Origin of the sequence: Prosthecobacter sp. SYSU 5D2 (assembly GCF_039655865.1) — a bacterium.
Lineage (GTDB): Bacteria > Verrucomicrobiota > Verrucomicrobiia > Verrucomicrobiales > Verrucomicrobiaceae > Prosthecobacter.
Map to the genome: position 1 here is coordinate 1 of NZ_JBBYXL010000012.1, position 57671 is coordinate 57671.

General features: G+C 60.6%; 45 protein-coding genes and 1 tRNA gene. 21 read left to right on the top strand and 25 right to left on the bottom strand.

Annotated elements, in window-relative coordinates; translation table 11 throughout:
- Window positions 1–180, bottom strand: a 180-nt coding sequence (locus WJU23_RS19290; protein WP_346334254.1) for an Rpn family recombination-promoting nuclease/putative transposase, incomplete at its 3' end; no start/stop codon positions are given.
- Between the two features lie 171 nt (window positions 181–351).
- Here WJU23_RS19290 and pseG point away from each other — a divergent pair.
- From pseG to WJU23_RS19335, 9 genes are read left to right on the top strand one after another with little or no spacing between them, the layout of a single operon-like run.
- A complete protein-coding gene (gene pseG, locus WJU23_RS19295; RefSeq protein WP_346334255.1) occupies window positions 352–1401 on the top strand; it encodes a UDP-2,4-diacetamido-2,4,6-trideoxy-beta-L-altropyranose hydrolase in 1050 nt (349 codons plus the stop codon).
- Between the two features lie 51 nt (window positions 1402–1452).
- A complete protein-coding gene (locus WJU23_RS19300) occupies window positions 1453–2064 on the top strand; it encodes a hypothetical protein (protein ID WP_346334256.1) in 612 nt (203 codons plus the stop codon).
- Entirely contained in the window at window positions 2061–2996 is a 936-nt protein-coding gene (locus WJU23_RS19305; RefSeq protein ID WP_346334257.1) for a ketoacyl-ACP synthase III, read from the top strand. The genes WJU23_RS19300 and WJU23_RS19305 overlap by 4 nt, the downstream gene beginning before the upstream one ends.
- A 21-nt stretch (window positions 2997–3017) precedes the next feature.
- On the top strand, window positions 3018–3245 hold the full coding sequence (locus WJU23_RS19310; protein WP_346334258.1) for a phosphopantetheine-binding protein: 228 nt from the start codon (window positions 3018–3020) through the stop codon (window positions 3243–3245).
- A gap of 33 nt (window positions 3246–3278) precedes the next feature.
- Window positions 3279–4181 carry a hypothetical protein gene (locus WJU23_RS19315; protein WP_346334259.1) on the top strand — a complete coding sequence of 301 codons (903 nt, stop codon included), beginning with the start codon at window positions 3279–3281 and terminating at the stop codon, window positions 4179–4181.
- A 21-nt stretch (window positions 4182–4202) separates the two neighbouring features.
- A complete protein-coding gene (gene pseF, locus WJU23_RS19320) occupies window positions 4203–4931 on the top strand; it encodes a pseudaminic acid cytidylyltransferase (protein WP_346334260.1) in 729 nt (242 codons plus the stop codon).
- A 23-nt stretch (window positions 4932–4954) separates the two neighbouring features.
- Window positions 4955–6046, top strand: coding sequence for a pseudaminic acid synthase (pseI, locus tag WJU23_RS19325; RefSeq protein WP_346334261.1), 1092 nt, complete (start codon window positions 4955–4957; stop codon window positions 6044–6046).
- Window positions 6047–6051: 5 nt separating this feature from the next.
- Window positions 6052–7815 carry a hypothetical protein gene (locus WJU23_RS19330; RefSeq protein WP_346334262.1) on the top strand — a complete coding sequence of 588 codons (1764 nt, stop codon included), beginning with the start codon at window positions 6052–6054 and terminating at the stop codon, window positions 7813–7815.
- Window positions 7812–9791, top strand: a complete 1980-nt coding sequence (locus WJU23_RS19335) for an acyltransferase family protein (protein WP_346334263.1) — start codon at window positions 7812–7814, stop codon at window positions 9789–9791. The genes WJU23_RS19330 and WJU23_RS19335 overlap by 4 nt, the downstream gene beginning before the upstream one ends.
- Window positions 9792–9835: 44 nt before the next feature.
- On the opposite strand, the gene WJU23_RS19340 is transcribed toward WJU23_RS19335, so the two are convergent.
- Window positions 9836–11134 (bottom strand): hypothetical protein, encoded by a 1299-nt coding sequence (locus WJU23_RS19340; protein ID WP_346334264.1) that lies wholly within the window; start codon window positions 11132–11134, stop codon window positions 9836–9838.
- Window positions 11135–11282: 148 nt separating this feature from the next.
- Between WJU23_RS19340 and WJU23_RS19345 the strand changes: the two genes are divergently transcribed.
- The gene (locus WJU23_RS19345; protein ID WP_346334265.1) at window positions 11283–11933 is read left to right on the top strand and encodes a transferase; all 651 of its coding nucleotides are present in this window, start codon (window positions 11283–11285) and stop codon (window positions 11931–11933) included.
- Here WJU23_RS19345 and WJU23_RS19350 read toward each other — a convergent pair.
- The 5 genes from WJU23_RS19350 to WJU23_RS19370 form a co-directional block, all read right to left on the bottom strand.
- Window positions 11920–12861: a glycosyltransferase family 9 protein gene (locus tag WJU23_RS19350; protein WP_346334266.1), complete on the bottom strand. Its 942-nt coding sequence runs from the start codon at window positions 12859–12861 to the stop codon at window positions 11920–11922. The genes WJU23_RS19345 and WJU23_RS19350 overlap by 14 nt on opposite strands.
- Entirely contained in the window at window positions 12858–13979 is a 1122-nt protein-coding gene (locus WJU23_RS19355) for a glycosyltransferase family 4 protein (protein ID WP_346334267.1), read from the bottom strand. Before WJU23_RS19355 ends, WJU23_RS19350 begins: the two co-directional genes overlap by 4 nt.
- Before the next feature lie 52 nt (window positions 13980–14031).
- A complete protein-coding gene (locus WJU23_RS19360) occupies window positions 14032–15117 on the bottom strand; it encodes an SAM-dependent methyltransferase (protein ID WP_346334268.1) in 1086 nt (361 codons plus the stop codon).
- A 57-nt stretch (window positions 15118–15174) separates the two neighbouring features.
- A complete protein-coding gene (locus WJU23_RS19365) occupies window positions 15175–16824 on the bottom strand; it encodes a putative transporter (RefSeq protein ID WP_346334269.1) in 1650 nt (549 codons plus the stop codon).
- Window positions 16825–16933: 109 nt separating this feature from the next.
- On the bottom strand, window positions 16934–18184 hold the full coding sequence (locus WJU23_RS19370; protein ID WP_346334270.1) for an MgtC/SapB family protein: 1251 nt from the start codon (window positions 18182–18184) through the stop codon (window positions 16934–16936).
- Window positions 18185–18351: 167 nt separating this feature from the next.
- Here WJU23_RS19370 and lnt point away from each other — a divergent pair, with 167 nt between their 5' ends.
- Entirely contained in the window at window positions 18352–20031 is a 1680-nt protein-coding gene (gene lnt, locus WJU23_RS19375; protein ID WP_346334271.1) for an apolipoprotein N-acyltransferase, read from the top strand.
- On the opposite strand, the gene WJU23_RS19380 is transcribed toward lnt, so the two are convergent.
- From WJU23_RS19380 to WJU23_RS19390, 3 genes are all read right to left on the bottom strand, one after another.
- Window positions 20028–21350 (bottom strand): S8 family serine peptidase, encoded by a 1323-nt coding sequence (locus WJU23_RS19380; protein ID WP_346334272.1) that lies wholly within the window; start codon window positions 21348–21350, stop codon window positions 20028–20030. The genes lnt and WJU23_RS19380 overlap by 4 nt on opposite strands.
- Window positions 21351–21431: 81 nt before the next feature.
- The gene (locus WJU23_RS19385) at window positions 21432–25106 is read right to left on the bottom strand and encodes a lipocalin-like domain-containing protein (RefSeq protein WP_346334273.1); all 3675 of its coding nucleotides are present in this window, start codon (window positions 25104–25106) and stop codon (window positions 21432–21434) included.
- A gap of 39 nt (window positions 25107–25145) precedes the next feature.
- Window positions 25146–25829 carry an ABC transporter ATP-binding protein gene (locus WJU23_RS19390; protein WP_346334274.1) on the bottom strand — a complete coding sequence of 228 codons (684 nt, stop codon included), beginning with the start codon at window positions 25827–25829 and terminating at the stop codon, window positions 25146–25148.
- A gap of 101 nt (window positions 25830–25930) precedes the next feature.
- Between WJU23_RS19390 and WJU23_RS19395 the strand changes: the two genes are divergently transcribed.
- A complete protein-coding gene (locus tag WJU23_RS19395; RefSeq protein ID WP_346334275.1) occupies window positions 25931–26629 on the top strand; it encodes a hypothetical protein in 699 nt (232 codons plus the stop codon).
- Between the two features lie 26 nt (window positions 26630–26655).
- On the opposite strand, the gene WJU23_RS19400 is transcribed toward WJU23_RS19395, so the two are convergent.
- The 4 genes from WJU23_RS19400 to WJU23_RS19415 form a co-directional block, all read right to left on the bottom strand.
- Complete coding sequence (locus WJU23_RS19400) at window positions 26656–27222, bottom strand: hypothetical protein (protein WP_346334276.1); 567 nt, start codon at window positions 27220–27222, stop codon at window positions 26656–26658.
- A 46-nt stretch (window positions 27223–27268) separates the two neighbouring features.
- The gene (gene aspS, locus WJU23_RS19405) at window positions 27269–29101 is read right to left on the bottom strand and encodes an aspartate--tRNA ligase (RefSeq protein WP_346334277.1); all 1833 of its coding nucleotides are present in this window, start codon (window positions 29099–29101) and stop codon (window positions 27269–27271) included.
- 122 nt (window positions 29102–29223) lie between these two features.
- Window positions 29224–30378 (bottom strand): NlpC/P60 family protein, encoded by a 1155-nt coding sequence (locus tag WJU23_RS19410; protein WP_346334278.1) that lies wholly within the window; start codon window positions 30376–30378, stop codon window positions 29224–29226.
- 173 nt (window positions 30379–30551) lie between these two features.
- Window positions 30552–31967 (bottom strand): ammonium transporter, encoded by a 1416-nt coding sequence (locus WJU23_RS19415; protein WP_346334279.1) that lies wholly within the window; start codon window positions 31965–31967, stop codon window positions 30552–30554.
- A gap of 184 nt (window positions 31968–32151) precedes the next feature.
- Here WJU23_RS19415 and WJU23_RS19420 point away from each other — a divergent pair, with 184 nt between their 5' ends.
- Entirely contained in the window at window positions 32152–33573 is a 1422-nt protein-coding gene (locus tag WJU23_RS19420) for a deoxyribodipyrimidine photo-lyase (RefSeq protein WP_346334280.1), read from the top strand.
- A 27-nt stretch (window positions 33574–33600) separates the two neighbouring features.
- On the opposite strand, the gene WJU23_RS19425 is transcribed toward WJU23_RS19420, so the two are convergent.
- A complete protein-coding gene (locus tag WJU23_RS19425; protein ID WP_346334281.1) occupies window positions 33601–33792 on the bottom strand; it encodes a DUF4032 domain-containing protein in 192 nt (63 codons plus the stop codon).
- Window positions 33793–33934: 142 nt separating this feature from the next.
- Between WJU23_RS19425 and WJU23_RS19430 the strand changes: the two genes are divergently transcribed.
- From WJU23_RS19430 to WJU23_RS19455, 6 genes are all read left to right on the top strand, one after another.
- Window positions 33935–34009, top strand: a tRNA-Thr gene (locus tag WJU23_RS19430).
- 79 nt (window positions 34010–34088) lie between these two features.
- Window positions 34089–34922, top strand: coding sequence for a hypothetical protein (locus WJU23_RS19435; RefSeq protein WP_346334282.1), 834 nt, complete (start codon window positions 34089–34091; stop codon window positions 34920–34922).
- A gap of 4 nt (window positions 34923–34926) precedes the next feature.
- Entirely contained in the window at window positions 34927–36381 is a 1455-nt protein-coding gene (locus WJU23_RS19440; protein WP_346334283.1) for a histidinol-phosphatase, read from the top strand.
- 95 nt (window positions 36382–36476) lie between these two features.
- On the top strand, window positions 36477–37622 hold the full coding sequence (locus tag WJU23_RS19445; RefSeq protein WP_346334284.1) for a 6-phosphofructokinase: 1146 nt from the start codon (window positions 36477–36479) through the stop codon (window positions 37620–37622).
- A 181-nt stretch (window positions 37623–37803) separates the two neighbouring features.
- Window positions 37804–38061: a 30S ribosomal protein S15 gene (rpsO, locus tag WJU23_RS19450; RefSeq protein WP_346334285.1), complete on the top strand. Its 258-nt coding sequence runs from the start codon at window positions 37804–37806 to the stop codon at window positions 38059–38061.
- 206 nt (window positions 38062–38267) lie between these two features.
- The gene (locus WJU23_RS19455; protein ID WP_346334286.1) at window positions 38268–40424 is read left to right on the top strand and encodes a polyribonucleotide nucleotidyltransferase; all 2157 of its coding nucleotides are present in this window, start codon (window positions 38268–38270) and stop codon (window positions 40422–40424) included.
- 222 nt (window positions 40425–40646) lie between these two features.
- Here the strand turns inward: WJU23_RS19455 and WJU23_RS19460 are convergent, their stop codons facing one another.
- From WJU23_RS19460 to WJU23_RS19480, 5 genes are all read right to left on the bottom strand, one after another.
- Entirely contained in the window at window positions 40647–41903 is a 1257-nt protein-coding gene (locus WJU23_RS19460) for a PQQ-binding-like beta-propeller repeat protein (protein WP_346334287.1), read from the bottom strand.
- Window positions 41904–41974: 71 nt separating this feature from the next.
- On the bottom strand, window positions 41975–42628 hold the full coding sequence (locus tag WJU23_RS19465) for a hypothetical protein (RefSeq protein WP_346334288.1): 654 nt from the start codon (window positions 42626–42628) through the stop codon (window positions 41975–41977).
- An 83-nt stretch (window positions 42629–42711) separates the two neighbouring features.
- Entirely contained in the window at window positions 42712–44355 is a 1644-nt protein-coding gene (locus WJU23_RS19470) for a DUF1501 domain-containing protein (protein WP_346334289.1), read from the bottom strand.
- A 37-nt stretch (window positions 44356–44392) separates the two neighbouring features.
- Window positions 44393–49276 (bottom strand): DUF1800 family protein, encoded by a 4884-nt coding sequence (locus WJU23_RS19475; RefSeq protein ID WP_346334290.1) that lies wholly within the window; start codon window positions 49274–49276, stop codon window positions 44393–44395.
- Between the two features lie 304 nt (window positions 49277–49580).
- Entirely contained in the window at window positions 49581–49844 is a 264-nt protein-coding gene (locus WJU23_RS19480) for a DUF2892 domain-containing protein (protein WP_346334291.1), read from the bottom strand.
- A 142-nt stretch (window positions 49845–49986) separates the two neighbouring features.
- Between WJU23_RS19480 and WJU23_RS19485 the strand changes: the two genes are divergently transcribed.
- Window positions 49987–50793: a nucleotide excision repair endonuclease gene (locus WJU23_RS19485; RefSeq protein WP_346334292.1), complete on the top strand. Its 807-nt coding sequence runs from the start codon at window positions 49987–49989 to the stop codon at window positions 50791–50793.
- Here the strand turns inward: WJU23_RS19485 and WJU23_RS19490 are convergent.
- Window positions 50775–51290, bottom strand: a complete 516-nt coding sequence (locus WJU23_RS19490; RefSeq protein ID WP_346334293.1) for a peptidoglycan endopeptidase — start codon at window positions 51288–51290, stop codon at window positions 50775–50777. The genes WJU23_RS19485 and WJU23_RS19490 overlap by 19 nt on opposite strands.
- A 145-nt stretch (window positions 51291–51435) precedes the next feature.
- On the opposite strand from WJU23_RS19490, the gene WJU23_RS19495 reads away from it, so the two are divergent.
- Window positions 51436–52080 carry a 7-carboxy-7-deazaguanine synthase QueE gene (locus WJU23_RS19495; protein ID WP_346334294.1) on the top strand — a complete coding sequence of 215 codons (645 nt, stop codon included), beginning with the start codon at window positions 51436–51438 and terminating at the stop codon, window positions 52078–52080.
- A gap of 6 nt (window positions 52081–52086) precedes the next feature.
- On the opposite strand, the gene WJU23_RS19500 is transcribed toward WJU23_RS19495, so the two are convergent.
- The 4 genes from WJU23_RS19500 to WJU23_RS19515 form a co-directional block, all read right to left on the bottom strand.
- A complete protein-coding gene (locus WJU23_RS19500) occupies window positions 52087–54780 on the bottom strand; it encodes a hypothetical protein (RefSeq protein WP_346334295.1) in 2694 nt (897 codons plus the stop codon).
- Between the two features lie 44 nt (window positions 54781–54824).
- Window positions 54825–55586 carry an AAA family ATPase gene (locus tag WJU23_RS19505; protein ID WP_346334296.1) on the bottom strand — a complete coding sequence of 254 codons (762 nt, stop codon included), beginning with the start codon at window positions 55584–55586 and terminating at the stop codon, window positions 54825–54827.
- Window positions 55587–55761: 175 nt separating this feature from the next.
- Window positions 55762–56196: a 50S ribosomal protein L17 gene (gene rplQ / locus WJU23_RS19510; RefSeq protein ID WP_346334297.1), complete on the bottom strand. Its 435-nt coding sequence runs from the start codon at window positions 56194–56196 to the stop codon at window positions 55762–55764.
- A gap of 38 nt (window positions 56197–56234) precedes the next feature.
- Window positions 56235–57353, bottom strand: coding sequence for a DNA-directed RNA polymerase subunit alpha (locus WJU23_RS19515; protein ID WP_346334298.1), 1119 nt, complete (start codon window positions 57351–57353; stop codon window positions 56235–56237).
- Window positions 57354–57671: the final 318 nt, after the last annotated feature.

The following is a 57671-nucleotide window of genomic DNA, read 5'->3' on the forward strand; positions in this document are numbered from 1 at the left end:
CTGCTGGAGGCTGCCTTTGACAAAGGAGCCGGGCAGCAGGACCAGGGAGGGCCAGTCCACGAGGGCAGCGGTTTCAGCAGGCAGGTGGCGCTGGAAAAAGGCCGTGGCATAGACAGGGTCGGAGAAGACGGCCTTGAAGTAGGCATCGTTAGGTTGGGCGGCCAGGTCAGCGTCGAGCACAAGGCCACGGTGAACAATGCCGCCGGGAAATGCAAGGGCACGTTCCAAAGTCCCCCTGCTGACACGGATCTCATCCCATGTCATACCCCCTTCCTTCCATGCAGACAGCGTCTTCCCGCCGTGGAATTGGACATCATTTTAAAAACCTGTATAACCCCTTTTACCTACCGCATGACGCCTCTCTTTTTCCGCCTGGATGCCTCACCCAAAATGGGGCTGGGTCATCTGCGCCGTTGCTGCGTGCTGGCCAGGGCCTGCCGGGAAAAAGAGGCGGTCGCGCATTTTTTCATCCGCAGCGAAGCCCTGGACCTCAGCACCCAGGACTTCCCGATGGACGCCGTCATCCATGAAATTCCCTGGAACTCCACGCCCGAGGAGGATGCCGCGCAGACCGTCGCCCTCTGCCATCAAAACGGCATCCGTGCCGGCGTGGTGGACCATTACCGGGTGAGTGAACCGGCCCAAAAAATCCTCAATGAAGGCGGGCTGCGCTGGATGCAATTTGGCAACCGGCTGCACACCCATCCGCTTCTCGGTGCGCTGGTTCACGATGCCAACCCAGGAGCCACGATTGAGGACTACCGGGGCCGCATTCACGGACATGAGCCCGAGTTTCTCACCGGCCCTGGTTATGCCTTGGTGGCAGAAGATTTCGTGACGGAACGCGCCCGGCTTTCCCTGCCGGACCCGCAGGAAATCACCTCCATCTTGCTGACCTTTGGCGGCGGCGATGACCGGGGGGCCACCCTGGCGGCGCTGGACTGGCTGGAAGCCGCTGGATACTTCGGCAAGCGCCTGCTGCTGACCACCAGCATGAACCCGCAACTGCCCGCACTGAAGGAAAGGGCGGCCACCACGCAGGAGATCGAGCTGCATGTGGACAACTGGCATCCGGCACCGCTGATGGCGCAATGCCAGCTCGCCCTCTGCGCAGGCGGCACGTCCTTGCATGAACTGGCCTGCCTGGGGGTGCCGCCAGTCATCGTCTGCATCGCGGACAATCAGTTCTTCCCCGCCCAGTCCTGGCATGAGGCAGGCATGGCCATCAACCTCGGCCCCTCGCCGGAAATCCAGCCGCAGGAGGCGGTCCGCCACCTGCAACGTCTGCTGAGCCTTCCCGAAGAAAGGATGGCCCTGGCCCGGCGCTGCTGGCAGGCACAGGATGGCCAGGGAGCCGCACGGGTCGCGGAGGCCCTTCTGCGGCAGGTTGATCAGCAATAACGCGTCTCATATTGACATTCCATGGCTCCCCATCATGGGTAACCCATCCTCATGACCCGCACCTATCCGCTGGAACTGCCCTTTCGTGGCGAGCGCACCTACCTGCACGGCACGGACCTGCATCAGGCCATTGTGGCCGCGCTGGGGGCGGATCTGCCAGCGGGCCCGGTCTCCATAACCTTTCATTCCCTACTGAAACAACTGCCGGACCTGGTCTGCTCCACGGACAGCCTGCGCCATCTGCGGGATGATCCCACCTTCCGGGGTGAGGTGCGTTTTGGCAGCGGTGATGCCGTGCTGAATGCCGCCCTGCTAGAGAGCACCCGCCCGGCGACGGAGAGAAAAATCTGCAACGAAAACGAAGTGGCCGCTGCGGCCGTCGTGGATGAAACCGCCAAGTCTGCCACGCTGGAGGCAGACGGGCCGGGCAATCTCATCGAGCGCATCGTTTTCCTGAACAAGCACCTGCATCTCAAGCTCCTGCCGCACCTCAGCCCCAAATGGCTCTTCGCCCGGCTGGAACTCAGCGCGCCGCTGCCTGCGGAGGCTCCCCAGCAGCTCAGCCTCGTTCTGAAACAGGTGCTGGGAAACCGCTTCACCCGCAGTGACATTCTGTTCGATGGCCAGCGTTTTGGCTCCATCTCCTTTTCCACACCGCAATGACCGCCCCCGTCCGCCTGACCCGAATCGCCTCCTACATCCCGCCAGGACGTGTGGATACCCGTGAGCGTGGCCGGGCCTTTGATTACGGGGATGATTTCCTGGTGGGCAAGCTGGGCACCACCAGCCTGGCCATCAAAGAGCCGGATGAGCAGGCCTCCGACCTGTGCGTGAAAGCCGCGCGCGAGCTGGAAAGCCAGGGCGTGTCCCTCGCCGACATCGGCGCGGTCATTGTCTGCACCCAGACACCGGACGGGCATGGCATCCCTCACACTTCCGCCGTGGTCCATGCCAAGCTGGGCCTGGCAGATACCTGCGCCTGTTTTGACATTTCCCTGGGCTGCTCAGGCTATGTTTACGGCCTCTCAGTCATCACCTCCTTCATGCAGGCCAATGGCATCAAGCGCGGCCTGTTTTTCACCAGCGATCCCTATTCCTCCATCGTGGACCCCGCCGACCAGGCCACCTGCCTGCTGTTCGGGGATGCGGCCACCGTCAGCCTGCTGGAGGCGGACGCACCCGGCTGGCAGCTCACCGATGTGCTTTTTGGCACCCAGGGAAAAGGCGGTGCCGCCATCAACAACGTCAGCGGCACCCTGGCCATGAGCGGGCGGGATGTGTTTAATTTTGCCATGCTGACCGTCCCCAAACAGATCCAGGCCCTGCTGGCCCGCCAGGAAATCACCCTGGACCAGGTGGACCGCGTCGTGCTCCACCAGGGCAGCCGTTACATCGTGGACAAGCTGCGCGAGCGCCTGCGCCTTCCAGAGGAAAAAGTCCCCGTCCACATCGCGGATCTGGGCAATACCGTCTCCTCCGCCATCCCGCTGACCCTGGCCGCCGTGCTCAAAAAAGATGCGCCGCGACGAATCCTCATCTCCGGCTTTGGCGTGGGCCTTTCTTATGCTACGGGACTGCTGGATCTGCACGACTGACCCCACCCTTTTATCTGACTTATGAGCGACACTCTGAACACGATTGTAGAAATCATCCGCGAAGCCGTCCCTGGCGTTGAAATCGATCCCGCTGCCGATGGCGACCGCACGCTCAAGGAGCTGGGCATTGACTCCCTGGACAAGATGTCCCTGCTGCTGGGCGTCCAGGAAAAATGGAACCTGGAATTCAGCGAGGCTGAAATCGCCGAGCTGAACACCATCAACGACATCTGCCGGAAGGTCAGCTAAAGCCTCCTCTCCCCTGCCCTACCCAGCCTTTTCATGCCACGCCTCAGCCAGTTTTTCGATGCCGCGAGCATCGTCCGGGATGCCGAATTCACCTCGCTGGGCTACGTGGATGCCGCTGCGGCGGGCACGCTGGCTTTTAGCGATGCCATCAAGTACGTCCGGCAGGCCTGCCAAAATGCCTCTGTCACCTGCCTCATCACCACGCCTGCGTTGGCAGATTCCGCCGCCAGCCTGGCCGGTGTGCTCGTCAACGAGACTCCGCGTGATGTTTTTTATCAGCTCCATGAACGCTGGGTCGCTGAGGCCCGCTACCAATGTCCCATCATCCCGCATCGCGGGGTGAACTGCCGCATCCATCCCAGTGCCATCGTCGCGGACGGATGCTGGATCGGCGATCATGTGACCATTGGTGAAAACGTCGTCATCCGCCAGCCCGCCCGCATCGGCAGCCATGTCATCATGGAGCCCGGCGTGCGCATCGCCGTGGAAGGCATCCTTTATCACCGCACCGATGACGGCCCGCGCCTCATTCCCCACGGCGGATATGTGGACATTGAGGACCACGTGGCCCTCATGAGCGGCAGCACCGTCGTGCGCAGCATTCATGATACCGATGTCACCCGCGTGGGCCGTGCCTCCATCATCGGCCTGAACAGCGTGGTCGGTCACGAGGCCAAGATCGGCCCGCATGTCGTCGTCTCCAATCAGTGCGTGCTCGCCCGCCGTTGCTCAGTCGGCCAGGGCGCCTTCATCGGCACCGGCAGCTTTGTACGTGAGCATGTGCAGATTGGAGAAAAAGCCCAAGTCATGGCAGGCTCCGTGGTCATCAGCATCGTGGCCGCCGGAGCCACCGTGTCTGGAAACTTCGCCACTGATCACAAGGCCCGCATGGTCCAGCTCGCCAAGGATCTGCGTGCCGCCAAATCCGCCCAATAACCTCACTTTTTTCACCTGCGCATGAGCATCGCCATCATTCCGGCCCGTGGCGGCAGCAAGCGGCTGCCAGGGAAAAACATCCGCCTCTTCCGTGGCAAACCCATCATTGGTTATGTCATTGAGGCCGCCCTGGCCTCCGGCTGTTTTACTGAGGTGATGGTCTCCACCGATTCTGAGGAGATCGCCGCCGTCGCTCGCCAGCACGGAGCCCAGGTCCCCTTCCTGCGCAGTGCGGACAATGCCAATGACCATGCCGGTGTGGCCGTCGTCATCCGGGAGGTCTTGCAGGCCTATGCAGCCGCAGGCAGACACTTCAGCCGCGCCTGCTGCCTGTATGCCACCGCCGCACTGGTGCGCCCGGCCCGCATCCAGGAGGCCTCACGCATGCTGGATACCCACCCGGAGGTGGAAGGCGTCATCACCCTGGTGCGCACGCCGCAGCCCGCCACACGGGCCCTCGTCGTGCGGGATGGCAGCGTCGCTTTTCAACTGGACCAGATGCAGTTCGCCCGCTCCCAGGACCTGGAGGAGACCTACTTCGATGCCGCCCAGATGTACTGGCTGCGCACCGCGCCTTTCCTGGCCCGTGAATCCCAGACCATGGCCTTTCTGCGCCGTCTTCCCCTGGTGCTCTCGGAGTTCGAGACGCAGGACATCAACACCTTTGAGGACTGGCAGCTCGCCGAGGTGAAGCACCAGTTTCTCGAAGCACACCCGGAGATTCTTCAGACAGGAGCGGTTGCATCCTGAGCGTTCCGTTTCCATCATCATTCATGAAAATTGCAGGCGTATCCATCGGGCCAGAGCACCGGCCATTCGTTATCGCGGAGATGTCCGGGAACCATAACCAGTCCCTGGACCGCGCCCTCGCCATCGTGGAGGCCGCTGCCGCCACCGGTGCCCAGTGCGTGAAGCTGCAAACCTACACCGCCGATACCCTGACCCTGGACGTGCGGGAAAACGAGTTCGTCATTTCCGATCCCAAATCCATCTGGAAGGGCCGCTCGCTGCACGATCTTTACACCGAGGCCCACACGCCCTGGGAATGGCATGCGCCCATCATGAAACGCGCGCAGGAGCTCGGCATCATCTGCTTCAGTAGCCCCTTTGATGAGACCGCTGTAGACTTCCTGGAAACGCTGGACGTGCCCGCTTATAAGATCGGCTCCTTTGAGTGCACCCATCTGCCCCTGCTGAAAAAAGTCGCCGCCACCGGCAAGCCGGTCATCCTTTCCACCGGCATGGCCACCGCCGCTGAAATAGACGAGGCTGTGCGCACCCTGCGGGACAACGGCTGCCAGGACCTGGTCCTGCTGAAGTGCACCAGCACCTATCCCAGCACGCCGGAGAATACCAATCTGCTCACCCTCCCGCATCTGCGCACCCTTTTCGGCTGCTACACCGGCATTTCGGACCACACCCTCGGCATCGGTGTCTCCGTGGCTGCCGTGGCCCTCGGTGCGACAGTCATTGAAAAACATTTCACCCTGGACCGGGCGGAGGGGGGGGTGGACTCCAGCTTCTCCATGGAACCTGCGGAGATGAAGGCCCTGGTCATTGAGAGCGAGCGCGCCTGGCAGGCCCTCGGCCAGGTGCATTACGGCCCTACCCAGGCTGAAAAAGTGGCCGTCACCCGCAGGCGCTCCATTTACATCAGCCAGGATGTCCCTGCCGGTCGGCCGCTGACCATGGAGAGCCTCCGCATCGTCCGCCCTGGTCATGGCCTGCAGCCGAAGTACCTGGATCTCGTCCTGGGCCGCAAAATGAAATCCGCCACGCCCAAAGGCACCCCTGTCACCTGGGACCTGCTGCTGGGCGGCTCAGAGGATGCAACGGCGGAAGACACCCCTGGCGACCCGAGCTGATGGCGATGAAACGCACGCTCCTCGTGGCTGGCAGCCTCTCGGACCGAGCCGTCCGCAGGCACCTGCGCTCCGCCGATGCTGGCGGCACAACAGTGGTGGAGATGGACACCCTGCATGACCGGGCGCAGTTTCCCGCCGTGGCCCATTGGCAGGACTACGGCTCCCTCTTTCCCCTGGAGCAGGCCGCCCGCATCAATGCCGCGGCGGATGACGTGATTGACTATTTTTTGACCCTGCCAGGTCCGTCGGCACAGGTGCCCACGCACCGCGCCTTCCGCGCCGCCTGCCTGCCCGTACAGGCCTGGCGGGTCACCGTGCCCTGCCTGGTCAATCTCCACATCGCGCAGCAGATGCTCAGGGAGCAGACGTATGACCGGCTCATCGTCTCCGCCGGCTGTGGTATTCACTTCGGCGCATGGCGTGAAATTTCCCGGCGTCATAACTTGCCGCTGACCCTGCTGCCGATGGAACCTGCCTCCCCCGGCCTGGCCCGCTGGCTGCGGAAAAAATGGCACCGCCTGCGCAAACCGGCCCCCCTGCGTCTGGAGCCTCCATCCGCCCACTCCGATGCATCCAGCGCCCGCGACAGCATCCTCTGCATCAGCGAAAGAGCCTCCCGCCTGCTGGCCGCCGCACCAGACAGCAGGCAGCTCCCCCTCCTACCACTCACCGTCGCCCAGGTGAATGCCTGCGACAGCAGTGAAGTGGCCCAGTACAGCCTGCTCTACCAGCAGTGGTGGACCGCCTGGCAGCAGGAAAGAAGCACCTCCTCGCATCCCCTGGCCAGCGCCCCCGGTAGCCAGGCCATTTTTGAGGCCATCGGCGCGGAGGCCGTCCGCCATTATCCCCGTTATGCCAGCATCTACCAGCGCGCCCTGCGGGAGCTGGAGCGCCTGCAGCCGCGCCTGCTTCTTTGTGATACGCAAACCGGCAGCGCTGAGCGCATGTGGAGCCTGGCCGCCCAGGAGCTGGGCATTCCCGTGGTCGCGTATGTTTATGATCACGTGCCCAATCCGCGTTTTTCCTTCACGCCGGACCTGCTGCTGAGCAACAGCGGCCGCATCACCCAGCTCTCACTTGAGCGAGGCGTGCCTGAGAAAGCCATCATTCCCACCCAATCACATCGGCAGGTCAGGCCCGGCAGTTCAGCCGCCGCTCCGTCGTCCGCCCGGCCTCTCATCCTGTATGCCGACAGTTATTACGCCGGTCTCATCGCCCATAGCGATCCCAGCAGCAGTTACCGGTGCTACCGCCTCGTTGTAGAAACCGCACGTCGGTTGCCCAACATGGACTTTGCCATCAAGTTCCATCCCCTGCGGGAAAAGAAGCAGGAGATGTTCAGCTTCGTCGCCCTGGATGAGACGGAGCTGCGCAACCGCAAGAACTACATTCACAGCCTCCAGCCCCCTGCCAACCTGCGTTTCATCGAGCCGGAAGTCAGCATGATGGACGACCTTCAAAAGAGTTCCGTCCTGCTCAACCTCAACTCCACCGCCGCCCTGGAGGCCTTTCAGCTCGGCATCCCGGTCATCTTTTTGGAACAAGTGACTCCTCTGGTCAAAGCCTTCCTGCGCATCCATGACTACGCTGCCTGCATCAGCGCCGAGACTCCGGAGACCCTGCAGAAAGAGCTGCTGACACTGACTTCTGATCCCGACGCCTGCATCCGGCAGTTTTTAAAGCAGAAGCTTTATCTAGAGGAGTTCTACTGGCCCGCCGCCCCCAGCCTAACCGAAAGTTTGAAAACCTGCCTGACCCGTCTGTCGTGAACCTCGCATCCGGCATCACCCCAGATTCGGCCAGGCATCAGCCCCTGTCCTACCGCCCGGACATTGACGGGTTGAGGGCCGTCTCCATCCTGGTGGTGGTGCTTTTCCATGCCGGGCTCGGGTTCAAAGGCGGCTACGTCGGTGTGGATGTTTTTTTCGTCATCTCCGGTTATCTCATCACCGCCATGCTCCTGCGCCAGATGCAGCGTGGACAAATCTGTCTGGTGGATTTTTGGGAAAGGCGCATCCGCCGCATCTTCCCCGCCCTCTGCGTCATGGTGCTGGCCACCATGACCGCCGGCCTCTTCCTCCTGCTGCCGGATGCCCTCGTGGAGCTGGCCCAGTCCTCCGTGGCCCAGAGCCTCATGGCGGCCAACATGCACTTCTGGTCCGTCTCAGATTACTTCGCCGCAGCGGCGGAGGAGAGCCCTCTCTTGCACACCTGGTCCCTCGCCGTGGAAGAGCAGTTTTACCTGCTGCTGCCGCTGGTATTGATGCTCATCCTGAAGACCTCCACGCCCATCGAGGGCCAGCGCCGCAGGACCGGCCTCTGGCTGCTGGTCCTCTTCGTCATCAGTCTCGTTGTCGGTGTGGCCTCCACTTACACCTCGCCAGATTTCGCCTTCTACTGGCTGCCCACCCGCGCCTGGGAGCTGCTGGTCGGCTCCTTATTGGCAGCCCGTCCGCAGCATTGGACCCTGATCCCTGCCCGGTGGAAAGATGCCGCCGGTTGGGCCGGACTGGTGGCCATCCTGGTCGCAGCGCTGGCCTTTGAAAATGACACGCCTTTTCCTGGATTCGCCGCCCTGCTCCCCTGCCTGGGCGCGGCGGCCCTTCTCGTCAGCAATGAAACCGCCCTCACCGGCGCGGGCCGCCTGCTCAGCACCGGACCCGCCGTCTTCATCGGCCGCATCTCCTATTCCCTCTACCTCTGGCACTGGCCGCTGCTGGCCTATGGCGCGTATTTGACCGCCACATCCCGCCACCCTGGGGTGGGCACACGCATCGCCCTCGTAGTGGCCGGATTCATCCTCGCCTGGCTGTCCTGGCGCTGGGTGGAGACGCCTGTGCGTGAGCGCCGCATCCTCGCCGCCCGCCGCAGCCTCTTCAGCATGGCAGCGGTCATGACCGCCGGCATGATCACCTTTTCCTGGCTGCTCATCCGCCATGACGGCTGGCCCGCTCGGGTGAATCCGCAGGCGCTCAGCTACCTCACCGGCGTCAACAACCTGCCCGCCTACGCCGGCTACCCTTTTGAATTGTTCCGCGACACCGCCGGCCCGGACTTCCCGCGCATCGGCCACACCGGACAGGAAGCCACCCACCTCATGGTCTGGGGGGACAGCCACGCCGGCCGCGTGCTTCCTGCCGTCCTGGATCTCAGCCTGCAAAAAGGCAGCGCCGCCCAGTTTGCCTATTACAGCGCCACCTCTCCCGTGCTCGGTTTTTACCGGCCCAGCCGCCATTCCCTGAACGAGCGCACCCAGGCCTGGGCCGAGCAGGTCGTCGCCACCGTGCGGGAGAAAAACATCCCCCATACCCTGCTCGTCGGCTATTGGCAAAAGGCCCCTGACAAGCAAACCCAGCGCTTTTCAGACGCCCTCATCAACACCGTCCGCGAACTGAAAAAAACCGGCACCCAGGTGTGGATCCTTCTCGATGTCCCAAGCCACGACTTTGACGTGGACAAGGCCCTGTCCCTCCATGCGCTGCGACCGGAGTTCATCACCGATCCCGCAGATCTGGCCACCACCCGCCAGCAACACGAAGCCACCAACCGCCTCATGTACGACCTCGTCCCGGCTCTCGAAGAAGCCGGCGCACGCGTGCTGGATCCCCTGCCCTATTTTTTATCCGCCGATGGCAACCGCACCCTCGTGGAGGCCGATGGCCGCGCCCTCTACACCGATCCCCACCACCTCAGCGCCGCCGGTTCCCAGCGCCTCGTCCCCCTTCTGGAGCCCCTCTTCAAGTAGTTCAGTTGGGCTCCAACTGATTCTTACCCCTCGCCCCCATCCTCTCACGGCAACGTCGGATGAATGTAAATCCGCTCCAGCCCCGCCAGATAATCCTCCGTGCTCAAGCTCACCACCATGAGGCTTTCAGCATCCAGCTCCACCACGCCCGCACGATGCAGTTGCCGCATCAGATGCACCTGCGCCACACAGTCATGCGCCGCCAGCGAGCCCAGCAGGATGTGCAGCTTCGCCTCCATGTCCCCCAGCTTTTTGTGCCGGTCTTCATTCAGAATGTTCTTCAGATAACCTGCCGCATACACCGTCGGCGAGAAATAGAAATTGGAGTTGAAAAACTTGATCCGCGACGGCCCGTAACCCAGCAGCGTCAGCACGCAGAAAGGCATCAGATTGTGCGCCCCGTGGAAGATCAGGCTGTCCACCGCCCCGATCACCACCTTGCCCGTGGCCTCGATTTTGGGGTGCATCCTCTCGGTGGTTTTTTTGAAAAGCACCCAGTCCAGATCCGTCACCCATTTGAGCACCGGGCTGTCTTCCTTGTCCGGTCCCGCCAGCTTCAAAATGCCATTCGCGTAAGCCGAAACCGCCACCCGCGTGCCCGCATAAGACTTGGCCTCCTCCGGGACCGGCCCCGCGCAGTTCGGCCGCACCACCACATCAAAGGAGTCAATCTCCTCACCATTCAGATGGGCTGAGGAAGCCGGACCCACCACCGCCACCGACTTGCCCCGGATGTAATCCATGAAGTCACGCCGCAGGTACTTCGGATTGGAAAAGTGCCGCCCCTCCTCCAGCCCCTGCATGGCGCCGTCAGGCATCCCCGCATGGATGCGGTAGCACACCTCCAGCAGATGCCGGTAGCCCGGATGCAGACGCCGGATGGCCAGCAGCCGGTCCAGGCAGCTCTTCGCAAAGTCTAGATCCCCCTGGTCAATCGCCGCCGTGAAACCCGCATTCAGCGTCTCCAGGTCCGCCCCCTCCTGCCTCGCATCCGCAAAGGCTCTCGCCACCGCCTTGTCCCGGGCGATGCCGGAGGCCCGCAGGCAGCGGTTGCGAAACAGATGCCGGAAAACCGCCAGCCACTCCTGGCTGCTGCACATCTGCGGGTCCGCCGCATACAGCACCGTCATCAGGCTCTGCTGCCGTTCCTCATAGTCCGCCTTGGAAACATAAGTCGCCCCCGCCACAGCCATCAGCGGCACGGACAGGGCCGGGGCCAACGTCTGCTGAATGCGCAGCGCATCCGGCCCGCTGACCGGATCTTCTGAGGCGATCAGGCTGCGCCCTCTCCCGGCAGGCTTCTTTTTGCGGATTCGCTTTTTAAGCCAGGATAAGAATGACATAGATGGACAGGAGAGGTGGGATGACCGCGCACAGGTGGCCTCATGGATTAATGACAGCCTGCCATGCAGGTCAAATCAAAAGGGCTCTTCCAACCAGGCTCAAAATTCATCACCTTGACCCCCTGCCGTTAGCCGCTAAGGGAATAGCATGAAGCTGGAAATAACTGAAGCCGAGTTGCAAAGCCTGGTGGCCAGGCAGATTGATCATCTCTTCATGCTTCGCGACGAGGAAAAAGACATCCTGGAGCGTGGCGTCAAAGAGGCGCTGAAACGCTGCGAGTTCTGCTTTTCGCATTCCTCAAACAAATATTACCACCGCGATGGCCAGGTCTATTTCAATCCCTTCCACTCCGGCCAGTATTCCATTTTTTTATATTATCTGGCCAGTTCCGTCTTCAGGCTAGATGCAGCCCACCGCACCCTCTGCGACCGTATCTACTACCTAAACAAGGCCCTGAACTCGCTGGATCTTCTGTATGAAGTCACCATGCCTGACATCTTCTTCTTGGATCACCCGGTCGGCAGCGTCATGGGCCGCGCAGACTATGGGGATTTCTTCAGCTTTTCCCAAGGCTGCACCGTCGGCAACAACAAGGGCATCTATCCCAAATTTGGCAAAAACGTCCGCATGATGTCAGGCTCCAAAGTGCTGGGCGACTGTACGATCGGAGACAATGTCATCCTCTCCGCCAACAGCTACATCAAAGACGTGGACATTCCCTCCTGCTCCATCGTCTTCGGCACCTCGCCCAACCACATCATCAAGCGCAAAGACGAAGCTTACTTCAAGCGTCCATAAGCGCCATCGCCTCCGCCAGCATCGCCGTGGTGGGCACTTCCTCGGGTGACAGCCGGTCCTTCGGCCCATACTCCGCCGGATCCACAAAATGCCGTGCCGCCAGCACCCGGTGGCGCGGCGTCGGCCAGTGCCACTTGCCTTCATGCGTCGGACCAAAGACCGTCACCGTCGGCACGTCAAAGGCCTGCGCCAGATGCGAAGCCGCCCCGTCAATGCAAAGCACCAGCCGCGCTTTGGAAAGCAGGTGCAGATACTGCTGCATGCTGGTCTTTCCGCCCAGGTTGATCACCGCCACACCGCTGCCATCGGCAATGGCCTGGCAGTGGGCCACCTCACGCTCAGACCCGCCCCCGGCGATGACAACCGGCAATTCATACTGTCGGGCCAGTTGCTTGACCGTCTCCGCCCACTGCTTCACCCCCCAGAATTTTCGCGACCACGCCGCCGTCGGATTGACCAAAAGAAACTCCCCTTCCGGCAGTTCCGGATGCCGCCATTCCGCCGGTGGCGCATTCAGTCTGGGCGGCACAAAATCCGCATCCGGCAGACCGCTGACCACGCGCCAAAAATACCGCGCCCAGTATTCCTGCCCGGCGATTTCCAGCCGCACTTCATGAAACAAAAACCGGTACCACCAGCGCAGATGCCGGGCCTTGTTGATGATGAGCAGACGTTGGGCCGTGCGCAGCCGGAAGGCCTGCCAGACGGCCTTGGAGCTCCAGTTCGTCGTCCACACCTGGGCGAATTTCCCCTTCACGTTCGGTCCCCAGACGCAGCCCGGCATCAGCGAAACCAAAGGCTGAAAGGCCTCCCGCACAAACAGCGCCGTCGGCTGTCCCATCCCCTTGGCCAGATGCTGCGCGCTGGGCTGCAAAAGCAGCACATCCCCGAGCTGTTTGTCACTGACGATCGCGGCTCCTGCGTTCATGCCCGGTCGGGCATCAGCCCGGTATAAATGTTGTGAAGTTTGCGCACCGTGCCGGGCGTGGCAAAACGGTCGCGGATGACAGCCTGCGCTTCCTCAAAGGCAAACGCGGCGCTGATCTGCGCGCCATCCATTTTTAGCAGCGCCTCCAGCTTGTCCGCCAGCACCGCCGGCTGCTGCGGCGGAAAAAGAAACGCCTCGCGCGGAATGAATTCCGGGATCACACCGCTACTCGCCGCCAGCAGCGGCACCCCTGCCGCCACACACTCCAGCGCCGCCATGCCAAAGCTCTCACTGCGGGAGGGATGCACCGCCAAAGCGTATTCGCGGAGTCGCTCCCGGTAGTTTTCCACCACGCCCAGAAACGACACGCGAAAACGTTTCAGACGGCCCGCTTCCAAAACCGCTGCCGCCTCCTGGCCTAACAAGTCTCCCAGAAAATGAATCTCCGGCACGGGTCCCTGCGGCAGCCGCGACTCCAGCAGCAAAAGCGTCTCCACGAGATCCTGCCAGCCCTTGCGAGGAATGATGGACCCCAGAACCAAAATCCGCTCCAGCGGCTGAACCGAAGCACCCTCACGTGGTGGCAGCACCTCCTCTGCCGTCACACCATTGTGCACCAGCGTCAGCGGCCTCTGCCCAGATACCCAGGGATGCACTTTCTGAAACAGATCATCCCCCACCGCAATGATGTGCTTGTGGTCACCGCAGCGATATTTTTCAAAATCCCGCTGGCTCATGCCGGGCGTCCGCAAGGTCAGCACGGGGATCGCTTTCAGCTCACGCGCCAGCGCCAGCCCCAGCAGGCTGTCCGGATGGTCATTTGTGTGCACGATCACCGGCCGGCCAGGTGTCAGCAGCGGACACAGGGCCTTCGCCGCCCGTCTGGCAAAAGCCCAGTTCTCCCACAAACGGCCTGCCAGACTGCGCGACGCGGGAAATGGCAGCCGCACCCAGCGCACATTGTGGGCCGTGCAGTGCTGCGTCAGCCAGCCTTCCTTCCCGGTGAGCAGCACCGGATCATGCTCCTGCATTCCGGGCGCGCTCAGCAGCCGCGACAGGGACTTTTGAGCCCCGGCGAGGTGCACGGAATTTTGGACAAAGACGGCTTGAGGCAGCATGGACAGGACTTCTTTGGCTCAATCCGGGCAGTTCTGCAAGACAGTCCGCAGCTCAGCCCGCCTTCTCAAAAAACAGGGTGAACTCATGCCGATTATAAGTCAGGTGCGTCTGGGCAAAGAGACGCAACCCCGCTGCCGTCGCCGTTTTCACCGTCCGTCGAAACAGGTCGCACGGCTCGCTCACCGTCTCGATCTTCGGCACCTTCAGCGTAAATACGACCAGTCCCTTCGCCTTCAAAAAGCGCGACAGGCGGATGACATGATCCATGGATTCATGCGGCGGCCCGTTGAGATCCGAAAGCACCACATCGTAAACCGTGCCCGGCTGCGGCGTGAAGGTGGCCACGTCTGCATGCACAAATTTCAGCCCGGCCCGGTTGTCCAGGCGCCTGTCCAGCGGCGCGCGGTCAATCGCCGTCACCCGCTGCTCACGCGCCAGCAGCTCGGACGTCATGCCGCCAGGGCAGGCCCCCAGCTCCACCCAGTGGCTGCCCTTGGCCAGCGGCGGACGGTGCAGCAGCAGGTAGTGCAGCGCCTCGGCGATCTTCGCCCCGGCCCGGCTGATCGTGTCCGGGGAGTCCTGGTCAATGTACTTGCTCCCTCCCGCATACAGACCGTTGGAAAGCCGGGGCGTCTGCATCCCGCAAAAAAGCCCCTCTTTTCCCACCAGGCAAAAGAGTGTGGGCAATGTCGGGTCCTGTTCCTCCACCGTATTCGCCGCCAGTTTCGGGAAGATTTGCAGCGCCCGCCCGCGCAGGTTGGAAGCGAGGCTTTTGTAATACTTGTCCGGCGAGGTCGCATTGAGCTGCCCGATGAACAGGCCGTGTGGCTGGCGGTCACCAAACTTCTTCAGCAGCGTCTGCGCCGCCTTTTCAATGAAGCCGTCCATCTTCTGCGGATTGCACGGCCAGGTGTGATCCATGGGCAGGTTCCAGCGTGCAAACTTGGCCGCCTCGGACAGGTGAATGGCCTGCGGCGTCAGCGTCTTGATGAGGTAATAGTCCTTCCCCAGCCGCGTCTGCGTGGCCGCGCCGAACCGTTTCAAAACCTCCTCGGCCACCCCCTCCAGGACTTCAGGGATGCGCACCAGCCAGGCGGCTGGGTGGGGGATGGAAGGCGTCTCGGCGGCTTGGCTCATGAAAGCCATGACCTCGCCCCACCACGCCCCCAGTGCAAGCGGTGAGCGCTTCCTTCCTCACCCCCACTGCGCGATGATCTGCGCGGCCACGATGCGCAGCAGCATCGTCAGCGGATACACCGTCGCATAGGCGATGGCCGGAGAATCACAGCGCGCCATGCCGGTGGCAAAGGCCAGCGCCGGAGGATCCGTCATGCCGCCTGAGAGCACACCGCTCAGGGTCATGAAATTCAGCCGGTGAAACCGCCGCCCCACATAACCCAGGATCAGCAGCGGCAGCATCGTCACCGCGATGCCCAGCAGCACCCATTGCAGGCCCTGCAGGGAGAAGACCGTGCGGGCGAAGTTTTCCCCGGACAGCAGGCCCACATTGGCCAGGAAAAGGATGATGCCCAGCTCCCGCAGGGCGCGATTCGCATTCATCGGCATGTGCAGCACCATCGGCCCCAGGCGCCCCAGATGGCTGAGCAGGATGGCCATGACCAGCGGTCCTCCCGCCAGCCCCAGGCGCACCGGAGCAGGCAACCCCTCGATGCGGAAAGGATAAAGCCCCAGCAGCACCCCCAGCAGAATACCTGCGAAGATGGCCGCAAACTTCGTCTCCTGAAGCTGCGCCACCTCATTGCCCAGGGCCTTCGTGGCGGCATTCAGGGATTCATCATCCCCCACCAGTTGCAGCATGTCGCCATATTGCAGCCGCACGTTTGGCAGCGCGGTGAAGATCAGATCTCCCCGGCTCACCCGCGTCACCGTCACGTTGTGAATGTGCTCCAGCCCCAGCTCCTGCACACTCTTGCCCAGGTTGCGTTTGTTGGTCAGCACCACCCGCCGGTGGACCAGGTTGCCCGGCGCCTTCATCAGATTTTCTTCACTGACACTGCCCACGATGAGCCGGAACTGGTCCAGATGCGCCTGCGTGCCCACCGCCATGATAAAATCTCCCACATGCAGCACGGTCCCGGACGTGACCGTGCGCACCTCTCCTCCGTCCGCCAGGCGATGGCGTGAAATGACCACATTGGTCTCATGCAGGCCCGGCAGCGCCCCCAGGTTCACGCCTTCCAGATTCGGGTTCTCCACCCGCAGATTCATCCTCTCCAGCGGCTCCACATCCGCCCCCTGCTCCTTGCGGAACGCCGCCGCCTCCGCCTCCACATCCATGTTGAAAAAGCGTTTCAGAAGGATCAGCGAGAAGATGATGCCGACAATCGCCAGCGGATACGTCGCCGCATAGGAGAGTGCGGGCAGCGTCACCAGCGCCGGGTCGGCGCCGGCGGTGGCCAGGGCCTGCTGGGCCGCTCCCAGCGCCGGCGTATTGGTCGTCGCCCCGGCGAAAAGGCCGGCCACCGCAGGCAGCGGCATGTCCAGCAGCCACCCGCCCGCCATGGCCACCACCGCCCCGCCCAGCACCAGGGCAAAGGCGTATCCGTTGAGCAGCAGACCCTGCCGCCGCAGGGAGGCGAAGAACCCAGGCCCCATTTGCATACCCAGCGCAAAGACAAACAGCACCAGGCCAAATTCCTTCAAAAAATGCGCCACCTCATGCTCCGGTCTCAGACCGAAATGCGATGCCGCCAGCCCCGTGAAAAGCACCCCCGCCACGCCCATTTTGATCCCCGCGATGCGGATGTTCCCCAGCCCGATCCCCGACAGGATCACTGCACTGAGAATGAGAAGGTCATGCGCGACAGCGGAGGTCTGATGCAATTGCTGGAAAAAAGCCACGCCTGAGTCATGGCACTTTTGATGCCAGATGACGCCTTGTTTTGTATGTCAATTTTGCGTCATGCAAGACCCGCTTGGCTCTAAACCCTGTTTACCACGGCCACAACCACAGCAGCGCCCCGCCGCCCGCCAGGGCTAGCCCGAACGCCGCCGCCGTCCGCCACACCAGGGCCGCCGATCCCAGGATCGCCACCGTCGCCAGCTTGAACACAAAATTGGCCATCGCGGCGATGACGATGGCGTGCCAGGCCACCCGGGTGGCAATGCCTCCAGACCCCGCCATTTCCGCCGTGGAAAGCGTGATGGCATCCATGTCCGTGAGCCCGGAGATGATGCTGATCACATACATGCCCGCATCCCCAAAGCGCGCCTTCGCCTCCGCCACTCCCCAGAGCACCAGGGCAAAAATCAGGCCAAAGAAAAGGGCCGATTTAAACTCCGCCGGGTTCTTCTGCTCGGACATCTCCGCCTGGTGCTTGCGGCTGATCCCATAAAGCACCGCCGAGATGAGGATGCACCAGCCCAGCAGGATGCCCAAAGGCGGCGCCACCGCCATGAAGATGCCCGGGCCCACCACCGCCACCTCCACCAGCACCCGCACCAGGGAGATGCAGGAGGCCACCATGATGACCACCACGCCGAGCGGGGCCAGCGCCGCATCCGAGGCACAGCGCCGCGCAAAGCTGACCGTCGTGGCCGTGCTGGACACCAGCCCCCCGATGACACCGCCCAGCAACGACCCGGCCCGCGAACCAAAAATTTTATAAAGCACGTAGCCCCCAAGGCTGATGCCCACGATGAAGACCACCAGCAGCCAGATTTTAAACGGATTCCACACCTCATAGGGTCCGTAGGATTCATTGGGCAGCACCGGCAAGATGATGAGAGAGATCAAAACAAACTGCATGATCGCCTTGATGTCATGCTCCCCCATGGACCCCACCACACGATGCATCGGCTCCTTCAGATGCAGCAGAATCACCATCACTCCGCCCACCACCAGGGATGACTCGATGCTGCCCACGACAATCAACGCACCCACTACATAAAGCAGCACCGCCGCGAATTCCGTCGTCGTCCCGGCATTATTGTCGCCCTTTCGGATCTTCGTGTAATTGGCGAAGATGACGATCATCGTCACCGTCATCAGACCCGCTGCGATGATCCAGGGCGAAGTCGCCGCCCCCACCTGCGCGCACACCGTCCCAAACAGGGAGATGAAAGGAAACGTGCGGATGCCCGCGATGGACTTTTCCGAGCGCTCCCGCTCCAGCCCCAGCAGCAGCCCAAGTCCCAATGAAATGCACAGCTGTTTGAGGGCGAGAAGGTCTTCAGGTGTCATTGCAAATCCTGGCGTGGTTGGTCTTCCTGAATTCGTATTATAGCCTTCTCACACGCCTGTCATTCTGCATCTTCAAAATCCCGCCCTCGCGGGTGAAGAAGCATTCGCGGGCAAGCCCGGTCAGGTGCACAGTCTCCCTGACCAACCTCCTTACTCGCCGCCTGCCCATGCCCGCGCTGTCCCGCTTTTCCCGCTTCCTCCTCCCTCTGCTCAGCGGCGGCTTGCTCACCCTTGCCTTTCCAGGGATGAATCTGGAAATCGCCGCGTGGATCTGGCTGTTCCCGCTGTTGTTCCTGCTCTGGCCCATGGCGGAACGGGAGGGCAAAAAAGCCTCTTCCCCCTTTCTCTCCGGCTGGCTGGCAGGTCTCGCCTTTTGGATTCCCAACCTCGCCTGGCTGCGCCATTCCTCGCGGGTGGTTGGCGGTGCCAGGGATGATACGTGGATAGGCTGGGGACCGGAATTGCTCGGATTCGCCGCAGTCTTCGGCCTGGCGCTTTATTGCGCCCTCTACTTCGGCATCTGGTCCTGGATCGTCGCCCGCTTTGCCAAACCGGACTTCAAAAAACTGGCCAATGCTCCCTGGCAGATCAGCACCTGGCATTCCCTGCGCTGCGCCTTCATCGCCGCCGCCGCCTGGTCCGGCCTGGAGTGGGTCCGCAGCTACTTTCCCTTCTCCGGTTTTGGCTGGAACGGCCTCGGCGTGGCCCTTCATCAAAACGTGTTGCTCATCCAGATTGCCGATGTCGTGGGCGTCATGGGCCTGTCTTTCCTTCCCGTCTTCGTCGCCTGCACAGCCTGGAATACCGTCTCCCGCATGATCATGGTCTATCGCGGACAGGGCCAGTGCCGCTCCCGTCTGGACTTCACCTTTGCCATGGTTCTGGTCCTCAGCATCGCCGGATACGGCGCGCTGAGACTGGGTGAAAAGTGCAAAGAGGAAACCGTCACCGTCCGCACCGTCCTGGTGCAGCCGAATGTCGCCCAGGTGGATTCCTGGTCAGGCGAGCTCGGCCCGCAGATCTACAAACGCCTCCACGACTTCACCCGCCTTTATGCAGAAGCGCGCGATGGCGTCACCCAGACCGATCTGGTCATCTGGCCGGAGAGCGCCCTCCCCGTCCACCTCTACGGCCTGGCCGACCACCGGCCTTATTTTGACGAGCTTCTGGGACTGGGCGATTACAGCCTCCTCACCGGTACCGAGCTTCATGAACCCGGCCAGCGTGGCCACGTCTCCGCCGTCCTCTTCCGGGGCGGATACAACCAGCGCCAGGAGTATAACAAGATCCACCTCGTGGCCTTTGGCGAATACCTGCCCCTGCGCAACATCCCGCCCTTTTCCTTCCTCAAAGGCGTCCTTCCGGGCGACTTCGATCCCGGCACAAAAGCCGAACCCTTCCTCCTCGAAAAACCCCAGGTCCAGCTCATCCCTCTGATCTGTTTTGAAGACACCGTCGGCCGCATGGCGCGCCGCTTTGTCCGGCCCGCGCCACAAATGCTGGTCAACATCACCAACGACGGCTGGTTCCTGCAGAGCGTCGAAACCGAAGTCCATCTGGCCAATGCCAAATTCCGCTCCATCGAGCTGCGCCGTCCCATGGTCCGCGCGGCCAATACCGGCATCACCTGTTTCATTGACACCTATGGCCAGGTGACTTCCCACCTCCATGATCCCGTCACCGGCAATACCTTCATCGAAGGCTGCCTGCCTGGAGAAGTGCAGGTTTCCAAGGCTGGAATCCTGACCTTTTATGCCCGATACGGCGATGTCTTTTGCATCGCTATGCTGGCATTAACCGGCGTCTTCATGGCGCTGCAATTTCGCCGCAAAAAGGCCGCAGTCTAACGCTTCGGCAACTGCACGATGCCCGCTCCCACCTGCGTCTTCGGCGCACCGGTCGGCTGGGCATTGCGGATCAGGGTGTCACTGATGTTCTGCGCCGAATATCCCCAGCCCAGCATGGCCGAGACCACACCGCTGGTCAGCGCCGTGGCCTGCGAGGTGCCGCTGCTCACCACCATCCGGTTGTCACTGTAAGCGGAGACAATGCCCACCCCGGGTGCGGAAAGCGTCAGCGTCTCGCCCGAGTTGGAAAAGAACGCCTGGTTGCCCGCGGCATCCACCGCCGCCACACTGATCACACCCTCATACCCGGCCGGATACGCCAGGTTTGCCTGCTGTTCATTGCCTGCTGCCGCCACGACGACCACACCACGCTCCTGGGCATACTCCACCGCCAGCCGCAGGACGGACGAATCCCCGGTGGTGCCAAGACTGATGTTGATGACCCGCGCCCCTTCATCCACTGCCCGCATGATGCCTTCCGCCACCAGCGCCGTATTGCTTTCCCCATTGGTATCCGCCACCCGGATATCCAGGATCTGCGAGGCCGGTGCCACGCCACCGTCTGCGGCATCCTGCCCGGCGATCAGCGAGGCCATCGCCGTTCCGTGACCGTTCGGCGTTTCGCCATCATTCACGAGATCAATGTGCGTCACACGGGTCTTCTCAAAGATCGGATGATCCGTCACGCCCGTATCCAAAACGGCCACCTTGCTGCCTGCTCCCCATTCACTGCGGTCACCCTTGGCACCGATGGCCTCCAGTCCGCTGGTCCCAAAAGGCATCGCCCCTCCCGCATTCGTGGCATCCACCTGACTGAGATCCGGCAGGCCCGGCACCCAGGCCAGGTAGTTGAGCCCGATGTTGTCCAGATCTCCCGCATTGCGCCGGAGCTCACGCGCCATCGCCTCCGCATCATCATAGCCCACCCGCGCCGTGAGCAGGCGCTCGTCATCGTTTAAAAGTTTCAGCCCCAACCCGGCAGCACGGGCACGAAAGGCCTTCAGCGCCTCAGGTGACTTGAAAGTCAGCAAAAGCTCGTTGGGCTTCACCCCAGGGGCCGCATTCAGCCTGCGCAGCCGGTCCGCCAGCTCAATGATGGAACGCGCCAGCTCGTCGGCGGCAGAGTCCAGCGAGGCCGTCACCACATCCTGGGACGGTGGCCGGTTGGATTTGAATCCCCAGTCCCAGGTGGCCGGGCTTTTGCGCTGCAGACCCGCCGTCGGCTCCGTCGTCTGCATCGCCAGCCAGGCCAGCGTGCCGAAGGAAAGCACGCACAGCAGGACGCTGGAAATGAGGATGCCTTTGAGCCAGGAATTCATGAGCTGTGGTTTAAGACCCCGTAATCAGCGCTTTGTTTCATCATAATTCCTTTATCCTACGTTCTCCAGCCCGTCCTTGCCTCAATCCTGGCCAAACCAGACGCTCATCGCCTTCCCCGAATACCCGGTCATTTCCAGATATCCCTGGCCCGTCACAGGCTTTCCGCCGATCTGGCCCGCATAATCCACCGCCCCCTCCCAGTAGCCGAGCCCCGGCGTGGAGGCGGCTTTGAATTCCTGGTCAGGCAGGACAGCCCGGCTGCTCAGGGAAATCCCGTGCTCCGGCACCTCCATACGCCATTCAATGGGATACGCAGCCCCGCCCGGTGATTTCCAGGTCCTGCCTGGCGTCAGCTTAAAATCCCTGGCCGTCAGGGCCACCACGCTTCCGTCCGGTTTGATCCAGGTACCCGCGCTGGAATCCGTCGCCGCATCTCCGCGCAATTGAAACAGCATCAGCTCGCTACCATCGCTGAGCTGCGCGCTGAACCAGTCCCAGCCCTGCGTGCCCTTTTCCAAAAAACTGGTGCCAAATTCATGATCCATCCAGCTTTCCCCCGTCACCTCAAAAGTCTCCTCCCCCACCCGCAGGCTGCCCGTTGTTGGCATGCGCGTCAGGGAATAATAATGGCTCGCATTGCCCACCGTCACGCCCTTCTGGCTGATGCCATCCGCACCATGAATGACCGCAGGCTTGCCCGTATCCAGCGCCAGATCCAGGCTGAAGTCCCCATCTTTAGCTAATAGCGTGAACTTCCCATCCGGCAGGATCTTGCATTCCCAGTCTTCATTCCACACCCGCTGCTCCGTCGCCCCGGCCAGCCCCGGCCCCGCCCGGTTCAGCCGGTCCGCGTGGTGATATTTCCCACCCTCCACATCTGTCAGCGCGAAGTGCGCCATCCACACATCCCTCAGCGCCCAGGGCGATTTCACCTCCGGCTCCGCCACCGCCCCGATGCGAAAAAACGTCAGTTGATACCCCAAACGCCGCCCCTCCTTCGTCTTCAAATTGCCCGTGAAATACCACCACTCGATCTTGTGCTCCGGATGCTGCCCATGATCCCGTGGAAAGACATATTCATAACCCGGTTTAGCCGCTTTCCATTCCTGCGCCTCCAGCCCTGACGGCCACAAAGCCAGCATCAAAATCCCCGCCACAAACGTCCGCGACACACTGCGCCGAGCAGGCCACAGACCCGCCACCATCGTGCCCGCAATGGTCAGCACCGTCGAGCCTGCCAGGAACAGCCACGGTGTGTAAAACTGGATGCTCCAGCCGAAGCTCTGCGGATTGATCACATGAATAAGCACAAGCGACAGCAGCATCCCCACCGCCAGCCCCAGCCCCTGGCTCACCGCCCCGATGAGCCCCGATTCAATAACAATCGTCCGCCGCACCTGCGCAGCCTCCGCCCCCGCAATGCGCAGCAGCCGGATCTCTTCCTTCCGCTCCAGCACCAGCGTCATCATCGTCGCCGCCACTCCCGCCATGGCTACCAGAATGGCGATGATCTCCAGGGCCCAGGTGATGGCAAAGGTGCTGTCAAAAATACGCAGCACCTCCTGGCGCAGCCCGTCATTGGTGAAGATGGCCACAAATCCACGACCATCCAGCTGCTGCACCAGTTCCGTCTTCACCGCCTCTGCATTGAAGCCAGGTTTCAGATACATGGCCACATGCGTGGGCAGGCTCTCGCCGAACCAATTTTGAAACAAGGTTTTGTCCATGGTCAGGGTGCCGCTGTCGTTGGAGTAATCATAAAACTGCGCCGCAATGCGGAAGGCATGCTCCCCTTTTGGCGTGGGCAGCGTGATCAAATCCCCCTCCTTGACATTAAAGCGCAGCGCAAAACTTTCAGACACAAAGACTTCCCCTTTCTCCTTCGCCTGCTTCAGCATCTCCCTCGCATCCCCCCGCGTCTTCAGCGCCAGCCGGCCATGCACCATCTGCACATCAAAGTCCCCGGTGCCCATTTTGATGATGCGGTCACGAAACGGCATGTCCATGGAGCGGTACCCGTCAAAGGCCTCCACCGCCGGATGCTCCCTCAGCGTCTTCAAGGTGGACTCCGAAAACGTCGGCGGACTCTGGCTGCGCGGCGGCGTTCCCGGCCGCACATACAGGTCCGCCCCCAGCGTCTGGTCCACCCAGTACAGCACCGTCTGCCGAAAGCTCCCCACCATCACCGCGATGGCCACCGTCAGCGCCAGGCTCACCGCCAGCGCCGCCACGGAAACCGATAACCGGTGCGTGGACGCCCTGATCTGCGAAGCCGCCAGCCTGCCCTCAATGCCAAACACCCGGCCCAAGATCCCCCGCATCATCCGCGCCGTTCCTCGCAGTACCGAAGGCACCAGCAGCGACATGCCCGCCACCGCGCACAGGCAGGCAAAGTAAGCCCACAGCGGCAGCCCCGAAACCGGCGGCTGCCTCGCCGCGACATAACCGGCGATTAAACAAAGTGAGGCGGGCACTCCTGCCTGCCATCTGGATGACGGATTCGGGCAGGCAGGAGTGCCCGCCTCACTTCTCATCGCCTCCACCGGCGTCACCCGCGCCGCCTCCCGCGCAGGCAGCGCCGCCGCCAGCAAGGACAAAGGCAAAGCAATGCCCAAAGCCATGGCCCAGTGAACCCACGTCACATCCGGCACCTGCGCCGCCGTGGCCACATACAGCGTATCCACCGTGGTGGAAGTCAGCGCAATGGCCGCCTCAGCCATCAGCTTCGCCAGCGGCACTCCGAGCACCGCCCCGATGATGCCAAGCAGCGTCGCCTCCCCCAAAAACAGCCGCAGCACCTGCCCGCGAGTCACGCCCAGAGTGCGCAACATGCCGATCTCACGCCGCCGCGTCATCACCGCCACGGAGACCGTGTTGTAAATCAAGAACAGCCCCACCACCAGGGCGATGCCAGACAGCATGGTCAGATTGAAGTGAAAGGCCGCAAGCATCTTTTCCACCGCCGCCGTGCGCCGTTGCGGCCTCTGCACGGTCAGCCCGTCCGGCAGCCGTTGTCGCACTTCTCGTTCGGCAGCCTCCACCCCCAGCCCTTCATGCAGTCGCAGTTCCACCCGGTCCACCCGCCCTGGCTTGTCCAAAATCACCTGCGCATTGGCAATGTCCATGATCGCCAGCGACTGCGCCGCCAGGGCCGACTGCGCACCGCCTTTGCCCTGATCCCCGCCTTCCCCCAGAACCGCCGTGATGCTGCACACCTTCTCGCGATCCCCCACCTGGAGCCGGATCGTGCCCCCGGTTTTCAAGCCATGCCTTTCCGCAAACGTGCGCGTGATCAAAAGCGAATCCGGCTTGCCCAAAAGAGCCATCAGTTCCATCCCCGTCGCCGCATTCCCGCCTGCCCCATCCGTGGCCACCGCATAGTCCCTCAGTGCCGGATCCCGCATCGCATCCACCCCGATGATCCGCAGCATCTCCCGCCCCTCCCCCGCCACTGCCATCACATCCGATTCGATCACCGGCGTCGCAATCCCATACTCCCGCAGCCACGCCATCCCCGGCAGCAACGTCTCATCCACCCCCAAAGGCGGCGCCATGATCTCCAGCGCCGCCTTTCCCGACACCGCATCCAACGCCGCCGAAAACCCCCGCAACGAGCCGCTGTTCGCCAGTTGGATCGCCAGCATCACCGCCACGCCGAGCATCACGCCCAGCGCCGTCAGCGCCGTGCGCACCGGCTCCGCCCGCATGGGCCGCAGGATGAAACGACGGAATAATGACGAATGTTTGAGAATCACGGGCGGTAAAAAGGGATGTGTTTCTGCATTCTGATTTCGTCATTCGTCATTCTGCATCCTCCCATCCTTCATCCTCACCGTCTCCTTCGCCACCGCCGCCACCTGCGCATCATGCGTGGCCATCAAGATGGCAATGCCCAGGTCCCGGTTCAATTCCTGAAACAGCTCCAGCACCCGCTGACCATTCGCACTGTCCAGACTTCCCGTGGGTTCATCCGCGATGAGCAGCGCCGGCTCATGGATCACCGCCCGCGCCAGCGCCGCACGCTGCGCCTCACCGCCGGAGATCTGATTGGGAAAGTGATCCAGCCGGTGCTCAATGCCCACCCGCTTTGCCAGCGCACGCGCCTTGTCAAAAGCAGTCTTTTCAGCCACCCGCGCCAGCAGCAGCGGCATGGCGATGTTTTCCAGCACGCTCAGCGTCGGCAGCAGATTGAAGAACTGGAACACAAACCCGATCCGCTCCCGGCGCAGCCGCGTCAGGTCCGTATCCGTCATGGACGTGACCTCCCTGCCATCCAGTTTCAGCGATCCCGAGTCCGCCTTGTCCATCGCCCCGCAGAGCTGCAGCAGCGTGGACTTACCACACCCTGAAGGCCCCATCACCGCCACAAAAGCCCCCGCCTCCAGCTCCAGCGATACACCCCGCAAAGCCGGCACGGCAGACTCCGCCAAAGCGTAACTGCGATGAAGATCAGCGGCGGCGAGAATGAGGTTTGGCATGGGCAGTAGAATAACGTGTGAGATGAAGCTCCAGTTGCGCAGCAGTCAGACTCATAGCAATGGCATTCTGGCCCTCATTCATTCCCCCCTGCCTGCGCTTCATGCAATCTCCGCTTCCCCAATCATCCGGCATTTTCAGCATGATTGGAGCCGCCTTCCGGCAAAATCGCACCGCCTGCCTCCTGCTGAACGTGCTCGTGATCACCCTGGTCACTTCCTATTATCAGGTCCCTGCCGTGGCCGGAATCTGGGAGGCCATTGGCAACTTCAAGCTGCGCTGGTCCTTCGCCTTCTCCCTGACCTCCACCATCTTCGCCGCCGCCGTGCTCCCCTTCGGTGTCCAGGCCCTCATGGGCACGTTGCCCGAGCACGGCCGGTGGAAGCGCCTGCTGCTCAGCATGCTCTTTTGGGGCTATCGCGGCATGGAAATTGACCTGTTTTACCGCTTCCAGGGTTTCCTCTTTGGCCATGGCAACGACGTTCTCACCCTGCTCAAAAAAGTCGCCCTCGACCAGTTCGTGTTCAGCCCCCTCTGGTTTGTCCCCACCTACCTCATCGCCCTTCGCTGGATCGAATTGGGAGCGAACTGGAAATGCACCCGCGCCTCCCTGGACCGCGACTTCTGGCTGCGCACCTGCCCCGCCGTCATGGTCACCAACTGGCTCGTCTGGATCCCCGCCCTCGCCCTCATCTACAGCCTCCCCGCCGCCCTTCAGTTCCCCCTCTTCTCCCTCGTAATGTGCTTCTTCGTCCTCATCGTCACCCTCCTCGCCAGCCGAAAAAAGGCCGCTGGAGATTGACTCCACAACATGCCATAACATCAACATCACTTCACGACGATAACGGAGGGGGCTTTGACCTCGGCCACGTCGTAAGACCATTCGGATCTGGGATGAACTGCCAACAATGCATCCACGATCTCCCTGGTCTGGATAGTCAGCTCCAGAAGCTCAACATTTAGAATGTAGTGACCATGAAAAAACTGATTCCTTAGCCGGGGAATACAAATAGCCAGCTTACGGGCATGGCATTCCGGCTCTTTTGCAGAATCTGGCACCGCATCCTGGAACCAGACCTTCGGCAATGGTTCGATTTTTGAAAAGACATGATCCCTAATTAGCCCGCCATTGACTGCGTCATCCAGCATGGCTTGAAGCGTTTTTTTATCGTGACCGAAGTGCAGTTTCAGCATTCTTTCCAACCCGATAACGGACTGCGTAAACACCAAGGGTAACAGGAAAAAGTCCTGGCGGGTCTGTCTCAGCAGGGCAGCGGCCATGCGGAAATACATGACCATGCCATCTTTGAATGAAGGATGATCCCGGCTCAGCCAGACTGCCACCTCTTCGATCTTAGCATCGGTCATTCCAAATCCTGGCCATTGATTTGCCATGGCTGATCATAGAACAGCCACGGCATCAATCAACACGGAGCGCCACTCACGGCACTGGCAAAACCGGCACCGTCGCCGCAGCGGTCTCGATCTTCTTCTCCTTCCAGGTGCTCTGGATGTAGAGCTCGCGGAGGGATTTGAAATCCACATTGGTGGGGCTGTCGGTCATGAGATCGCAGGCCTTGTTGTTTTTCGGGAAGGCAATCACCTCGCGGATGCTGTCCTCACCACAGACCAGCATGGCAATGCGATCCAGGCCGAGGGCCAGGCCGCCATGCGGAGGAGCGCCAAATTTGAAGGCTTCCAGAATGTGGCTGAACTTTAGTTCCTGCTCCTCAGGCGTGACGCCCAGGACGCTGAACATCTTGGCCTGGAGGTCGCTTTCATGAATTCGGATGGAGCCACCGCCGAGCTCGTAGCCATTGAGGACCACGTCATAGGCTTCGGCGCGCACCTTGCCGTATTCACCGGCTTCCAGCAGCGGCACGTCTTCCGCCTTGGGGCGGGTGAAGGGATGATGCACGGCCACCCAGCTCTGGTCTTCAGGGCTGAAGGCCAGCAAGGGGAAGTCAACGACCCAAAGGAAGTTCAGCGCGGTGCTGTCCTTCGTCAGGTTCATCATGCTGGCGATCTCCAGCCGCACCTTGCCCAGGATGTTGCAGGCGTCTTCCCAGGTGCCGGCATAGAAGAAAATGATGTCGCCTTCTTCACCGTTCATCTTCTCGACGAGGGCTTTCTGCTCGACCTCGCCAAAGAACTTCCACAGCGGAGATTTGTACTCGCCGTTTTCGATCTTGATGAAAGCGAGCTGCTTCACCTTCATGCCGGCCTGGATGGCCAGCTCGTTCAGGCGGATCATCTGGCCGGTGGTGATGCCGGCAAAACCTTTGGCATTGATGGCACGCACGACGCCGCCGTTTTCCAGGGTGCTGCGGAAAATTTTGAAGCCGCTTTCAGCAAACACGTCCGCCATGTCCACGATCTCCACGCCGTAACGGGTGTCCGGTTTGTCAGAGCCGTAGCGGTCCATGGCTTCCTGATACGTCATGCGCGGGAAGGGCAGCGGGATGTCCACGCCCTGGCCTGCCTTGAACATGCTGGCCAGCAAACCTTCCACCAGGTTCACGATGTCGTTCTGCTCGATGAAGCTCGCCTCGATGTCAATCTGGGTGAACTCCGGCTGGCGGTCAGCGCGCAGATCTTCATCGCGGAAGCAGCGGGCGATTTGGAAATAACGCTCCAGGCCAGCGACCATGAGAAGCTGCTTGTACTGCTGCGGGGCCTGCGGCAGGGCAAAAAACTTGCTGGGGCTCAGACGCGCAGGCACCAGGAAGTCACGCGCGCCTTCCGGCGTCGGGTTGGAAAGGATGGGCGTCTCCACCTCCACGAAGTCGTTTCCGTCCAGGTAGTTGCGGGCGGCGTTGGTGATCTTGTGGCGGGTGCGGATGTTCTTGTTCATCCGCTCGCGGCGCAGGTCCAAATAACGGTATTTCATCCGCATGTCCTCGTTGGACAGCTCACGGTCCAGGTGGAACGGCAGCACGTCGGACTTGTTCAGCACCTTCAGCTCCAGGGCCACCACTTCCACCTCACCGGTGGGCAGCTTGCTGTTTTCCGTGCCGGTCAGGCGCGCGGAGACTTTGCCAATGATCTGCACCACATCTTCATCACGAAGCACATGGCTTTGAGCAGCCACGTCAGCGTTTTCTTCAGGGCGGAAAACCACCTGGGTCAGCCCCTCGCGGTCGCGAAGGTCAATGAAGATGACGCCGCCATGGTCACGGGCCGAATTCACCCAGCCACAGAGTGTGACGGTCTGGCCGATGTGCTCAGGGCGTACGGCATTGCAGTGAAGGGATCGGTAGGCGTTCGGGATCATGGCTAAAAGGGGGGCTGAAATTCGGGGGAAAACGCCAGAGTGCAAGAGCTACTTGGACCCTGGAAAATCAATTCCGATATTCAGCCTGCCCTCCTGGTCACCCCGCCACCCTTCCCCAGGCATCAGGGGAAATTCTTCCGCACGTCTTTAAAAAAGGACGTGGTGGCCTGCCGGGCACGCTCCAGCGGAGTCGGCGGCGGCGGTGCCGGTTTCCGTTTGGCCACGACCTTGGGTTTGGACGAGGTGGACTTGGCCGGGGCGGAGCTTTTGGGTTTGGCGGTGGCCGGCTTGGCTGTCGCCGCCGGTTTCGCAGCGACCGTTTTGGCCTCCGTCTTTTTCACAGGTGGCGGTTCAGCCTTAGCCGTGATAGGCGCCGGTTTCTTTTCGACTGGGATCGCCGGCCGGACTTCTTCCTTCACGGTCGTGGCGGCCATTTTTGGCTCTGGCGGTTTCTCTTTGGATTCGCTGGCGGTTTTTGTGACTGGGGCTGACTGCGCTTTGGCAGTTTCTTGCGGTTTGACGGGTGCAGGCTTTGGCTCCGTCTTTTCGGCCACAACCACGGGTTCCACAGACTTTTCTTTGACCTCGATCTTGCCCACTCCGGGGATCATCCCATAACCATAAAAGGTGGCCGAGCTGGTGGAGCGCGGCAGGGAAAAATCGAAGACGCTGACGCCCGTGCGCCGCTTGCCCTGATAAGCCCGGCCATCACTGGCCCCGAACACCACATGCTTGCCGCTCTTCTTCAGCTTGCCCAGATACAGCATCACATGCGTCACAGGGATTTCACGGGGACCGGCTTCATAGGTGCCGGACCAGAAAAGCAGGTTGCCCGGCTGCAGGGATGAGAACTCCGGATGCGAAAGCGAATCCGCCTTCTCCACCCGGTGCAGCAGCGTCTTCTCCTTCACCCAGCCCGCCATTTCATTGGACTGGCGGGGCACGCCTTTGAAGCCGAAATCACTCAGCACAAAAAAGATCGCACCGGAGCAGTCCATGCCGCCATTCTTGGGATCGGCCGAACCAAAAGTGTAGGTGAGGTTGAGTTTGGTCAGCGCTAAAGACTGACGGATCAGCTCCTGGATCTGCGGTGCGTAATGCTCGAACCCCTGAATGTCAGTCTCTTCAATGCTGCTCACAGCCGCAACCGGCGGCCCATCCGTGGACGGACCTTCCTTCACATTTTCCTTATCAGGGGAACTGCTTTTTTTCTGAGCCGTTTCACCATGCGCAAACAGGGCAAGCGCCAAAAGGGCGAGGGTTAAAAAACGTGTCATACCCATGTTGGTAGTAAAGTCTCTGCTGTTCGTTCAGTTCAACGCGCATTTTGCCCACATTGCATGACGATCCATGCCTTAAACCCCGATATCGTGCAAAACACCCTGAAATATCAAGAGCCGGAGCGTTGGCACGCCCCGGCTCTAAAAAGACCCAAAAATGGATATCAAAATCAATGCTCGTATCCGGACTCACCGTGCTCTGCCAGATCCAGACCCATGCGCTCAGCCTCAGGGCTGACACGCAGGCCGACGGTGATTTTGCAAATGATGGCGATGAGCACGGTCGCCACGGCGCTCCAGACAATGGTCACACCCACAGCTTTGAGCTGCTCGGCCAGCAAGTTCACGCCGTCGGCCTTCAGCTCAGCCACCAGGCCGCTCACCTCAGGGTCAGCAAAGATGCCAGTCAGAATGGCACCGAGCATGCCGCCAACACCGTGCACCCCAAAGGTGTCCAGAGCATCATCATAACCAAAGATGCGCTTCAAATACGTGACGGCGATGAACGGCACGATGCCGCCCAGCAGACCAAAGATGATGGATGACCCGACGGTCACAAAACCCGCCGCCGGAGTGATGGCCACCAGACCTCCGATAACGCCGGAGGCAAAGCCGAGCACGCTCGGGCGGCCCTTGCAGATCCACTCCGCAAAACCCCAGGCGCAGCCGCCGATGGCCGCTGCAAAAGTCGTCGTCGCAAAGGCATTTCCGGCCACGCCATCCGCAGCACCAGCAGACCCGGCATTAAAGCCATACCAGCCCACCCACAGCATCCCGGTGCCCACCGCCGTCAGCACCACGCTGTGCGGGGCGAACTGCTCTTTGCCATAGCCCTGGCGCTTGCCCAGGAGGATGCAAAGAACCAGTGCCGAGAAACCTGAGGTCATGTGCACCACCGTGCCGCCTGCGAAGTCAATGGCCTTGATGTTCGTCGCCAGAAAACCACCGCCCCAGACCATGTGGGCAAAGGGGAAGTAAACGGCAAACAGCCACAGCGTCACAAACACCAGCACCGCCGCAAACTTCATGCGCTCAGCCACAGCTCCAATGATGAGGGCGGGCGTGATGATGGCAAAGGTGAGCTGAAACATCGCAAAGATGTTTTGGGAAACTGTCGCCAGCGTTCCGGGCTCGCCGTCCACCCCTTTAAAGAAGGCATTGTCAGTTCCGCCGATGAACTCATTCCCTTCGGAGAAAGCCAGGCTGAAGCCAATGGCCCACCAGGCCAGGGAGGCGATGCCGGCGATAGCAAAGATCTGCGCAAAGACGGACAGGATGTTTTTCTTCTGAACGATGCCGCCGTAAAACAGCGCCAGGCCCGGCAGCGACATGAAAATGACCAGGGCAGAGCTGGTCAGCATCCAGGCATTGTCACCAGAATTGATGCCGCCAGGATTTTCCAGTTTGCTGAGCCGCTCTTCCACGGTCCCCGGAGGCGCTTCAGCCGTGGCCGCCTCCGCAGCTTCAGCCGCGGGGGCCGGCATGGGAGCAGCAGTTTCCTGGGCCAGAACTGCCCCAAGGGACAGCAGGGTGGTGACGACAAGACCGCACGCGAAGGTGCGCCAGTTATGGAAGACCGGGATCATGGATGGATGGTTGTAGGTTGTACTCTGCTGGACGTTTGGTTGGCACAGCAGAGGCGGAAATCAGCAAGCATCTACCGTGCCAACTTTCCTCCCACCTGCAGCCGCATTTCCCCCCCTCTATCTCCCCATGGGTTTTTGTCAATTGCCAGCACCTCGTCCCTCCCGGCAGGCGTAGCTTGGACCCATGCCCCAGCACAAGACTGCCATTCACTGGTTCCGCCGCGATTTGCGGCTGATGGACAATACCGCACTCCATCATGCAGCCAGGGACTCCGCCCAGGTCATTCCCGTTTACATCCTGAGCGGCTCGAGCCAAAACCACGGCTGGACAGGTCCCATACGGCAGCAGTTTCTTTGCGACAGCCTGGATTCCCTCAGCAAAAATTTGGAGACGGCAGGCAGCCGACTGGTCCTGCGCTGCGGCCAGGCGGATGCCGAACTGGAAAAACTCATCCACGAAACCCAGGCCGAAGCCGTCTATTTTAACCGCGATTACGATCCCTACGGGCGCATGATGGAGAAGAAGGTGCAGGAAGTCTGCCGCCGCATTGGCATCCCCTGCCACAGTTTTAAAGACCGGGTCCTGCATGAGCCTGATGAGGTGCTGACCGGCAGTGGCGGCCCCTACCGCGTCTATACACCCTATTCCAAAAACTGGCTGTCCCTGGACAAAACCGCTGCCGAGGGAAAGCCGGCCAGCCTCGGCCCGGCCGCCGCCGCTTCAGTGACCAGCCTCCCCGTTCCCACCCTGGCTCACTGGAAGCTGCCCTCCGCCCCGGATGGCATTCCCGCAGGCGGAGAAAAGGCCGCGCGTCAGCGGATGAAGAGCTTCATTGAGAACCGCACCCTCCATGAATACGGCGAAAAGCGCGACATTCCCGCCGGCACCACCACCTCCCGGCTGGGCCAGGATTTGCGGTTTGGCCTCATTTCAATCCGGGAACTCCATGCCCGCTGCCTGGCAGCCGCCACCCAGGCGACCACTCCGGCCGCGCGCACTTCCATCGAAAAATACATCAAGGAACTCGCCTGGCGGGAATTTTACATCGGCATTCTCTGGCACTACCCGGAAGTCTTTGAGGAGGAGTTCAATCCCGACTTTCGTGGTCTGCCCTGGCCCGGTACGGACGAGGGGTTTCATGCCTGGAGCCAGGGCCGCACCGGCTTCCCCATCGTGGATGCGGGCATGCGCCAGCTGCTGGCTACCGGCTTCATCCACAACCGGGTGCGCATGATCGTCTCCATGTTCTTAACGAAAGACCTGCATTGCGACTGGCGGCAAGGAGAGAGCTTTTTCATGCAGCATCTGGTGGATGGCGAAAATGCCAGCAACAACGGCGGCTGGCAGTGGAGCGCCGGCACCGGAGCCGATGCCGCCCCCTATTTCCGCATCCAGAATCCCTGGACGCAGACCAAGCGCTACGACCCGGACGGCGCCTACATCCGCACTTGGGTGTCTGAGCTCAAAAACGTGCCCGCCGAGCGGCTGCTGGATGCGCCCAAGGACAACCGCCCCATCGCCCCGGACTACCCGCTCCCCTGCGTGGACCACAGCACCGAGCGAGACCGCACCCTGGCCATCTTCGCCAAACATCGCGAAAAATGAGCCAGGCATCGCACCTGCCCCGCCGGGTTACTTTTTACTTTTAACCAGGGTATTGCGGTGTTTCCGCCATTCTGACCGGTGGTTCTGCGCCCAGTCATTCAAAGCCCGCTCAAAGCCGATGTCCCGGTTTTCCTTTTCACTGATGAACCACTTGTGCCGCAGAATCTGCTCAAGCTCGGCCTTGAACTCGATATAGGCGTTATTGGCAGCGGGTGGCATGGTGGGGATGGATAGCGTGGACCTGACCTGACAGAATGGCAAGGCACGTTGGGCCAAATTTGATAGAAACCGAGCAGAAACCAAATGACAAACGGCATTGCCTGGGTATAACGTTCCTGCTCAACCGAAATAAGTGGCCTATGCCGAAGTAGCTCAGTGGTAGAGCATCGCATTCGTAATGCGAGGGTCGCGGGTTCAAATCCCGCCTTCGGCTCCACTCGTGTCAGGCAATGACTTCAGTTCCAGATCAGCCCCGCGCCAGCCGCAACCGACGGCGGGGAGATACGTCGAAACTTTTGCCCCGCCTCTCGGCTGCCGCAGCCTTGGTGGTCCTCATTGCCGCAGCTTTCTACATGAGCATTCGCAGCCTGGAACGCAGCCCTCCCGTCCAGCCGGAATACCAGGGAAAACCCAAAAAAGACTCATCCAGCGCCACCCTGGCCGATTCCTCCACGCAGCCAGATCCGGACTTCAGCGGCATCTCCCGGCTGGAGGAAAAACGGAGCCTCATTGAGACAGCCGTGCGCGGTTTTTTCCAGGCCGCCAGCGTGAATGACAAGCTGGCCTTCGCCCGCGATGTCGGCCGTGTCCGTCCGCTGATGCAGGCATATTATACCAAGAAGACACTGCAAACCCGCACCGTCGCAGGGCTGGGAAGTTGCGTTTCCATTGGCGAAAAAGGCCAGCGTCTCGGCTACATCGAAGCTCTTTTCACCTCCGGGAAACCTGCCAAAGTCATCGTCGAAGAGGGCCCGGACGGCAGATTCCGTGTGGATTGGGAAAGCCTGGTTAAATACAGCGAAATGGAGTGGGCAGACTTCCTCAGCCGAAAACCCACGTCGCCCACGCTCTTTCGCGTTTTGGTTTCCCGGCTGCCCACTACCGGCAGTGACAGGCAGGTCTGGCTGGAAATCAGCTATCCAGGAAACGATAAACGCCTCAAGGCTGGATTGAACCCCCATGACCCCGCGTTTCAGCCCCTGCTGGAGCAACTTGAAATGGGAGATTGGAAAAATGTTCCGCTGACGCTCAGACTGTGCTATTCGGAAGCTAAATCAAATGCTGAATCCGTCCTTATTACAGGCAGTGAAGGCAAAGGCTGGTTAATACTAACAGACAGGAGGAGCTAACCAAGTGAGCAAAACGACCCACACCAAGTCCAAGGCAGCCAAAAAAGCGGCGCCTTCCAAAACCTCGGCCAAAAAGCCAGCCTCCAAGCCTGCGCCCAAATCCGCCAGCAAAACAGTCGCTAAAAAAGCACCCGCCAAGCCCCTGCCCAAAGTCCTGGGAAAGAAAACGCCCGCCAAAAAAGCCGCCGCCAGCCAGAAAGCCCCTGCGGCCAAAAAAAGTCCCGTAAGGAAAAAGGCAGCTCCCGCCCCAAAGAAAACCGCCATCAAAAAGCCCTCCACCCCTGCCAAGAAAACTGCTGTGGCAGCCAAGAAACCTGCCCCGGCTGCCAAAAAGGCCGCCCCCATCGCTAAAAAGGCCGTTCCTGCCCCCAAAAAAGTGGCGGTCAAGGCTCCGGTAAAAGTGGCCAAGGCAGCGCCCAAGGTGGAAAAAGCGGCCCCGCCCGCCCCGACAAAAGCCGCTCCGGTAAAAGCTGCACCTGCGAAGAAGCCGTCTGCCCCGAAGGCCGCCGCCTCGGCACCCAAAACCACCGCCCAGGTCGCTGCTGCTGCCCCCGTCATTGAGGAGCCCCTCGCCGCGCCAAAACCTCCTGTCATGTCGGAGGAAAAACCGGTGGCCATCAAATCCGGCGCCCTGTTTTACGATTCCCACATGCACACCCCGCTGTGCAAACATGCCGTTGGCGAGCCGGAGGAATACGCCGCCCAGGGCCTCAAATCCGGTCTCAAAGGCATCATTTTCACCTGCCATTGCCCCATGCCGGACGGCTTTTGGCCCAGCGTCCGCATGTCGGACAGCGAGTTTGACACCTATGTCTCCATCGTCCAGCGCGCCGCCCAGGCCTATCGTGGCAAGCTGGATGTCTGCCTCGGGCTGGAAAGCGAGTTCTATCCCGGTCATGAAAAATGGATCGAGAAGCTGCATCAGCGCGCCGATTTTGATTATATCCTCGGAGGCCTCCATTGGCAGTCGAAGGATTACCTGGCCAAGTTTGAAACCGGCACCATCGAGAACTTCCGCCGCAGTTACTTCGAGCACCTCGCCCAGAGCGCGGAAACCGGCCTTTATGACTGCCTGGCCCACCCGGATCTGGTCAAAAACTACCACCCGGATTCCTGGTGCTTCGCCATCATCAAGAACACCGTCACCACCGTTCTGGATCGCATCGCCAAAACCGGTGTCGCCATGGAGCTTAACACCTCCGGCCTGAACAAGAGCTATTCGGAGATGAACCCCGGCAATGAAATGCTGCGCATGATGGCCGAGCGGAAGATCCCCATCGTCGTCGGCAGCGATGCCCATAAACCCGGCCGTGTGGGTGAGCACTTCATCACCGCACTCAATAACCTGAGCGATTCCGGATACGAGGAAGTCTGCTACTTCAAAAAGCGTCAGCGCATTGACGTGAAGATCAGCGATGTCCTCGCCAGCATTCGGCGGGCAATTGATAACAATTCGTAGCCGCGGGCGGATCGTTTAGGCAGGAGTTTGAATCCAAAAAAAGTGTAGCAGCCGTTGCTTGCAGGGGCGCTCAGCTTCGCTATGGGCAGCATCCCATGAATTTATTTCCCGAAAGTCCCGTCGCCGTACTCTGCAGTGGCGGCGATGCACCCGGCATGAATGCCTTCCTCCGCGCCATCGTGCGCCTGGGGCTGAACCGGCACAAGGTACCCGTGCTCGGCATAAGGGATGGTTACCGGGGCCTCGTCCGCGCCGCCAAAATGGTCAATGGAGACGCCGAAGAACTCGTCCGGCTGAAACAAGAGATCACCGCCCAGCCCGGAAACCGCGGTCTCATTGATGCCCAGCAGTTCATCATCCAAATGGACCATGCCAGCGTCAGCGGCATCATGGGGAAAGGCGGCACCATCCTGGGCTCCGCCCGCTGCCTGGATTTCCACAAACCGGAAGTCAGGCGCAGTGCCATCCAGCTCCTGGAAAGCCTGGGCGTTAAAGCCCTCGTCGTCGTCGGTGGGGACGGCTCACTGACCGGCGCCCGCCTGCTGGCCGAGGAAAGCAGTCTGCGTATCATCGGCGTACCCGCCACCATTGATAACGACCTGCAGTTTACCGAGATGGCCCTTGGCGTGGATACCGCCGTGCACACCCTCGTCTGGGCGGTGGACCACTTCATTGACACGGCCCGCAGCCATCGGCGTGTCATGGTTTTGGAGACCATGGGGCGTGAAAGCGGTGACCTTGCGCGTATGGCCGCCCTGGCCTCCGGCGCTGAAATGGTCATCACCCCGGAAAGCGGCCCGCTGACAGAGAAGTCCATGCGTGCGTATGCCGAAGAAATCGAAGGTGCCATGACCCGTGGCCGCGGACATGCCATTGTACTGATTGCTGAAGGCGTCACCTTTGACCCGCCCCAGACCCGCAACGGGGCCTACGTCCTCCGGGATGTCTTTCAGAAATACTTCCAACGTGAAGGGGCCCCGTTCCAAGACCTGGAAGTCCGTCCCTCCGTGCTCGGCCACCTTCAGCGCGGCGGCCACACCACCCCCGGAGATTGCATCTTGGCCGCCCGTTTTGCAGAAGAAGCCTGGCGCTCCATCCTGGACAGCAACAGCAAAAACGGCATCACCGCCCTTCAATATAACAAAGTCCAGATCGTCCCATTCGGCTGCCCCGATCTCCCCGAGCGCGCCGTTCATTCCCAGGCCATGGACCAGCTCCATGATGACCTGAGTTCCTGGTAAAGGCGCGTTCATTGCCCCGAATTTTCCAGCGTTGCCCTAAACCTGATGCACCAGGCAGGATGAAGCTCAAGATGTTCACAATTTCCTCTTGCCAATCTCAGCCGACGTGGTTTCTTCGCGGCCCTTTTATAACATCCCAAACACAACCCGCCTGACAAGGTGTCGGGTTTCATAACTGACCATGAGCGAAGCTACCACCAGCCCCAAAGAATTCAAACTGCACGAAAAAGACACCGGCAGCGCCGACGTGCAGGTCGCGATCTTGACGGCCCGTATCAATGAACTGACCGAGCACCTGACGGTGCACTCCAAGGACCACTCCACACGCCGTGGCCTTCTCCGCATGGTGGCCCGCCGCCGCAAGCTTCTTGACTACTTGAAGCTGACCGCCAACGAGCGCTACCTGAAGCTCCTCAAGAGCCTGAGCCTGCGCCGCTAATTCACTTTTCCCACAAACAAGGGGTGATGCACAAAACATCACCCCTTGTTTGTATTCAGCCAGTATGCACCCGGATACCGGGTCGCTTGCCTGTGCGCAGCCCTTTCCCTCAACGAGGGTGTCATCAGGCCAAGCCGCTGAGACTGAACTCCCCCTGCCCCAGGCAGGATCCTTCCCAAAACAAACAAACATAGAATACAGCCACCATGGCCATCCATAAAGTAACAACTCCCTGCGGTTCAGGGATCATCGAAATCGAAACAGGCAAGCTCGCTCACCTCGCTGATGGCGCGGTGACCGTCCGCCTGGGTGACACCATCGTCATCGTCACTGCCGTCTCCGCCACCAAGATCAAGGAAGGTCTCGACTTCTTCCCGCTGTCCGTGGAGTACAAAGAAAAAGCCTCTGCCGCCGGCAAGTTCCCTGGTGGATACTTCAAGCGCGAAGGCCGCCCCACCGAAAAGGAAATCCTGACCTGCCGCATGACGGACCGCCCATTGCGCCCGTTGTTCCCGAAAGGCTACCTTTACGAAACCCAGATCGTCGCCCTGCTGCTCAGCGCAGACGGTCAGAACGATTCGGACATCCTCGCCATCAACGGTGCTTCCGCCGCTCTTTGCGTTTCTGACATCCCTTTCGCAGGCCCTATCGGTGCCGTGCGTGTGGGCCGCGTGAACGGCCAGTTTATCGCCAACCCCACCCACAGCCAGCGCGAGGACAGCGACCTGGACCTCGTTTACGTCGGTAACAAGACCGACGTCATCATGATCGAAGGCGCTGCCCTCGAAATGCCTGAGAGCGACTTCATCGCCGCCCTCCGGTTCGCCCAGGACAGCATCCAGGGCCTGGTGAAGGCTCAGGAAGAACTCGCCGCCCTGGCTGGCAAAGAGAAGCGCGTGGTGCCTCTCATGCTCGTCAAAGACGAACTCCTCGAAGTCGCCTACGAAATCGCCGGTGACCGCATCGAAGGCGCCATCTATCAGCCAAGCAAAGTCGCCCGTAATAAGGCTGTCGGCGCGTTGAAGGATGAAGTGGAAGCCGCCATCAAGGCACGTTTCCCTGAAGCGACCGGTTTCGAGATCAGCCAGGCTTTCGACTACCTCCAGAAGAAGGCATTCCGCATCTCCATTCTGGACAAAATGAGCCGCTGTGATGGCCGCGCCATTGACCAGATCCGCAACCTTTCCGGTGAAGTTTCTGTGCTTCCGCGCACGCATGGTTCCGCCCTTTTCGCCCGTGGCGAAACGCAGGCCCTTTCCATCGCCACGCTGGCCCCGGCGGACGAAGCCCAGGAAATGGACACCTACGCAGGCGGCCCTGACAGCAAGCGCTTCATCCTGCACTATAACTTCCCTCCCTTCTCGGTGGGTGAGTGTGGCCGCTTCGGCGGTCAGAACCGCCGTGAAATCGGCCATGGCGCCCTCGCTGAGCGCTCCATTGACGCCGTGATCCCGCCGAAATCCAAGTTCCCATACGCCATCCGCGTGAGCAGTGAAGTGATGGCCTCCAACGGCTCCACTTCGATGGCCTCCGTTTGCTCCGGCGTCATGGCCCTCCTGGATGCAGGTGTGCCGCTGATCCGCCCCGTGGCCGGCATCTCCGTCGGTCTCGTCACCGAGTTCGAAGGCGAAAGCATGAAGCGCTACCTCACCATGATGGACATCCTCGGTTCTGAGGACCATTTCGGCGACATGGACTTCAAGCTTTGCGGCACCTCCGAAGGCGTCACCGGCTACCAGCTTGACCTCAAGCTTCCCGGCATCCCCCTCAGCATCCTCGAAGAAGCCATCGCCAAGGCCAAAAACGGCCGCACGGAAGTGCTCTCCGCCATGGCCTCCGCCATCAGCGAAGTGCAGCCTCTCAGCCCGCACGCTCCACGCATCGAGATCATGAAGATCAACCCCGACAAGATCGGTGAACTCATCGGTCCTGGCGGCAAAAACATCAAAGGCATCCAGGCCGAGTCCGGCGCTGAAATCAGCATCGAGGACGACGGCACCATCTACGTTTACGCCACCCGCAAGGAAGGGCTTGAGCGCGCCATCGAGATGATCGGCGGCGTCTCCCAGGAGATCGAGCCCGGCAAGATCTACACTGGCAAGATCGTCAGCACGACGAACTTCGGTGCCTTCATGAACCTCGGTGGCAAGAAGGACGGCCTCATCCACGTCTCCGAACTCGCCGACTTCCGCGTCAACCGCGTGGAAGACGTCGTCAAGGTCGGTGACATCGTCACCGCCAAGTGCCTCGGCATTGACGAAAAAGGCCGCGTGAAGATGAGCCGCAAGGCCGCCATGAAGGAAAAGGACGATGCCGCCAAGGCTGAATCCGGCGCTCCTGCAGAAGCGGAAGACCTGGGCTAAACCAGCACATCGTTGGTTAGACCAACGGCTAAAAATTCAGCGGCAACCGGCAGACCGGTTGCCGCTTTTTTGTGCGCCGGACTGCGGTGTTCGGAGTCCCGCATTTATGCGGTGATTGGGAGAGCTTCGTAGCTTCAAAGATTCCGTCCCGCCTTCCTGCGGGACGGCACTCCAAACGCCGCGACTCTGCGTTCGCAGTTTCGACCCTGTGATTAAATTACCCTACTTCCCAATGCACCAAAGATGCTCGTAACTGCGGATGAAAATCTGCCCGTCACTCACCGCCATCGAACCGATGACTTTCTCGCCAATGGAGTTCGTCGCCAGAAGCTCAAACGTGGGGCTGGCACGAAAGATAAAAGCATCGCCTCCCTGGTTCACCGCATAGCACAATCCTTCCGCAGTTAGGACGAGAGAAGACCAGTTTTGGCCACGTGGCCCCGGCCCCTTTAGCCGCTCATTCCACACCATCCCACCTGTTTTCAGATCCCGGCATTCCGCGATGCCGCCATCGGTGAGAATGTAGTGATGACCCTCATGAAGCACACCGGAGCCAATCCGCTGGCTCACCTTTGGCAGGTGCCAGACGCGATGCGTCTTCGTCACATCTCCATCACCGCCCGCCTTCACCATCAGACCCTGACCATTGAACCCGCCAAAGGCCACCACATGCCCGTCCGCATACAGGGGCGAATTGTACACCAGCGGATTCAATCCCTCGCAAGTCCACCATTGCTTGCCGGTCATGGGATCAAACGCGCAGGCACGGCCCGGATAGGACATGAAGAGTTCATAGCGGTCCCCCACCTTCCGAAACAGCGGATCCGCCCAGGAGCCCAGCCATTTCTTTTCCTTGCTCTCGCCTGAGGCACCGCCGGGCTCATCGTGCTGCCAGAGCGTTTTGCCTGTGGTCTTGTCAAAGGCATAGAGGGTGGTCTTTTCGCCAGGTCCGAAGTTCAAAAAGAACCGGTCCCCGGCTAGCACAGGTGATGTGCCATTGCCCCAGATATGATGCTGCTTGCCGAGGTCGGTGCGCTTCCACAGTTCCTTCCCCTGCAGGTCATAACAAAAGATTCCGGCCGAGGCGAAGGAGACGATGACGCGCTCACCATCCGTCGCAGGGGAGGCCGCGCAGTAGGGATTCGTCGCGTGCGTCAGCTCTGGCTCGCGATAGATCGTGCCCGCCTCCCAGAGCTGTTTGCCGGTTTTACGGTCCAGGCAGAGCAGCAGACGCTGGCCTGTTTTTTCCACCGCCTGCGTGACGAAAACCTTGTCTCCCCACACGACCGGCGTGGAGTTTCCCGGGCCCGGAAGCGGGATTTTCCAGAGGACGTTTTCAGTGGCGCTCCACTTTTGCGGCAGGCCGGATTCGGCCGTGGTGCCATCCCCCTGGATGCCCCGCCACATGGGCCAGTTGTCTGCCTGCAAGGCAGTGAGAAAACTGAACAGACCGAGCGCGACAAGGGTGGATGTCTTCATGGTAGAAGGGCATCGTCTTCGAAAGGCACTTTCTTGCAAAACGAAAAATATACAGCCTGAGAAGATCCGCATCAAAGCTGCGTGGTCATTGGACCTTGATCACTGATGAGATCATCACTCGTCCACATTTCCCGGTCAGGCCCCGCTGACCGCACGGTCATGTGCCACGCGCTCTCAGGATGAAAACGATAAGGCGTGCCCCACCTATCCAGCAGCTCACCGTCCGCACTGATGGAGGCATGGCTCTTCGGCAGCACGGCGATGCCTTTGGGATTCTCCCCTTGCAACCGGCGCACGATTTCATCATTTAGCTCGCCTGTGGGCATGGCCCCGAAAGCGCGGCGGAATTCTTCGAGCAAGACATTGACTGTCTGCACATCGTCATAGGCGGTGTCGTTTTTCGGGATGTCAGAAACCGCGCCCGACTTGACAGGAAGGCCCTCCGGCGGCGGCAGCGCATCCACAATCTCCATCACCGGCAGAGGATGAACCGTGCCTTTGGCCGAGGTGGCGTAAAGGTGAAGGCCAAAGACACTGTCAATGGGAGGCGGCGGCAGAGGCGCACGCAGCGGGCCGCAAAAGTCAGGTTCCATCGGTCCCTTGTTGGCGGTCTTGAGCGCCTTTATCTGGCGGGAAGCGGAATTGGATTCGCCAGCCAGCCACCAACCCACGGTGAGAATCGCGATGACCAGCAGGGCCAGGCTGATATGGACAAAAGGTTTCATAAACGAAAAGAAAAAAGGAAAGGCAGGAACCCGATGGGTGAAGAAAGGGAGCGGGCATCCCCTGCCCGCTCCCTTGGCTTTGCTTACACATTGAAGTCCAGGAACCCGAGTTCCGTGGGGATGGTGTTGATGTTTTGGAACCGCCCCAGATTCGGGAAGATGTCCGTGATGTTGGCCCCGGTGATGCCGGGCACATAACTGGTGCCCTGGCTCATGAACCATTTGGCCACGACCGAGGCATACTGGTCCACCGCCAGCGTGGGAATCCAGCGTCCACGGTTGCTGTCCACATCCTGGCCGGTCGCCCGGGCCAGGTCCGGGAACTCCCCGTAAATGCGCTGGCCGATGACCGGGCCGCCCATCACGATCTGGTGCCCGCCCCAGCCGTGATCGGTGCCGGAGGCAGCCACACTGCCATTGGGCTGGAAAGTACGGGCAAAGTCGGAATGCGTAAACAGCAGCGTGTCATTCCACAGGTTGCTGCCACCACCTTCGGCAGTGGATACCGCATCGATGGCATTTTTGAATCCCTGCAATGCTTTGTCCAGATTCCCCATCAGCAGCGCATGGTCTGCCTGCTGGGACTGGTGGGTGTCGAACCCGCCCATGCTGACAAAGAAGATCTGCCGGTTGTTCTCCAGGGAGGAACGTCCCTGGATGAGACGGGCCACCATTTTAAGCTGGTTGGCCACATCCGGCAGGGTCGTCACGCCGGGAAAGGCGTTGGCAAAGGCCGTGTCAATGGCTGTGGTGGCAGCGCCCAGTGAGGCACCCACAGTGGCTTCATTGTCACGGGCGCGTTTCATCACGTCATTGTAGCCTTCTTCCAGATGATGCTGGTAGTGGCTCTCCACCTCCCCTAACTGCATGCGTGTCAGCTTGGTAATGGTGTCCAGCGCCTTCAGCGTGCGGCCCTGCGTATTGGGAGCATAGGCCACCGGGCTCACTGAATAGTCCGCTGCATGCCCATACGTGCCGGGGGCAAAGTAAGGGGCGGTGCTGCTGCTGTAGCCTGACAGGCCGACGACACCGCTGGTGCTGACGGCATACTGGACCACCGAGCTGCCCACCTGGAAGGAGTTCTGCCCGGCGATGGAGATGTTCATGGACACCTTGCTGTTAGGATTGACCAGGTTGTTCAGCAGCTCCGCCGTGCGGCCGCCCCAGCCGTTTTGAAAGGGGCGGTCAGGCAGGCTGCTCTGCCACTGGAGCTGCTGGTCACTGTGGGAGAAGAGCTGCGGCGGCACCGGCACCGTGCGCGGCACGGCCACATACTGGCTGCGGGTGATGGGCTGCACCAGCGTGCCCACATTGGCCACAAAGCCGAGATCCCCGCTGTTAAACAGGTTCTGCACATTCGTCATGCTGGGATGCACCCCAAAGCCGGAGGCATTCGGCTGACCGAAACCGCCTGCGGGCGGCGTCAGTGAAAGTGCCGCCGTGGGACTGATGTGGATGGGATGGGCGGGCGGACGTGCGGTATCATAATTGGTTCGCGCCACCCCGTCCAGCGGCACCAGCATGTTGTTGGCATCGTTGCCTCCGTAGAGGAAGAGGCAGACCATGGCTTTGTAATCCGTGGGCGCGCTCTGGGCCATGGCGCTCTGGACGAGACGCAAATGGGCCAGGGTGTTGACAACGGAGGTCACGCCAAGGCTGGCGCAGGCGGAGCGGCAGAGAAAATTCCGCCGGGTATCGAAGTGATCTTTGTGCTTGCGATTTTTCATATGGGGCAAGGTGTTTATGTTTTCGATTCGGGGCGGATCATTTCTGGACGATGTATTCGGGTGAACTGGTGATGAGATAAAGTGCTGTGCGCACGCGGGCGCCGGCATTGCTCTGGCTGACCGGCGGTGCATCCACCGCAATGATGGCAAGCTGGTCAATCATGATACTGCGCGGGTCCGTGCCGCCGCTGACATAGGGATACTTTGTTTTCAAAGAGCCGGAGCACAGCAGGGAATCCAGCTTGTCCACCAGCCAGGTGGAGGCGGAGAGCTCCGTCTGCCCGGCGGTTTCGCGAACCAGCCGGTATTCCGTGGTGAGCGCACCGAGATTGACAAATACATTGTCCAGCAAGGCTGTGGTATCCCCAAGCAGAGTGGTGGTGGACTGGCCTGTGGCGGTGGTCAGGGCGGGATCAATGATGGAATTGTACTCCACGTTGCGATGGTAGTTCACCGCCCGGACGACGAGGTTTTCCGTCATGATTTGCAGTTCCGGTGCCACCAGGCCTGCCGCTGCCACCCGGCCTCCGGGCGTGTAGTCCGGAAGGTACCAGTTGAAGACGCTGGGCATGTTGTTGGGAATCTGGCCGAGATCCAGAATGGAGTTGCTGTAGCGGAAGCTGGTCGGTGCGGTGCCCAGGTTGCTGAGCTGGCCCGCCGGATAACCAAAGCTGCTGAGATCCGAGACAGGAATTTGGGACTTCGCATTGAAGGCCCGCAGCACCTGGATATAGCGGATGAGGGGTTCCTTGACCTTGCCGAAGCCGACGTTTACCGAAGTATTGCCGTTGACGAGCTGCGGATCCACATTGGTCAGGGTGCGTGCCTCATAATCCAGCAGGATGGCTTTGACCACATCCTTGAGGCTGCCACGCACGCCGCTGCCGTTGTTTTCAAACACCTGCGCGACGCGATAAATGTAACCACGGCTAGGATTGCTGGTGACCAGGCGCTGGATGAGCAGCCGGCTGATGAAGGGGGCGATGTTCGGATGGGTGAACAGCGTGTTGATGGCGGCATCGAGATCCGCCTCCGCGTAGGCCATCCGGGCTGTGTTATCGCTGGAGCTGCCGCCATAGGCGGGCAGACTGGCACCAAGAACCGTCTTCGCCCCTTCGTCATGATAGGCGGGGAAGTTCTTCATCGGGTTTTCATAACCAGGATGGTAGTATTCTGCGCCTTCGCTGCCGTTCAGGAAGTTGTTCTGCACCACCGTGGGCACATAGCCGTTGGCGGCGCTGTTCTGGGCATAGGCGAAGCTCCAGCCGGTGAAGACCCTGGACAGCTCCTTGATGTCATCATTGCTGTAGGTCGGGATGGGCTGGCCGTTGCCGCCGAGCATGATGGTGCCGTCGGGATGCAGTTGCAGCAGGCCGATGGAGAAGAGCTGCATGATTTCACGGGCATAGTTTTCATCCGGTGAAAGGGTCTGAATGCCGCCGCTGTCGAAGACTGCCTTCTGGTTTTTCAGATGGCTCAGGTATTTGCCCATGATGGGATGCTTGCTGATGTCCTTCAGCAGCTCGCGCACGGTGATGGTGCTGCTGGTGGCGGTACTATACGTGGTGTTAGGCGGCTGGATGTGGCGCACGCTGTCGGCAAAGTCTCCCAGCATATCGTAGTAGCGGCTGTGGCCAAAGGTCCGCGTCTGCACGGTGCCGAGCCGGTCGGAGACCACAAAGATCTGCTCCAGGGCATAGGCGGTGCGCTGGCGAAGCTGGTCCTGGGCTTCATTGGCCAGCGTCCACCAGGCACGGCGGCGGTTGATGTGGTCCGGGTCATAGGATTCCTTGTTCAGGCCAGGCGGCACAGGCCGGTAGGTCCAGGCTCCGGCAGGGCTGGGGGTGGCGCCCCAGCGGGTCCAGTCCAGCGGATTGTTAGGCGGCGGTGCGGCCGGATAGGTTTCGTCAATGGTGGTGTTGGGATTGTCCACCACGGCTGGCAGATTGGCCTGCTGGCCGCGAAGGTTCCATTCCTGGGCATTGGCGGCCAGGTGGTAGTCATACAGTGTGGTCTGGCTGCGGCTCCACTGGTTATTGATCCAGGCGGTGTAGGCATTGATGCGGTTGGTGGCCAGTTTCTTGTCACCGGAGATCGCGGCATACAGCGCATCAATGTCCGTCTGGCTGGCCCCAAATGTGGCCTGGGTGAGGAAACGGGCACAGTCCCGCCGCACCTGCTCATCCGTGGTGAAGTTTTCCAAAGTTCCCGGGGTGGCTGGCGGAACAAACGGACCGCTCTGGCCGATGACGCGGGTCAGGTCTGCCCGGATCTCCCCACTGGCATAACGGTTGGTGTGGACGTTGATGTAGAGATTCTGGCCCGCAGTCTTGCGGAACAGCGCATCAATGAGCGTCTGTGCCTTGTAACCGCCTGAATCCACGATGGTCCAAGGGTAATCAGACAACGGCCCGTTGGGCAGTCCGTCAGGATCTCCATAGACTATGGTCCCAGAGCCGTTGTAGTGAACGTGGCTGCCGTCAATGTCCGTCTGCGGCGTAGTCAGCCCGTTGAAGACCGTGGAAATGCGAGCCTTGCTGTTAGGCCCGTTCAGGATGACTGTTGCAAAACCCGAGGCGCTGGTCACCGCGCTTCCTTGCGCCAGGAACGTGCCCAGGAAAAGCTTTTCATTGGCGGGGATGTCCTTCGAATCATTGATGATAACGATGGCGCTGGTCGGAGAGGCAATGGTGTAGTTGCTGCCATTGAGTACTGCGGTCATTCGCAGCCCTTCAGGGTATTCGTTGAGCCCGTCATCCACCGGGCGGATATAGACATCCACACTCTGTGCATTCGCACCCAGGGAGATGGAACTGGTCACCTGCGTGCCGCTTGTGGCACCCGTCCAGGCAGTATAGTCCGCACTGCTGGCGGGGGCCCGGTTGGTATCCGTGGCGGCAGTTCCCGCCAGGGTGAAGTTCAAGGTCATCGGAGCAAACCCGCCATTGCGGTTGAGCCGCAGGCGGGCGTTCGTCCGGCTGGTGGGAGTGACAGTGGTGTCATTCACTTCATAGCCTTGGGAGGTAACCGTGCTGACGGTGACAACCCCGCCGGTAAAGACAGACGGATTACTGGAAGTCACGAAATCCAGCCGGTTGTGAAATTCCTGCTGGCTGGTCATCAGGTCGCCGTCAGGGTCCAGACCGCCATCCGCCGAGTTGTTCGGGTCCAGGCCCACCGTTGTTTCCCAGTCATCAGGAGCACCGTCTTCATCCAGATCTTCAGCTCCCTGGACGACAAGGTAGGCCACGGTCTCCGCACTGTGGGTGTTATTGACAGTACCTTCGCCAAACTGCAGCGGATGTGCATCCTCCTGCGCGACAAAGTCCACCCGGTCGGCAAACAGGTAGCGCCAGCGCAGCGTGGCCGGGTCTTGATCATTCTTCGTCTGCATGGAGGCGAAGACGTATGGATCCGCATGCATTCGCGAGAAAGCCCGCGTGCGGAAGGCGCTGTCATGATTGGTCCCCTGCCCTGCCTCGAAACGCATACGGCTGCTGAAAAAATTGCTCGTCCCTTGCGTCATTGCGATCCAGTGCACTGTCTCAGCCGCGTGCGCAGTGGCGTCGATTTCGGATTCATCCAGCTCCACTGTGAATCCACTGGTGCTGATGCCGCTGACGCGCGACTGCACGGCCTGAGGATCATTAGTGGTCACGACCTGGGAGAAAACGGCGGGCGTATTGGGCATGCCTGATGCCAGGGCCTGGGTGGTCCCGGCCTGGGTGACACCCGTTTTTACCCCAGCCTGCCAGCGCGTGCCGCCCATGGCAAAGGAACCGGATTCCATGACCACGTAACTGAGTTTTTCAGCAATGTTATGAGTCTGGGTGGAATGATGATCCCAGCGGTCCACCTGAAACTCAAAACTGTTGGCAGTGACATTGCGCACCCGGACTGTGAGCGAGGTGCTGCTGCGATAGGATAGCGGTCCCATGACGACCACGGGATTCGTATAGGTGTCTGCCAACGTTACCGTGCTCCAGTTGGCTGCATTTGACTGCGTAACGGTCACATCCCCCACTTCGATTTTGGAAGCGACCTCGCCGTTCATGTCACCCAGGACGATGTACCCCAGATCTTCAGCGACATGGGCTGTCTCCGTATCAAAAGAGGTTTCTTCCTGGATCCGAAGCTGCACTCCGGTGCTGGTAAGGGAAGCCATCTTCAGCTCTCCGGGATCCACCTCGTTGATGGACTGAGTCTGGGCCATGAGAACAGGGTTCGTCCGGGCATTGGGAAAGGTGATGGTGGCATAGGAATTTGTCACCGCTGCGCTGCTGCGCGCCACGGTGAGGATCTTTCCATCCAGGTACCCTGTACCCGTAGAGACAGCCATGTAACCAATGCCTTCATTGGATATGGAACCTGTATCCAGCTCCTGGGTTTCAAGCCGTACCTGAAAGCCGGTGGAGCTGACACTGCCAATGCGGGTCTTCAAAGCCTTGACTCCTTTGCCTGTGACACCGGCGGAATTCACCGTGGTTTCCACCTGGCCAAGAACAACCGGAGTGGCTGTAAATCCTGTCAGGCTCATGGAGACGGGAGCCCGGTTGACAGCGCCTACACGCCCCACCTGCCAGCGTTGTGCACCAAAGAGGTGTGTTCCTTCCGTGAGAGCGAAGAAGTGGACGGTCTCGGCAGGATGGTAGCCATTGCGATAATCCCATTCATCAATCTGATATTGAAATCCAGTCGTGGTGACATTGCGCACACGCATCACGCACTGCTCTCCATTGACCTGGGTGGCCGGCCCCATGATGACGACCGGCGGCGTGGCAAATGTACGGGTAAAGGTAATGGTGTTCCACTGGTCACCATTACTCTGCACCGGAGTGGTGATGACGCGGGATTCAAAATTCGCAGGCGCAGCCAGGGCAGCTCCAGCGACAAAGGTGACGGCGAGCGCGGTGTTTCGCACCCATGTGGAAAGGGCACGCAGCCCTGGTTGGTATCGAGGTGGTTGTAGTGATCCCATAGCGCTGCTGATTTCAGCGGGAGCATTCAAATTTGAGAAGGGTGATGCTGTCACCAAATCGGGGGACGGCCATTCTTAGGCCGGGATGCGAAACGGGCTGTCGGCGCGAAAGACGGCAGGGACATCCTAACAACAAGCATTTCAGCATCCACTGCCAGTTGCCGCACGCAAATGCAAAAGGTGCAGACCGGCAATGCTTGCGGCATCACCTGTCTGCACCTTCACAGGGCAGTTTAATCCTGATCCGTTATTGAAGCGCCTGGCGCCGGGAGTTCACTTCCATCTGCTCATAAACGGCGCAGTGACCGGTGAGGCCGCGGCGCACGAGCGCAAGCCCGGCAGCCGCAAGAATCCACTTGGCCAGTCCTCCACGTGACAGGCCGGATACCAGCAGGCCCAGGCCGGACAGGGCGGACAGGGCACGCTCAGGGTCGGTGACATTTTTGCGCAGCTCCTGGTGGAGTTCTTCAATCTTTGGCAGGTGGTCAAAGGGGCGGTAAGTTAGTGGCATAATAGAATGGGTTGGTTGCCACTGATTCGGACGGAGGTGGACAAATGGGCGCGCAGGGCATGCATTTTTTGAAGCCGTCACAGACCATCCAGCAAAAGCTGCGGGTTTGAAAAAGCTGCCGGATGGGACATAATCACCCTGCATGACTGATGTGAGGACAGCACCCAGGCGATCGGGCCAGCAACTGAGGCTGTTTCATCTGGAAAACCCTTTTGCCGCGCGGCTGGGGACGGACTTTTTTAAATCGCTTCCGCCTGGTCCTGGCGTCTATTTTTTCTATGATGCGATGGAAAAGCTGCTCTACATCGGCCAGTCCGGAAACCTGAAGGCACGGGTGGGCAGCTACCGGCATGTCACGCCGGAAAAGTCCGCGAAGCGCACCCTCAGACTGGTGGCGCGGACGGTGCGGATCGGCTGGCAATCCTGTGAGACTGCAGCGGATGCCGTGGCTATGGAAGCCGCCCTCTTGCTGGAGCACCGGCCGCCGTTTAACCGCGCCGGTGTCTGGGAGGGCGAGCCGTGGTGGCTGGTCGCCGGGACGGATTCGCAAGCCGGATGGCTGAATCTTGAGCTGAGCCGGACACCGGCCGGCCTGGGTCCCTTCCCTTCGGCCTTTCGCCACATGCTGGGCACCTTCGCCAGGTGTGTCTTCCGGGCTTTACGCCACCAGGCAGGGCTGGGAGATTATCCGCTCGGGCTCATGGGCCCCCGGCTGCCCTTGTCTTTAAAACTGGGGCTGCCTGAAGTGCTCCGTGGTCAAAAATGGCTGGAGGATTTCACTCAGGGCCAGGTCGAAGAACTCGCCGCTACGATTGAGGCCTCGGCAGCCAATGAAGCGATGCTGATGCAGGAATACTGGCTTGAAGAAGCCAGACTTTTGAGACGCCATGGCTTGAAGCTGGGGCGGCTTGCCGCCACTTCACCCAAAGATCAGAACCCCGGCGGATGACGGGCGATGTAGTCCTTCATTGGGCGGGATTTCACCGACCAGCGGGGGCCTTTGCGCTCGCCATTGTAACCGGTGTCCAGCCGCAGACCGGCCACGATGATGAAGGTGTGGCCATTGCGTGAATACACCGTGATGTGCTTGCCCTCGCCCGCCTTGCCATAGGTGCGCAGGCTGCTGGACGTGCCAGGGCTGTTCAGCAAACCGGCTCCATGAAGGACATAGGACACCGTGCCGGAACAATCATAGCCACTGTCCTCAAAGGAACGGTGGCCGCCGCCGAATTTATAGGGCTTTCCGGCGATGCGGTTGCCTGCGCTGATCGCACGCATCACCGTCGGCGGCAGGCCCGCAGGCGGCACCGCCTTGCCACCCACAATGACCGCCGTCTTGCCCTTGGTGTATTCATAATCCCAAACCTTGGGCTTGGAAGAGCAACTGCTAAGCGCAGCAATGGCAAAGGCCATGAACAGAAACAGAAAACGACAGCGGGGGGGCATCGGTGGAGAGTAACAGGTGAATGCGGTGTGGCAAGCGCGGGGAGACCGGGGAGCGGCTTGTGCGCAGGACGGATGCGGGTATGATCAGGGGATGCGGATTTCGGAGATTTTTTATTCGGTTCAGGGAGAGGGCTCATTGACGGGTGTGCCGTCGGTATTTGTGCGGACATCGGGCTGCAATCTGCGCTGCACTTGGTGTGACACTCCCTATGCCTCCTGGAATCCGGAGGGGCCGGAGATGACTCTGGACGCGGTGATGGAGGCCGTACTCCAACATCCCACCCGGTTTGTGGTGGTGACCGGCGGAGAGCCCATGGTCGCCAAGGACATGCGGAATTTCCTGGGACGCCTGCATGCGGCCGGCAAACACATCACCGTGGAAACGGCGGGCACCATCGCCCCCGGAGATGCCCCGGTGGACTTGGCCTCCATCAGCCCGAAACTGGCCAACTCGACGCCGAGTGTGGAAAAGGCTGGCGCTGGCTGGGCGGCACGACATGAAGAGACCCGCCTGCAACCCGCTGTGCTGCGGGAATGGCTGGAGCAGGCCAGGGACTACCAGCTTAAATTTGTCATTTCTACCGAAACCGACCTGCAGGAGGCGCAGCATGTGGTTGCCAGCATCGGCATCGCAGTGCCACCGGAAAAGGTGCTGCTGATGCCGGAAGGTGTGAGCCTGGAGGTGATGCGCACCCGCTACGACCTGCTGGTAAAGGCCTGCCTGACTCACGGCTATCGCCTCAGCCCCCGGCTGCACATCGAGCTTTTTGGCAATACACGCGGGACGTAAAAATCCTCAGCGGAGGACGCGCAGCACCAGCACCGTGTCATCAGCCAGGTAGGTGATGCTGAATTCGCCAACGGCAGGCAGCGGCCCCTCACCGCCCTGAACATCAAAAATAGGCCGCTGCACACAGACACGGACTTTTGGCAGCTGCTCCCAGTCCGGGCCATCCGGCTGCGGGCTTGGCCATTCCTGGATCACATCCGCAAAGGTATCGGTCACGGTCTGCGGCGTGCTGACATCGCGGATCAAGGTCCACTGGCCGTTACTGATCTCCAGCTGGCAGCCCACCAGGCGGTGCCTAACGTCAATCTGGCTGCTGAACTGGGTGCCGGCAGGCATCTTCGCAGGAGCCCATAGAACATCCTCCTCCGTTTCATTGGCCCCCCGGAGACGCCCGTTGGTGAAGTACATGTCCCAGCCAGACCTGAGCTTGGCGGACCCGGAATCCTCCAGGCTGACGGTCACGCATTCCAGGATTTCTACCGTGCCCTCACGACTGGCTTTGAAGAGATCCTCAGCGGCTTTTGAGACAATATGGGGCAGCTCCCATCCGGCAGACAGTTTTAGCACCACCGCCTGCACCCTGTGAACCGGGTCAGGGACCGGGGCACTGCTATGAGCGGGAAGGGCCGGTTCGTCCTTAGGCTGGGCTGGGGTGCTGTATCGGACCACATGCCAGCGGAGGCGTGGGGAGGAGGGCTGCACCGCGCCGATGGCAGAGGTCTGCATGACGGCGACCACCTCCGGCTGGTGGGGCGTCATTTGCAGCATGCTGCTGACCTCCATCAGCGGCTGGCTGGGCAGCGCCATGTAAGAGCTGGCCGCACTGGTTGTAGGAATGTCCGGCTGCCAGATGCCCCATCGGCGGACCTCCGGCACCCCGGCAGACCGGACCTGCCAGGACTGGCGCCGGTCGCCACTGAGGTCTGTTTCCACCTCCTCCCCGGAATTGAGCATGAGCAGACTTCGTGGGTTAAAGTAGATGCCCTTGGCATGAGTTGCCGAATTCAGGTACTCACCACCGAAATACAGTTGCGGCCGCATCGAACGGACTGAACCCCTGTCGATTTTACCTTCAATTACTGTTAGGCCGACACACTCCACCTCCTCCCGCCCAACCGAGGCCAGGAGCTCATCCGCCAGGCCCTTAAAATCCGGGGCTTCATCGGTAAGCAGCCGTCCGCGCCAGGAAAGCGGAGTCTCGATGATCCAGGTGGTGAGGGCGGATGAATAAACCGCCTGGAAAGGAGCGACAGAAACCTGGGGCTGGGAGCCTGCCTCCACCACCCGCACAAAGCTGGCGTGAATCCGTCCGTCCTTCAGACTGGCCCCGACCATCGAGACCTGACCAACGTTGGCAATAAGCTGCGTCGCCGTGGATTCATTTGGCTCCATGTCGGCCTCGGCGATTTCGATTCCGTGGAGATCATCGGCATCACTGCCTTCGAAGGAAGTCTTGCAGCGCACCCAGCGCGCAGGGGCAGAAGGCCGGTTGATGGCCATCCTCACGGCCATTTCACTGTGAAAGTCAGCGTTCGAAATAGCCACAGGCGCAAACGGATTCCCAGTCGGGTCCGGTCTTCCGACATGGGCAAGACTGATCTCCAGGCTGTGCCCCAGCATAAAGGCATCATCGCCATCACAACTGAGCGGAGAAAAAATCAAGGGATTGCTACTGGGTTCCCAACCGGTGGCATCATGCCACAGAAGGGCGGTCTCCATCCGTGAATCCTCACCCGGCAGACAGGCCACCGCCGAGGTTGCCAGGAGTTCAACGCCTGCACTGCCACCCGAAGTCCCCAGCCATCGGGCCATCTGTGCTTCATCTCCCTGGGCATCCCGGCGGGTCTTCAGCCACGCTTGGTAATCGTTTAGAGGTATCGCCAAAGTCCAGCTTTGAGCGCGATACATCGGGCCAATGTAGGGAGGCACTTTCGATGGTGCAGGTTGAGCGGCGGTCAGCCGGGCGAAAGCCATCATCACCTGCCCTGTCTGCACCTGGCCGTCATGCGGCGGCTCCATCTGGCAGCCTAACAAAAAGATCTCATTCACGGGCACATTCGCCGTGGTCATCAGATGCCAGGGCCGGAAGAAATATCGCGGAGCTGACAGATACGGCAGCGGCCACGCTCTGACCGGACGGCTTGCGGGCACATTAGGAGTCACCTTCAGATTCAGCTCGAGTCCGGCCTGCTGATCCCCCAGCTTCATACCCACCCGCGCCTGGACAGCGTTTCCCACCTCCGCTTCGGCCAGCTCCTGAAGGATCCGGTTCGCATCCATCTTCTCCGCCCATGGCTTGTTTTGATAAGCCTCCCACTCACGGTCCTCATCCCAGTAATGCGAGGACATGTCCTGGTAGATGTAGCGAAAGGTCTCCGCTTTTTTGTCCAGAAACTCACGATGACCAGGCCGTCCTTCCTCGCTAATTTCGGTCACCAGTTCGATGATTCCCCGGGCCTGCCAGCTGGTCACAGTCTCCTGCCAGTAGCGGGGCGTCCTGCCGGCATCGGCCAGCAGCGCCTGGGCAGCGGCGGCAGCCGGCACCTTCAGCACCGTAATGTGCAGCCGCACCTCATCGGCCGACGGCGCCTGGTCGGACATAAGCCCCTCCAGCAGACCGGGATTGGCAGGTGTCTGGGCCTGGATCAACGATCCCATGGCAGCAACCAAGAGGACGATCTGATGCAGTCTTGGTTTCATAAGTGCCTTCCTAGCCTAACCCAAAATTTGGGTCAAGATGATCCTTAGGAATCCAGATTTAGTTCTTCCTGCGTACCCAGCAGCCGCTGGATCATGCCTTTGGGATCGCGCATGAAACGGCTGGTGATCTGGTAATGGTCCGTATCCTCATAGGCGATGCGCTGGATGCCATCCTCGCTGAACTGGTAAATCCACGCATCTGGATAGGCCATGAGAATGGGGGAATGCGTGGCGATGATGAACTGCGAAAACTCCCCGATAAGGTCATGCATGCGCACCAGCAGGGACATCTGGCGCTGCGGGGAGAGCGCCGCCTCGGGTTCGTCAAAAAGATAGAGGCCATGACCGCCGAGGCGGTGGATGAGGGTGGCGAAGAAGGATTCCCCATGGGACTGCTCGTGCAGGCTCTTTCCGCCGTAGTTCCAGGTTCCATAATTCTGCTCATCCAGCAAGGTGGCGAAATTGTAGTAGCTTTCAGCTCGCAGGAAAAAACCGTCCATCGGCCGGAGATAGGTGCGGGAGAGCGTGAGCAGCGGGGTGAGCTCAGAGCGATACTCATGCATCGCCAGATTGGTGTTCTTGGTGCCGCCTTCCATGCTGAAGCCGAGCTTTTCCGCAATGGCCTCCAGCAGCGTGGATTTGCCGGACCCGTTTTCACCGACGAAAAAAGTGACCTTCGGATGCAGCGGCAGGAGGTCCAGATGGCGGACGGCGGGGATATTAAACGGGTATTCGCTGAAGCCAGGCACCTCTCCCCGCCGGAGGGAGAGCGTGTGGAGATACTGAGAAGGTGCGGGCTTCAGCATGGGCCAGGATGATGCCCGGACGCGGAGGATGCAAGGGGCGGGTGAGCGACAGGGCAAGATGACCTCCCCTCTCCAGAACTCCGACTTCCGTTGCGGCGCAACGGAGCTACGAAAAAACGCGGGCACCTTTCGATGTCCGCGTTTTCGGAGTAGATTTGAGAATCAGCGGGGCGGCTTATTCAGCAGCGGCTGTCTTGGAATCTGCAGAGACCACTTCAGCTTCAGCCTCTTCAGTCTTCGGTGCTGGGGGCACGTAGGCGTCCACCCACTCGATGAAAGCCATCGGGGCGGAATCGCTGCGGCGCTGGCCCAGCTTGGTGATGCGGGTGTAGCCGCCCTGGCGCTCTTTGGAGGCAGGGGCGATTTCTTCGAACAGCTTCTTCACCATGCCAGGCTGGCGCAGCTCAGAGATGGCTGTGCGGCGGGCATGGAGATCACCACGCTTGCCCAGGGTGACCATCTTCTCTGCCAGCGGACGCACGGCCTTGGCCTTGGCCAGGGTGGTGCGGATGCGGCGGTGCTCCACAAGGGCGCAGACGAGGTTGGCCAGCAGTGCTTTGCGGTGGGCGGCGTCGCGCTGGAGTTTGGGGACTTTTCTTCCGTGTTTCATGTCTTCGTTCTCTCTAGTCTAAGGTCTTCAGGGATCAATTATTCGTCGTCGTCACCATCGGGAAGATGGCTGTCAATCAGGCTGGCAAAGCCGGCTGCATCGGCCTCATCGTCGTCATCGGCGATCATGCTGCTGCGGGCAAGCAGGGAACTGCCGCCGGCGGTTGGCTCAAGCAGCGATGAATCGAACTTCATGCCGAGAGAGAGACCGAGCTCGGCCAGCTTCTCCTTGATTTCGGTGAGGGATTTTTTGCCAAAGTTGCGGTAGCGCAGCATTTCCGCCTCGGTCTTCATGGCCAGCTGGCCCACGGAGGTGATGTTGGCGTTGTTCAGGCAGTTGGCGGCGCGGACGGAGAGTTCGATCTCGTTGACGCTCATGTTCAGGAGCTTGCGCAGCTCGCTGTTCTCTTCGGTCTGGGCTTCCGGAGCCGCTTCAAACTCGATGGCCTTATCGTCATAGTTGACGAACACATCCAGGTGATGGCGGAGGATGGAGGCAGCCTGAAGGAGGGCGTCGCTCGGAGCGATGCGGCCGTCCGTCCAGACGTCCAGTACCAGCTTGTCATAGTCAGTGTTCTGGCCCACACGGGTGGTTTCCACACCGTATTTCACGCGGGTGACCGGGCTGTAGATGGAGTCAATCGGGATGACGCCGATCGGGGTGTCAGGACGCTTATTTTCTTCCCAGGTGGCGAAACCACGGCCGACGCGGACTTCAAACTCGCACTCAAATTTGGTTTTGCGGTCCAGGTGGCAGATGACGAGGTCCTTGTTGATGACTTCGTAGTGGTTGTCTTCCTTGATGTCGCCAGCGGTGACCACGCCGTCTTTGTCCACGCTGATGGAGAGGAGGCGGGCTTCCTTGGTCTCGCTGTGGTGCTTGAAGCGGACCTTCTTGAGCTGCAGGACGATCTGGACGACGTCTTCGAGCACGCCTGGAAGGGTGCTGAATTCATGCTCCGCGCCGCGGATCTTCACCGACGTGATGGCTGCGCCTTCCAGGGAGGACAGCAGGACGCGACGGAGGGAGTTCCCGATCGTGTGACCATAACCTTTGTCGAAAGGCTCGGCGCTGAACTGGGCGTAGGTATCGGTGGCGGTGGCCTCGTTGCGGACGAGGCGATTCGGCATTTCGAATCGGGCAAGACGTACTGACATGGATGGATATAGGATAGACCGGGTTACCTCCAGCGCGAGCGTCCGTGGCTTCTCAAAGAGAAAACGGACCTGGAGACCGACGGCGATGTGACAAGGCAGCTCGCAAGGGGCGGGGATTATGGGCTGGCCACCGCGCTTTGCAAGGGGCTTTTTGGGGCCAAAGGGTGGTTTTCGGAATGATTTTGGGCTGGATTGAGCATCCGGCAGTCATTTTCTTCAACCACCGGAGACCAGTTGGTCGCCATTTTGCAAATGCGGTGACTCCGCAATGCCCTGGCGGCGGGGGGTGAGGGCCGATGTGCACGGCCAGCAGTGATC

What these genes read in the sequence shown, in the direction of transcription:
- aspS (WP_346334277.1), bottom strand. Translation starts at nt 29,101, where the DNA reads ATGATCCCGAACGCCTACCGATCCCTTCACTGCAATGCCGTACGCCCT.
- rplQ (WP_346334297.1), bottom strand. Translation starts at nt 56,196, where the DNA reads ATGAAACACGGAAGAAAAGTCCCCAAACTCCAGCGCGACGCCGCCCAC.
- WJU23_RS19310 (WP_346334258.1), top strand. Translation starts at nt 3,018, where the DNA reads ATGAGCGACACTCTGAACACGATTGTAGAAATCATCCGCGAAGCCGTC.
- pseI (WP_346334261.1), top strand. Translation starts at nt 4,955, where the DNA reads ATGAAAATTGCAGGCGTATCCATCGGGCCAGAGCACCGGCCATTCGTT.
- WJU23_RS19415 (WP_346334279.1), bottom strand. Translation starts at nt 31,967, where the DNA reads ATGATCCCGGTCTTCCATAACTGGCGCACCTTCGCGTGCGGTCTTGTC.
- WJU23_RS19410 (WP_346334278.1), bottom strand. Translation starts at nt 30,378, where the DNA reads ATGACACGTTTTTTAACCCTCGCCCTTTTGGCGCTTGCCCTGTTTGCG.
- WJU23_RS19395 (WP_346334275.1), top strand. Translation starts at nt 25,931, where the DNA reads ATGCAATCTCCGCTTCCCCAATCATCCGGCATTTTCAGCATGATTGGA.
- WJU23_RS19380 (WP_346334272.1), bottom strand. Translation starts at nt 21,350, where the DNA reads ATGAATTCCTGGCTCAAAGGCATCCTCATTTCCAGCGTCCTGCTGTGC.
- WJU23_RS19330 (WP_346334262.1), top strand. Translation starts at nt 6,052, where the DNA reads ATGAAACGCACGCTCCTCGTGGCTGGCAGCCTCTCGGACCGAGCCGTC.
- pseF (WP_346334260.1), top strand. Translation starts at nt 4,203, where the DNA reads ATGAGCATCGCCATCATTCCGGCCCGTGGCGGCAGCAAGCGGCTGCCA.
- WJU23_RS19500 (WP_346334295.1), bottom strand. Translation starts at nt 54,780, where the DNA reads ATGAAACCAAGACTGCATCAGATCGTCCTCTTGGTTGCTGCCATGGGA.
- WJU23_RS19345 (WP_346334265.1), top strand. Translation starts at nt 11,283, where the DNA reads ATGAAGCTGGAAATAACTGAAGCCGAGTTGCAAAGCCTGGTGGCCAGG.
- WJU23_RS19465 (WP_346334288.1), bottom strand. Translation starts at nt 42,628, where the DNA reads ATGAAACCTTTTGTCCATATCAGCCTGGCCCTGCTGGTCATCGCGATT.
- WJU23_RS19425 (WP_346334281.1), bottom strand. Translation starts at nt 33,792, where the DNA reads ATGCCACCCGCTGCCAATAACGCCTATATCGAGTTCAAGGCCGAGCTT.
- WJU23_RS19420 (WP_346334280.1), top strand. Translation starts at nt 32,152, where the DNA reads ATGCCCCAGCACAAGACTGCCATTCACTGGTTCCGCCGCGATTTGCGG.
- WJU23_RS19355 (WP_346334267.1), bottom strand. Translation starts at nt 13,979, where the DNA reads ATGCTGCCTCAAGCCGTCTTTGTCCAAAATTCCGTGCACCTCGCCGGG.
- WJU23_RS19315 (WP_346334259.1), top strand. Translation starts at nt 3,279, where the DNA reads ATGCCACGCCTCAGCCAGTTTTTCGATGCCGCGAGCATCGTCCGGGAT.
- WJU23_RS19455 (WP_346334286.1), top strand. Translation starts at nt 38,268, where the DNA reads ATGGCCATCCATAAAGTAACAACTCCCTGCGGTTCAGGGATCATCGAA.
- WJU23_RS19515 (WP_346334298.1), bottom strand. Translation starts at nt 57,353, where the DNA reads ATGTCAGTACGTCTTGCCCGATTCGAAATGCCGAATCGCCTCGTCCGC.
- WJU23_RS19485 (WP_346334292.1), top strand. Translation starts at nt 49,987, where the DNA reads ATGACTGATGTGAGGACAGCACCCAGGCGATCGGGCCAGCAACTGAGG.
- WJU23_RS19505 (WP_346334296.1), bottom strand. Translation starts at nt 55,586, where the DNA reads ATGCTGAAGCCCGCACCTTCTCAGTATCTCCACACGCTCTCCCTCCGG.
- WJU23_RS19370 (WP_346334270.1), bottom strand. Translation starts at nt 18,184, where the DNA reads ATGACACCTGAAGACCTTCTCGCCCTCAAACAGCTGTGCATTTCATTG.
- WJU23_RS19400 (WP_346334276.1), bottom strand. Translation starts at nt 27,222, where the DNA reads ATGGCAAATCAATGGCCAGGATTTGGAATGACCGATGCTAAGATCGAA.
- WJU23_RS19300 (WP_346334256.1), top strand. Translation starts at nt 1,453, where the DNA reads ATGACCCGCACCTATCCGCTGGAACTGCCCTTTCGTGGCGAGCGCACC.
- WJU23_RS19360 (WP_346334268.1), bottom strand. Translation starts at nt 15,117, where the DNA reads ATGAGCCAAGCCGCCGAGACGCCTTCCATCCCCCACCCAGCCGCCTGG.
- WJU23_RS19390 (WP_346334274.1), bottom strand. Translation starts at nt 25,829, where the DNA reads ATGCCAAACCTCATTCTCGCCGCCGCTGATCTTCATCGCAGTTACGCT.
- WJU23_RS19340 (WP_346334264.1), bottom strand. Translation starts at nt 11,134, where the DNA reads ATGTCATTCTTATCCTGGCTTAAAAAGCGAATCCGCAAAAAGAAGCCT.
- WJU23_RS19460 (WP_346334287.1), bottom strand. Translation starts at nt 41,903, where the DNA reads ATGAAGACATCCACCCTTGTCGCGCTCGGTCTGTTCAGTTTTCTCACT.
- WJU23_RS19480 (WP_346334291.1), bottom strand. Translation starts at nt 49,844, where the DNA reads ATGCCACTAACTTACCGCCCCTTTGACCACCTGCCAAAGATTGAAGAA.
- WJU23_RS19490 (WP_346334293.1), bottom strand. Translation starts at nt 51,290, where the DNA reads ATGCCCCCCCGCTGTCGTTTTCTGTTTCTGTTCATGGCCTTTGCCATT.
- WJU23_RS19305 (WP_346334257.1), top strand. Translation starts at nt 2,061, where the DNA reads ATGACCGCCCCCGTCCGCCTGACCCGAATCGCCTCCTACATCCCGCCA.
- WJU23_RS19445 (WP_346334284.1), top strand. Translation starts at nt 36,477, where the DNA reads ATGAATTTATTTCCCGAAAGTCCCGTCGCCGTACTCTGCAGTGGCGGC.
- pseG (WP_346334255.1), top strand. Translation starts at nt 352, where the DNA reads ATGACGCCTCTCTTTTTCCGCCTGGATGCCTCACCCAAAATGGGGCTG.
- WJU23_RS19470 (WP_346334289.1), bottom strand. Translation starts at nt 44,355, where the DNA reads ATGAAAAATCGCAAGCACAAAGATCACTTCGATACCCGGCGGAATTTT.
- lnt (WP_346334271.1), top strand. Translation starts at nt 18,352, where the DNA reads ATGCCCGCGCTGTCCCGCTTTTCCCGCTTCCTCCTCCCTCTGCTCAGC.
- WJU23_RS19350 (WP_346334266.1), bottom strand. Translation starts at nt 12,861, where the DNA reads ATGAACGCAGGAGCCGCGATCGTCAGTGACAAACAGCTCGGGGATGTG.
- rpsO (WP_346334285.1), top strand. Translation starts at nt 37,804, where the DNA reads ATGAGCGAAGCTACCACCAGCCCCAAAGAATTCAAACTGCACGAAAAA.